Here is a 57,671-nt window from a genome sequence, read left to right on the forward strand (position 1 = left end):
ACGTACTTCAATGGCACCCTCGATGACTCCATCTGGCGGCTGTTCGGCCAACTGGAGTGGCGCGCCAGCGAGCACTGGCTGTTGCAAGGCGGTGCGATGTATGAAAAGACCCAATTGATTGGCGACTCGCTCACCCCGCGCGTAGCAATCAACTACCTGATCAACCCGCGCCACGGCCTGCGCGCGGTGTATTCGGAGGCCATCCGCTCGCCCGACATGTTCGAGAACAACGTCAACTGGAGCTATCAGGTGACCAACCTCAGCCCCGCTGCCTACGGTCAGTCCAGTGCCCGTTACTTCGTCAAGACCCGTGGCCCCGGCAACCTCGATCAAGAACACATGCGTTCGCGGGAACTGGGGTATAACGGCTTCTTCGCTGACCTTGGGCTGAACGTCGACGTGAAACTGTTCTACGACGAAATCACCGACATGATCAGCGAGCCGCTGCGCAACAATCAGTACATCGCCAGCAACAGCAATGCGTCGCGCTTCAGCGGCACTGAAACCCAGCTTGACTGGCGAGTCAGCGCCGCCGACCGGCTGCGCCTGACCTACGCCTATGTCGATGCCACGGCCAGTAACCCTCTGGACGAACAATTCAGCGCACGCAACAGCGGTTCCGCCGGTTGGCTGCACGACTGGGGCAATGGCTGGAACAGCGCGCTGTTCTACTATGGTGACGATGCACTGAATGGCTACCGCTTCGAACGTGTCGACACACGCATCGCCAAACGCATCGCGCTGGGCAAGGCCAACCTCGAACTGGCCGGCATCCTGCAACAACGCCTCGACAACCAGCCGACCACCTTCGTCGACAACAACTATGACTCGCGCCATGTGCTCTATTTCAGCGCCGAGTTAGAGTTCTGACATGGGCCTCATCCAGACACGCACCTACTCCCCCCGAAGCCGCCGGCCTTGGGTTTGGGGACTGTTGCTTGTCTGCCTGGGCAGTCTGCCCGTGCGCGCGGCCGACGTGTTGCTGACCGGCGCCGAAGACAGCCCCGGCGTGCAGGCTTTTACCCGCGCCCTGGCCGAACAGCGACCCGAAGACACGGTGCGCTTCGCACGCCTTGCCGACCTCCCCGCGCCGTCCCGGCTACCCGACGCAACCCGACTGATCTTGCTTGACCTGCCGAGCCTCGACTGGCGCCTGCAAGACAGCGAGGGGCCGGCGACGCTGGTGCTGCGCATCAGCCGCCTGCAAGCCAGTCAACGCTTGGGTAACGCCCTGCCCTTGCACCTGAGTCTGCTGTGGAGTGATCCACCGCTGAGCCGCCAACTTCGCCTGATCCAGGCCCTGTTGCCGCAAGTACGACGGGTCGGCGTGCTGTACGGGGCGAACAGCGAATTCCTGCTCAAGGAGCTGCACCACGCCGCGCACCGGCTAGGGCTGGAGATCGTCGCTGAACGTTGGGATAACACCAATGACAGCCGACCTCTGCAAACCTTGTTGAAGAACAGCGACGTATTGCTGGGGCTCGACGACCCCGACCTGTACAACCCGAAAACCGCCAAGAATCTGCTGCTCAGCAGCTATGCCCGACAGCTTGCGTTGATCGGTCCCAACGCCGGGTTCGTCAAGGCTGGCAGCCTGGCCAGCACCTACAGCGATCAGGGCGATTGGCTGGCCATTCTTGATAACTTGCTTGACCGTCCACCGGCCAGCTGGCCGCGCACCCTCTATCCGCAGCGCTTCAAGGTATTAAGTAACCCGCAAGTCGCTCGTTCCTTAGGCATCGAACAGATTGACCCCACGGCTGTTGCAACGCAGTTGGCCGAAGGAGAAAACCGCCCATGAACCTGCGCCGCCATTGGGGCATCAATACCCGCACCCAGATCATCAGCCTCGGCCCGGCGCTGCTGCTGACGTTGCTGCTGATCAGTTTCTTTACCATCGTGCGAATCCAGGACTTGCGCCAGGAGCTCAACCACACCGGCCAACTGATCGCCAATCAACTGGCCCCGGCCACCGAGTACGGCGTGATCTCCGGCAACAATGACGTGCTCGAAAGCCTGATGAAGGCCTCGCTGACAACGCCGCACGTACGTTTTCTGGAGGTGCAGGACAACGCCAACAAGGTGTTGGTGCACGTCGAGCAGCCCTCAGAAAACCGCCAGCGCTCGCAACAGATCGAAGTGTTTCAAGCACCGGTGCGCTTGCAACGAATCAGGCTCAGCGACGATTTCCTGCAGGGGCCGCCACCGGCCATCGGCCCTTCCGAAGACTATCTGGGGCGCGTCGTCGTCGGCATGTCCAACGATGCCTTCAGCCAGCGGCAACAGGAGATCCTGCTCAAGGCCGCGATCCTCGCACTGTTCGCCCTGCTCTTTACCTTTCTGCTGGCCCGGCGCCTGGCCGCCAGCCTGTCGGAGCCCATCAGCGCCATGGGCAATGCGGTGAAAGCGATTCAGCAAGGCGACTACAAAAAACCGCTGCCGATCGTCGACGATTCCGAACTGGGCGACCTGTCGCGCCACATCAACAACCTCGCCGATGGCCTTGAGCTCGCCAGCCGCGAGCAGCATCAGGCCATGGCACAACTGATCCAGACCCGCGAAGAAGCGGAAAAGGCCAACAGCGCCAAGTCCGACTTCCTGGCGATGATGAGCCATGAATTGCGCACACCGATGAATGGCGTGCTGGGCATGCTGCAGCTGCTCGAAACCACCGACATGACCGAGGAACAGATCGAGTACGCCGCGCTGGCGTCGGAGTCTACCGAGCACTTGCTCAAGGTCATCAACGACATTCTCGACTTCTCGCGGATCGAACGCTCGGCCTTGGAGCTGGAGCACATCCCGTTCAACCTCGCCGAGCTGATCAACAGCTGCGCCCAGGCTTTCCAGCACAGCGCGGTGCAACGCGGCCTGAGCCTGGAGCTGCAGATCCCGGACGACATGCACGCTTTGCAGGTACAAGGCGACCCGACGCGGATCCGGCAGATCCTGGTCAACCTGATCGGCAATGCCTTGAAGTTCACCGAGAAAGGCCGGGTAACGATCGAGCCGCAATGGCAATCGCTGGACCACGAACTGCTGTGGTTCACCTGCACCGTGCGCGATAGCGGGATTGGTATTTCGGCCGAAAGCCTGGAGCTGATGTTCAACGCTTTCCAGCAGGCCGACAGCTCGATCTCCCGGCGCTACGGCGGCACCGGCCTGGGCCTGCCGATTGCGCGCACGCTGGCGGAGCGGATGGGTGGCACACTGCGCGCCCAGAGCGAGGAAGGCCGAGGCTCGGTATTCACCCTGGAAATTCCGCTGGCGCTGTCCAGGCAAAAGATGCCGACCCTGACACCACGCACATCTGTCGGCGACGACCACGGCGAGGGACGCAATGTGTTGCTGGTGGAAGACAAACCGGTGAATCGGACCGTTATCGAAGCAATGCTGCGCAGCCTGGGCTTTACTGTCAGCGTCGCCACCGACGGTGCGCAGGCGGTACGCAGTGCCGAGAGCCTGATTTTCGAGGCGATTCTGATGGATTGCAGGTTGCCGGTCATCGATGGTTACGAAGCCACCCGGCAGATCCGTCAACTGCCCGGCTGCACCGATCTGCCCATCATCGCCCTGACCGCCAACGCGTTGCAGGGTGACCGCGAGGCCTGCCTGTCGGCGGGGATGAATGATTATCTGGCCAAACCTTTCAAACGCACTGATCTGCAGCAAATTCTGCAACGTTGGGTACGGTAGTGGGGAGCGATCGACCATCTGCGACTGGCGTGAAAGGCGAAAGTGCGGCAGTCTTAGGCACCTTGACAGCTCGGAATCGGGCTTGAAAAATAATTTCAGTGCACAAGTGTACATTCATGTCCCTTGTGCTGTGACTTTCACCACAACGCAATAGTCTATGAGTAGGCTGCCGGTTCGAAGCATGAACGCTTCGATCGGCCGGGAAGATTTGCCCCACCTGCCGCATGGGACTATTGAGGAGCTCGCATGACCAAACAAAACGCCTTTACCCGGGAAGACCTGCTGCGCTGCAGTCGCGGTGAGCTGTTCGGCCCTGGTAACGCGCAACTGCCCGCCCCGAACATGCTGATGGTGGATCGCATCACTCATATCAGCGAAGAGGGTGGCAAGTACGGCAAAGGTGAATTGGTCGCCGAGCTGGATATCACTCCGGACCTGTGGTTCTTCGCCTGCCACTTCGAAGGTGACCCGGTGATGCCAGGCTGCCTGGGCCTCGACGCCATGTGGCAGCTGGTCGGTTTCTTCCTCGGCTGGCAAGGCCTGCCGGGCCGCGGCCGCGCCCTGGGTTCGGGCGAAGTGAAATTCTTTGGCCAGGTTCTGCCGACCGCCAAAAAAGTTACCTATAACATCCAGATCAAACGCGTCCTGAAAGGCAAGCTGAACCTGGCCATCGCCGATGGTTCGGTCAGCGTCGACGGCCGCGAGATCTACACCGCCGAAGGCCTTCGGGTCGGCGTATTCACATCCACTGACAACTTCTAAGGGTTATCCGCATGCGCCGCGTCGTTATCACTGGTCTGGGCATCGTTTCGTGCCTGGGCAATGACAAAGAGACCGTCTCCGCTAACCTGCGTGCAAGCCGCCCTGGCATCCGGTTCAACCCGGAATATGCCGAAATGGGTCTGCGTAGCCAGGTTTCCGGCTCCATTGACCTGCCACTCGAAGAGTTGATCGATCGCAAGATCTATCGCTTCGTCGGCCACGCGGCGGCTTACGCCTACCTGGCCATGAAAGACGCCATCACTGACTCCGGCCTGACCGAAGAGCAGGTTTCCAACCCGCGCACCGGCCTGATCGCCGGTTCCGGTGGCGCATCGACCCTGAACCAGATGGAAGCGCTGGACATCCTGCGCGAAAAAGGCGTCAAGCGCGTCGGCCCATACCGCGTAACGCGGACCATGAGCAGCACGGTTTCCGCTTGCCTGGCCACTCCATTCAAGATCAAGGGCCTGAACTACTCCATCGCTTCTGCCTGCGCCACCAGTGCTCACTGCATCGGTACTGCCATGGAACAGATCCAGATGGGCAAGCAGGACATCGTGTTTGCCGGCGGTGGTGAAGAAGAGCATTGGAGCCAATCGTTCCTGTTCGACGCCATGGGCGCACTGTCCAGCCAGTACAACGAGACACCGGACAAAGCTTCCCGTGCCTACGACGCCAAGCGTGACGGTTTTGTCATCGCCGGTGGTGGCGGCATGGTCGTGGTCGAAGAGCTGGAACACGCTCTGGCCCGTGGCGCGAAGATCTACGCGGAAATCGTTGGCTACGGCGCGACTTCCGACGGCTACGACATGGTCGCTCCAAGCGGCGAAGGCGCCATCCGCTGCATGCAGATGGCCATGTCCACCGTTGACGCACCGATCGACTACCTGAACACCCACGGCACCTCGACTCCGGTCGGCGACGTGATGGAAATGAAAGGTGTGCGTGAAGTGTTCGGCGACAAGGCTCCAGCCATCAGCTCCACCAAGAGCCTGTCGGGTCACTCCCTGGGCGCCGCCGGCGTTCACGAAGCGATCTACTGCATGCTGATGATGGAAGGCAACTTCATGGCAGGTTCTGCCAACATCGACGAACTGGACCCGGAAGTGGCTGACATGCCAATCCTGACCAAGACTCGCGAAGACGCCACCATCAACACCGTGATGAGCAACAGCTTCGGCTTCGGCGGCACTAACGCCACCCTGGTCCTGAAGCGCTGGCAGGGCAAGTAAGCCCCGCTGCTTCGCTGCACAAGAAAACGCCCCGACTGGTTCGGGGCGTTTTTTATTGGGCGATCGATAAGCCAGTGGAACACCTGAATCGCTGGATGCTCTATAACTGCAAGGTCTTTTCCTGACGCACACTCTTTCTTACTGCCCATGAGGTTTGTCATGACCATTACCGTCAATACCGAATCCAGCGAAGGTTTTCGTCACAGCATCCAGATCGACGACCATCAACTCTTCGCCGACGTGCCCAAAGCCTTCGGCGGCGAAGGCTCCGCGCCAGAACCCCACGATTACTTCGATGCAGCCCTGGGGGCTTGCAAGGCTCTGACCCTCAAGCTCTACGCGCAGAAGAAGGAAATCCCGCTGACCGGCGTCACAGTCGAGGTCAAACACGACAACAGCCAGGAGCAGAAAGGCAAATACGCCCTGCACGTCAAACTGACCCTCAAAGGCGTACTCACCGACGCCCAGCGTGAAGAGCTGCACCGCGTGGCCGACCGCTGCCCGATCCACAAGCTGATGACCACCAGCGAAGTGACCATCGAAACCCACCTGTCTGAAGGCGCCTTCAGCCAATAGCGGCAAACACGGGCTGTGCGGGTTATGCTCAGCGGCATCACTCGTACAGCCTGGAATGCACCATGATCAGCCCGCTCGTGATCCGCCCACGCACCGAAGATGTCGAAGGCCAACCAATCCTGCGCCCGCTGCCGTCAGCTCAATGCCGCAGTGTCGGGCCTTTCGTGTTTTTCGATCACATGCTTGAAACCCGCTATCCGGCAGGCCAGGGCATGAACATCCGCCAGCATCCGCACATCGGCCTGTCCACCCTCACCTACCTGTTCGAAGGCGAACTCCAGCACAAGGACAGCCTGGGTTCCGACCAGATCGTGAAACCGGGTGACGTCAGCTGGATGACCGCAGGCAGTGCGATTGCGCACGTCGAGCGCACACCGAAAGCCCTGTGGGATACCGACTTCAAGATGCACGGCCTGCAAATCTGGCTGGCCTCCCCCAAAGCGCACGAACAAGGTCCCGGCCATTACAGCCATCACCCGGCCGCCAGCCTGCCGGTCAGCGATAACCTCGGGGTGAAGATCAGGATGATTGCCGGCAAAGGCTTTTGCCTGGAGTCACCGGTGCCGGTGCTTTCCCCTACGTTGTACGCAGAGCTTGAGCTGAAAACGGCGACGACCTTGCTGATCCCCACCGAGTATGAAGAACGCGCGCTGTACGTGCTGGACGGTGACGCCCAACTCAATGGCGAGCCGATTGAACCGCACTCGCTGGTGGTGCTGCCTGCCGGGGAAGAAATGGACCTGTTCGCCGAAAGCGATTGCCACGCCATGCTGTTCGGCGGCGCGCCCATGGACGGACCGCGCCGGATCAACTGGAATTTCGTCGCCAGCGATCCCGCGGTGATCGATGAAGCCCGCCGACGCTGGGCGGCCGGGGATTGGCCAACCGTACCGGGCGAGAGCGAGCGGATCGAGTTGCCCTGAGATCTTCGGCGCCAGTTATACCGTCATCGCGAGCAAGCTCGCTCCCACATTTGACCGAGTCGTACACAATATTAATGGTCGACTCCAAACCACTGTGGGAGCGAGCTTGCTCGCGATGAGGCCAGCCCTGACACCGTCGGTGCCAGGGCTAGAAACAGCACTCAGCCGTTGAACACTTCATCCAGCAAGTTATGCATCGACACAAAGGCCCGCTTCGCGGTCTTGGTGTCGTACATCATCATGCCCGGTACATTGGCGTGCGGGTCGGTAAAGGAATGCACCGCGCCGCCGTAGCTGAGCAATTGCCAATCCACACCCGCAGCATTCATTTCAGCCTCGAAGGCCGGCAGCTGCTCTTTCGCAACCAATGGATCGGATGCGCCGTGCAACACCAGCACCGAGCCTTTGATGTTTTTCGCATCGGCCGGGTTCGGTGTGTCCAGCGTACCGTGGAACGACACGGCAGCCTTGAGCGGTGCGCCGGTACGGGCCAGCTCCAGAGCACAGCAACCGCCGAAGCAGAAACCGAACGCTGCCAGTTTCGAAGTATCGACCGCTGCTTCACCCTGGCTCTGCAAGGCAGCAAATGCGGCCTGCATGCGCTTGCGCAACAACGCACGATCATTCTTCAGCGGCATCATCGCCGCGCCCGCCTCGTCGCCATTCTGCGGACGAATCGCCTGCCCATACAGGTCGGCAATCAACACCACATAACCCTTGGCGGCAACCTCCTGGGCAATTTTCTCGGCCCCGGCGCTGACACCCATCCAGTTCGGTGCCATCAACAAGCCCGGACGCGGGCCTGTGTGGCCGGCGTCGAACGCCAGACGACCTTCGTAAGACTGACCATCAATCTGATAGACCACGGAACGCACAGTAACTTGGCTCATGACTCACTCCCGTAAAGAAACGCCAGAATGAAAAAACCCGCCGAAGCGGGTTTTTCTACAACTCGGTTAAACCGACAGTTCAACCAGCAGCTTGTTCAGACGGCGCACATAGGCGGCCGGGTCTTTCAAGCTGTCGCCGGCAGCCAGGGCTGCCTGATCGAAGAGGATGTGCGACAGGTCGCCAAAACGCTCTTCGCTCTGCTCACCATCGAGTTTTTCGATCAGCGGGTGAGCCGGGTTGAATTCGAAGATCGGCTTGGAATCCGGAACCTTCTGACCGCTGGCTTCGAGGATCTGACGCATTTGCAGGCCCAGGTCCTGCTCACCGATCGCCAGAATCGCCGGCGAATCGGTCAGACGGTGGGAAACCCGCACTTCGCTGACGGTTTCACCCAAAGCAGTCTTGATCCGCTCAACCAGGCCTTCTTTGCTCTTGGCGACTTCTTCTGCGGCTTTCTTGTCCTCTGCCGAGTCCAGGTTGCCCAGGTCCAGGTCACCGCGCGCCACGTCGACAAAGCTCTTGCCGTCGAAATCGCTGAGGTAGCTCATCAGCCACTCGTCGATACGGTCGGTCAGCAGCAGCACTTCGATGCCTTTCTTGCGGAAGACTTCCAGGTGCGGGCTGTTCTTGACCTGCGCGTAGGTTTCGCCGGTCAGGTAGTAGATCTTGTCCTGACCTTCCTTGGCGCGAGCCAGGTATTCGGCCAGCGAGACCACTTGCTCGCCCTCTTCACCCTGGGTGGAGGCGAAGCGCAGCAGGCCGGCGATTTTCTCTTTGTTGGCGAAATCTTCAGCCGGGCCTTCTTTCATGACCTGACCGAAGTTTTTCCAGAAGCCCTTGTATTGCTCAGGCTCGTTCTTCGCCAGTTTTTCCAGCATGTCCAGAACGCGCTTGGTCAGCGCCGACTTCATCGAATCGATGATCGGGTCTTTCTGCAGGATTTCCCGCGAGACGTTCAGCGACAGGTCGTTGGAGTCGACCACGCCTTTGATGAAGCGCAGGTACAACGGCAGGAACGACTCAGCCTGGTCCATGACGAACACGCGCTGCACGTACAGCTTCAGGCCACGTGGCGCTTCACGCTGATACAGGTCGAACGGAGCACGGGCCGGCACGTAAAGCAGCGAGTTGTACTCCAGCTTGCCTTCAACCTTGTTGTGACTCCAGCTCAGCGGGTTCTCGAAATCGTGAGCGATGTGCTTGTAGAACTCCTGGTATTCCTCGTCCTTTACTTCAGTACGCGGACGGGTCCACAGAGCGCTGGCGCGGTTGACGGTTTCCCATTCAACGGCCGGCTTCTCTTCGCCTTCGGCCGCTGTCACTTCTTTCGGCAGCTCGATTGGCAAAGCGATGTGATCGGAGTACTTCTTGATGATGTTGCGCAGACGCCAGCCATCGGCGAACTCGTCTTCAGCGGACTTCAGGTGCAGGACGATACGCGTACCGCGGTCTTCCTTGTCGATGGTGGCGACGTCGAATTCGCCCTCGCCTTTGGACGACCAATGCACGCCTTCGCTGGCAGCGAGGCCGGCACGGCGGCTGAATACGTCGACTTTATCGGCCACGATAAAGGCAGAGTAGAAACCCACGCCGAACTGACCGATCAGGTGCGAATCTTTCTTCTGATCGCCGGACAGGTGTTTCATGAAATCGGCAGTGCCGGATTTGGCGATGGTGCCCAGGTGGGTCACGACATCGTCACGGCTCATGCCGATACCGTTGTCTTCGAGGGTGACGGTTTTCGCGTCCTTGTCGAAGCTCACACGGATTTTCAGTTCGGCGCCACCTTCCAGCAACTCAGGCTTGGACAGGGCTTCGAAACGTAATTTGTCGACAGCGTCGGAGGCGTTGGAGATCAGTTCGCGAAGGAAAATTTCCTTGTTGGAATACAGCGAATGGATCATCAGGTGCAGCAGTTGCTTCACCTCGGTCTGGAAGCCCAGGGTTTCCTTTTGAGTTTCCACGCTCATGGTCATCAAACTCCGATTGGATGGCAATGGCCGCGCCCAGAGGGGGTGGCGGCGGGATGTCATCAGAGTTGGGGGCTATGACGGGGATTTCAAGGGCTGGGGGTCTCTTCAATCTTGAAATGCGCACGCGCCGTGGCAATCGGCTCGGATTGAGTGCTCTGCCACGCGGTTATCGCAACGTTGGCGACCCGCCGCCCCTGACGGCACACCTGGCATTTGGCGTAGGTGTCGCGAAACTGCCCGGCACGCAGATAATCGAGGGAGAAGTCGATGATCTTCGGCACACCGGGGGAACCGGTGAAGATCAGCAGATGCAGGGCCGCCGCCAGCTCCATGAACCCGGCTATCACCCCGCCATGAATCGCTGGCAGCAAAGGGTTGCCAATATTGTCCTTGTTCGCCGGCAAACGAAAAAGCAGTTCGTCACCCAGTCGCGAGCACTCGACGCCAATCAGCTTGGCGTAGGGAATCAGCTGCAGCAGCGAGGCGTAATTTCCACGCTCGTGGGCCTGCTGCAATTGTTCTTTGAAGTTATCAGTCATTTCGTCCCCCCACTGATGACGCCACCAAAACCTTTGGTGCCTTTGACACCTTTGCCCATGCGCATAAAGGTCCCGACCACATGGGCGATCGGTTTTTGCGGATCATCCTGGTAAGCAAACCCGCGGGTGAAGATCACGTCAGTTGTCACCCGGTAGCACTGGGCAAAACCATGCACCTCTTTATGCGGCTCGGCCGGGTGCATGTAGTCGATCCGCAGATCCAGGGTCGGGCAAACCTCGAACTCCGGCAAAACGCAGAGCGTTGCCATGCCGCACGCGGTGTCCATCAACGAGGTAATGGCACCGCCATGAATCACGCCGGTTTGCGGATTACCGACGATCTGCGGGCTGTACGGCAACGTGATTGTCAGCCCGTCATTACTCGCGCTGTGCACACGTAACCCGAGCACCTGGCAATGCCGCAGCGCCGATAAAAATCGTGTTGCACGCTCGAAAATGGGGTTGTTGGTCATTCGATAAAGGCTCTTTTTAGTGTCGTTGCATAGCAGCATAGGGACTAAGAAAAAGTTCCCTCCAAGATAAATCTTATATATCTGTAGGAAACATGGAACTTAACCCATGGCGGTGCGTTCGAAAGGGCAAGTAGATACTTTCCACCAGGAGAAACACCCCATGCGTAAGACTTTAGCTATTGCCTTGATGTTGACCGCTTCCCTCGGCATCGCTGCCTGCGGTAAAAAACCCGAGGACAAAGCTCAAGAAGCCACCCAGAAAATTGAACAAGTCCAGCAAAAAATTGGCGAAGCTCAGGATAAAGTGAACGACGCTGCGAAAGAAGCCGCCGATGCTGCCAAAGCTCAGGTTGATTCGAGCAAAACTGCTGCTGAAGAAGCCGCTCCTAAAACCAACTAATCGGTTTTAGAGCAGCAAAAATAAAGCCCGCCAAGTGCGGGCTTTATTGTGTTCGCCGCTAAAGTGTTAGAGCAACACCGTGCGCAGGGTCGGACTAAGCATCAGCAAAAACGAACAGACCAGGCCGACAAACCACACCAGACTTCGTTGCCAGGCCAAGTCTGTCCAGTAACACAGCAAGTAGATCACCCGGGTAATCACAAAGATGATTGCCAGCCAGTCAACCAGCCACCCCGCCGTTTGCGTGGTGTGCGCCATCAACACCCCGACCGCAAACAACAGGAAGGCCTCGAAACTGTTCTGATGCGCGGACAGAGCGCGAGCGCCGAAGCCTGTGAGCTGTGCTTGCTGCACACGTGGCAGATAATTGTTGTAACCACCCTGCTCTTTCATGGCCTTGGCCACCGGTACGCGGGCGACGTAAATCAGCACGGCACTGATAAACACGCACCAGAACGGGATACTCATCAGGCCACCTCTTTGATCGCCTCAGGCAATGGCGCCTCTGTAGGGGTATAGACCATTACGTCGAGCACGTCGGAGTGAAACTCCCGGCGATACAACACCAGCACCACACCCGCGCTCATCAACATGAACAGCCATGGGCTAACGAACCAGGCGAGCATGGTCATGCCGAAGTAATAAGAACGCAGGCCGAAGTTGAACTGGTTGGCCGCCATCGAGATCACTCGTGCAGCGCGCGAAGCGAAAGCCTTGCGCTCCTGCTCGGACACGTGGCGCTCACCGATCATCGGCGCCGAGCCGATCAGGATCGCCGCGAAGTTGTATTGGCGCATGCACCAACTGAAGGTGAAAAAGGCGTAGACGAACACCAGCGCCAGGCACAGCAGCTTGATCTCCGACATGCCTTGGGAAGCCTGTTGAACCATCGGAATGTCCGCCAGCAACGACAGCGCCCGCTCGGAGGAGCCCAGCACCGTAAGAATACCGGCGAGGATGATCAAGGTGCTCGAGGCAAAGAACGAGGCGTTACGCTCCAGGTTGCCCACCACACTGGCGTCAGCGATGCGGTTGTCACGCAGCAGCATGCGGCGCATCCAGTCTTCGCGATACAAGTGCAGCACGCTGGCCAGGCACGCGGTATCGCGGCCCTTCCAGATAGCGTAACGGGTATAACCGCCCCAGCAGATAACAAACCAGAGCGCGGCAAGAATGTGGATCAGATTGGTGTGGATGAACGACATGCATGTCCTTGTGGTGTGTGAGCGGTATACCGAAAACCTGTGGGAGCGAGCTTGCTCGCGATAGCGGACTTTCAGTCAGCACGCCTATTGAATGTTATGCCCTCTTCGCGAGCAAGCTCGCTCCCACATTAGATTTTCGCTCGACCATAAAAAATGCCCCGTATCGATTGATACGGGGCATTTCTGTTGTTGCTCAAGGCCCGCTTGTGGCGGGCCTTGAGGCGTTAAGCCAGGGCTTCGCTGCGCTTGCCCAGCAAGCGGTCGCACGCAAATGCAACCACCAGGGTAAAGAAGCAAGGCACCAGCCAAGCCAGACCTTGCTCGGCCAGCGGCAAGTGTGCCAATTGAGTCGGCATCCAGTCCGCCAGACCCGCGCCCTTGAGTGCGTCGATCATGCCGAACAGGAACGACACCAGCATTACCGGGCCAACGATGCGACCTTGCTCCAGCCAGAAATCCTTGCAGAAGCTCAGCGCCACCAAGACGATGCAAGGCGGGTAAATCGCGGTCAGTACCGGGATCGAGAACGCGATCAGCTTGGTCAGGCCCAGGTTGGACACCAGCAGCGAGAACGCTGCCAGGATGATCACCAGTGTCTTGTAGGACAGTGGCAGCACGCGACTGAAGTATTCGGCACAAGCACAGGTCAGACCGACTGCCGTCACCAGGCAGGCCAGGGAGATCAGCACCGCGAGGAAGCCGCTGCCCAAGGAACCGAAAGTGTGTTGCACATACGCGTGCAATACCGCTGCGCCATTGGTAGCGCCGACGGCCACTTCATGGCTGCCCGAACCCAGACGGAACAGACTCACGTACACCAGCGCCAGACCGACGCCGGCAATCAGCCCGGCGATGATCGCGTAACGCGTGATCAGGGCTGGAGACTCGACGCCGCGAGAACGAATGGCGTTGACGATCACGATGCCGAACACCAGTGCGCCGAGGGTATCCATGGTCAGGTAACCATTGATGAACCCCTGGGAGAACGGTGCCGCAACGTATTCAGGTGTGGCGGTGCCGATGTCACCCGCCGGCAAGGCGAACGCGGCAATACCGAGTACGGCCAGCGCGATGATCTTCAGTGGCGCGAGGAAACGGCCCACGGTGTCCAGCAGACGGCCCGGGTACAGCGAGATGAAGAACACCAGCAGGAAGTAAACCGAGCTATAGAGCAGCAGCGCCAGCGGGCTTTCGCCGGTCAGCGGCGCCAGGCCCACTTCGAAGGACACGGTCGCGGTCCGCGGGGTCGCAAACAGCGGACCCACAGCGAGGTAGCACGCGGCCGCGAGCACGCCACCGGCGATTTTACCGATCGGACTGCTCAAAGAGTCCATGGCACCACCGACCTTGGCCAGCGCGACAACGGTGATCACCGGCAGACCGACGGCAGTGATCAGAAAGCCCAGCGCCGCCATCCAGACATTAGGCCCGGACTGCAAACCGACGATAGGCGGGAAGATGATGTTACCGGCCCCGACGAACAGGGCAAACGTCATGAAGCCGAGTGCCAGGATGTCCTGGCCTTTCAACACTTTCATTAAGGAAATACCACACTACTGAATCGGAATTTAGAGAGGGATTTCCCTTATGGGTGAGGGAAATGCTGTCGGTCCGTATAGGACTGACCCGTTTAGCGCGCAGCGTCCTTGTGGGCAGCAAACGCAAAATGGCGGCTAGCGTAACTAATTTGTCTGACAAACGCACTATTACAGGGCGAACTATCCGATGCGCGACATATCCATGTCGTGTTTTTGCATCTAAATGGTTGTCGACTGTAAGTAAGCCATCGCGAGCAAGCTCGCTCCCACATTGAATCTCAGTGTTCATAAAACCTGTGGGAGCGAGCTTGCTCGCGATGGGGCCCTGCCTGACAACACACCCCGGAAACGACAAAGGCCACCCGAAGGTGGCCTTTGTTTGGTGGAGCGTCAGTTAAGCGCGAGGCTTACTTGACAGCCCAGCCAGTCAGCTCGGCCAGGGCCTTGCCGATGTCTGCCAGCGAACGCACGGTTTTAACGCCTGCGTCTTGCAGAGCAGCGAATTTCTCGTCTGCAGTGCCTTTGCCGCCAGAGATGATTGCGCCAGCATGGCCCATGCGCTTGCCCGGAGGAGCAGTCACACCAGCGATGTAGGAAACAACCGGCTTGGTCACGTGTGCCTTGATGTAGGCAGCCGCTTCTTCTTCAGCCGAACCGCCGATCTCACCGATCATCACGATCGCTTCGGTCTTCGGGTCTTCCTGGAACAGTTTCAGGATGTCGATGAAGTTCGAACCCGGGATCGGGTCACCACCGATGCCGACGCAAGTCGACTGACCGAAACCGGCGTCAGTAGTTTGCTTCACAGCTTCGTAGGTCAGGGTGCCGGAACGCGAAACGATACCGACCTTGCCTGGCAAGTGAATGTGACCTGGCATGATGCCGATCTTGCATTCGCCAGGAGTGATCACGCCTGGGCAGTTAGGGCCGATCAGGATCACGCCCAGCTCGTCGCACTTGACCTTGGCATCCAGCATGTCCAGGGTAGGAATGCCTTCAGTGATGCAAACGATCAGCTTGATGCCGCCGAATGCTGCTTCCAGGATCGAGTCCTTGCAGAAAGGAGCTGGAACGTAGATCACGCTGGCGGTGGCGCCAGTGGCTGCTACAGCGTCTTTCACGGTGTTGAACACTGGCAGACCCAGGTGCTCGGTGCCGCCTTTGCCTGGCGTTACGCCGCCAACCATCTTGGTGCCGTATTCGATGGCTTGCTGGGTGTGGAAACTACCTTGCGAACCGGTAATACCCTGGCAGATAACTTTGGTGTCTTTATTGATCAGGACGCTCATTATTTGCCCTCCGCAGCTTTAACGACTTGTTGAGCAGCGTCGGTCAGGCTGGTAGCAGCGATGATGTTCAAACCGCTTTCTGCCAGTACTTTAGCGCCCAGCTCAGCGTTGTTGCCTTCAAGGCGAACAACAACCGGGATTTTCACGCCGACTTCTTTCACAGCGCCGATGATGCCTTCGGCAATCATGTCGCAGCGAACGATGCCGCCGAAGATGTTGACCAATACTGCAGCGACGTTAGTGTCGGACAGGATGATCTTGAACGCTTCGGTAACGCGTTCTTTGGTAGCACCGCCGCCCACGTCGAGGAAGTTGGCTGGTTTGCCGCCATGCAGGTTGACGATGTCCATGGTACCCATGGCCAGGCCAGCACCGTTGACCATGCAACCGATGTTGCCTTCCAGCGCTACGTAGTTCAGTTCGAACTTGGCAGCGTGCGCTTCGCGCGGATCGTCTTGCGACGGATCGTGGAAAGTCTTCAGCTTAGGCTGACGGTACATGGCGTTGGCGTCGATGTTGATCTTCGCGTCCAGGCAGTGCAGATCGCCGTCAGCCTTGATCACCAGCGGGTTCACTTCCAGCAGAGCCAGGTCGTGATCCTTGAACAGCTTGGCCAGACCTACGAAGATCTTGGCGAACTGAGCAACTTGCTTGCCTTCCAGACCCAGCTGGAATGCCAGCTCGCGACCCTGGAATGGCTGAGCGCCAACCAGTGGATCGATAGTGGCCTTGAGGATTTTCTCAGGGGTGTCGTGAGCGATTTTCTCGATGTCCACGCCACCTTCGGTGGAAGCCATGAACACGATGCGACGGCTCGAACGGTCAACGACAGCGCCCAGGTACAGCTCTTTAGCGATATCAGTGCACGATTCAACCAGGATCTTGGTGACTGGCTGACCATTGGCATCAGTCTGGTAAGTCACCAGACGCTTGCCCAACCACTGTTGAGCGAATGCTTTAGCGTCTTCTTTGCTGCGAACCAGCTTGACGCCGCCCGCTTTACCGCGACCACCGGCGTGAACCTGGGCTTTGACAACCCACTCGCTGCCGCCGATTTTGTCGCAAGCTTCTGCTGCTGCTTCCGGGGTGTCTACCGCGTAACCGGTCGATACTGGCAGGCCGTACTCAGCGAACAGCTGCTTACCCTGATACTCGTGAAGATTCATGCTTATTACCGTCTTCGTTAGGTACTGCGCATTCGGTGCTGCACTCATTCAAGTGCCGCACCACCTGTGACTGCTGCTTGCGTAGCCTTTCCGGATACCCGGTGCAGCTACGCAAGACTGCGTCCAGCGGATATTCCGCGGTGAGTCTTGCAGGCAAGGCTCACGACGGGCCATTCCGCCGTGGTTTCTTATTGTCTTAACGCTTCTTGCGGTTGGCGATGTGAATGGCGCCGCCATTCACTGCCAGAGCTGCTTCGTGCAAGGCTTCGGACAGGGTCGGATGGGAGAAAACCATCATGCCCAGGTCTTCGGCGCTAGTGCCGAATTCCATGCCGATTGCGCCCTGCTGTACCAGTTCTGCTGCGCTCGGGCCAATCACGTGGACGCCCAATACGCGGTCAGTCTTGGCATCGGCGATCACTTTGACGAAACCGCCGGTATCGTTGGCTGCCATGGCACGGCCAGAGGCTGCGAACGGGAAAGTGCCGACGTTAACTTCAACGCCTTCAGCTTTCAAGGCCTGCTCGGTTTTACCAACCCATGCAATTTCCGGGTGAGTATAAATAACCGAAGGGATCAGGTCATAGTTCATCTGGGCTTTGTGGCCCTTGATGCGCTCGACAACCATGATGCCCTCTTCCGAGGCCTTGTGTGCCAGCATCATGCCGCGAACCACGTCACCGATCGCATAAACGCCTGGAACGCTGGTCGCGCACTGGTCGTCAACGAAGATGAAGCCACGCTCGTCGATGGTCACGCCGCTATCGGCAGCCAGCAGATCGGTGGTCACTGGACGGCGACCAACGGCTACGATCAGCTTGTCGAACGTGATGGTCTGTTCGCCGTTGGCGTCGGTGTAGGTCACCACGACTTCTTCGCCGTTGACTTTGGAACCGGTAACGCGCGCGCCCAGCTTGATGTCCAGACCTTGTTTGGTCAGGGTTTTCAGCGCTTCTTTGGAAACGGCGGTGTCAGCAGCCATCAGGAACGTGTCCAGGGCTTCCAGGACAGTCACTTGAGCGCCGAGACGGGACCATACCGAACCCAGTTCCAGACCGATCACGCCAGCGCCGATCACGCCCAGGCGTTTTGGAACCGATTGGAATTCCAGAGCACCAGTCGAATCGACGATGACTTTCTGGTCAACCGGAGCCGGTGGAATGTCGATCGGACGCGAGCCCGAAGCGAGAATCACGTTCTCGGCTTCGATGATTTCGACGCTGCCGTCAGGCTTGGTCAGTTCGACTTTCTTGCCGGCCAGCAGTTTGCCGTGGCCTTGCAGGGAGGTCACGCCGTTGGCTTTGAACAGGGTAGCAACGCCAGAGGTCAGGCCTTTGACGATGTTGGCCTTGCGGCCGACCATTGCTGGCACGTCCATGGTCACGCCAGCGTGGTTGATACCGTGGATCGCGAAGCCGTCTTGAGCTTCGTGAAACTTCCAGGAGCTGTCCAGCAGCGCCTTGGACGGAATGCAGCCGACGTTCAGGCAAGTACCGCCGAGGGCCAGTTTGCCCTCTTTGTCGGTGTATTTCTCGATGCAGGCAGTCGAAAGGCCCAGTTGCGCTGCTTTAATGGCAGCTACGTAGCCGCCAGGGCCCGCACCGATCACTACCACGTCGAATTTCTGAGTCATGTGTCATTCCTTCTCGAATCAAACCGGACGATCCCTTTCAGGGGACCGTCGTGGGACGAAGCTGGTCATTACAGATGGGCCGCTCATCGCTGAGCGGCCCGTGCAACGAAATCAGATATCCAGCAGCAGACGAGCCGGGTCTTCCAGCAGGTTCTTGATGGTAACCAGGAAGGTCACAGCTTCTTTGCCGTCGATCAAACGGTGATCGTAGGACAGAGCCAGGTACATCATCGGACGGATAACAACCTGACCGTTGATCGCCATCGGGCGCTGCAGAATGTTGTGCATGCCCAGGATAGCCGCTTGCGGCGGGTTGACGATCGGGGTCGACATCATCGAGCCGAAGGTACCACCGTTGGTGATGGTGAACGTACCACCAGTCATTTCGTCGATGGTCAGCTTGCCGTCGCGAGCTTTCTTGCCGAAGTTGGCAATGCCGCCTTCGATTTCAGCCAGGCTCATCAGTTCGGCGTTACGCAGAACCGGCACCACCAGGCCACGGTCGCTGGACACGGCAACGCCGACGTCAGCATAGCCGTGGTACACGATGTCGCCGCCGTCGATGGAAGCGTTGACTGCCGGGAAGCGTTTCAGCGCTTCGGTGGCCGCTTTCACGAAGAACGACATGAAGCCCAGGCGCACGCCGTTGTGGGACTTCTCGAACAGGTCCTTGTACTTCGAACGCAGAGCCATGACTTCAGTCATGTCGACTTCGTTGAAAGTAGTCAGCATCGCCATGTTCGACTGGGCTTCAACCAGGCGCTTGGCCACGGTTGCACGCACGCGGGTCATCGGTACGCGCTTCTCGGTGCGGTCGCCAGCGGCGAACACAGGAGCAGCGGCAGCCGGGGCAGCAGCCTTGGCAGGTGCGGCAGCCGGAGCAGCGGCCTTGGCAGCAACTGCTGCAACCACGTCTTCCTTGGTCACACGACCGCCTTTGCCAGTACCGGCAACGGAAGCGATGTTGATGCCGTTTTCTTCAGCCAGCTTGCGAGCAGCCGGTGCAGCAACAGGATCGTCTTCGCCAACAGCGGCCGAAGCAGCAGCCTGTGCAGGCGCAGCGGCAGCGGCAGCAGCAGGAGCGGCGGCAACAGCACCGCCCTCGCCGATGGAGCCCAGGACTTCGTCGGACAGAACGGTGTCGCCTTCGTTCTTGACGATAGCGCCCAGTACGCCATCAGCGGTAGCCAACACTTCCAGTACGACTTTATCGGTTTCGATGTCGACGATCAGTTCGTCGCGCTTGACCGCGTCGCCCGGTTTTTTGTGCCAGGTGGCAACGGTGCCATCGGCAACCGATTCCGGGAAAGTGGGGGCTTTGATCTCGATAGCCATTGTCTGTGGTTCCTTAAATTCGGTTTCAGGTGCGCGAAGGCGTTAAACAGTAAAGGCGTCTTGCAGCAGTTTTTCCTGCTGTTCGGCGTGCATCGATGCATAACCACACGCAGGTGCAGCAGAAGCGTCACGGCCCGCGTACTCGAGTACGAGAGACTTGTTGTGACCGCCAACGATGCGGCGCATGTGATGCTGGCTGCAGTACCAGGCACCCTGGTTCATCGGCTCTTCCTGACACCAAACGATGTGTTTGAGGTTGGAATAAGGAGCCAGGACTTCAATCAAGTCGTCCTCAGGGAATGGGTACAGCTGCTCAAGACGCACGATGGCGATGTCGTCACGACCTTCGGCACGGCGTTTTTCCAGCAGGTCGTAGTAGACCTTGCCGCTACACAGCACGAGACGAGTGACCTTTTTCGGATCATGCGCATCGATTTCCGGAATAACGGTCTGGAACGAACCTTCGGCCAGATCTTCCAGGGTCGAGATGGCCAGCTTGTGACGCAGCAGCGACTTCGGAGTCAGGACTACCAGTGGTTTGCGCAGAGGACGAATCACCTGGCGACGCAGCAAGTGGTAGATCTGGGCCGGCGTAGTCGGCATGCACACCTGAATGTTGTGCTCGGCGCACAGCTGCAGGTAACGCTCCAGACGAGCCGAGGAGTGCTCCGGACCCTGACCTTCATAACCGTGTGGAAGCAACATGGTCAGACCGCACAGACGGCCCCACTTGTGCTCACCGCTGGTGATGAACTGGTCGATAACCACCTGGGCACCGTTGGCGAAGTCGCCGAACTGGGCTTCCCAGATCACCAGCGCGTCAGGCGTGGTGGTGGAGTAGCCGTATTCGAACGCCAGTACGGCTTCTTCGGACAGGAACGAATCGTACAGGTCGAAACGTGGCTGGCCTTCGTACAGGTGTTGCAACGGGATGTAGGTGCCTGCGTCTTTCTGGTTGTGCAATACCGCATGACGGTGCGAGAACGTACCGCGGCCGATGTCCTGGCCGGTCATGCGAATCGGGTGACCTTCGAACGCCAGGGTCGCGTACGCCATGGTTTCGGCGTAACCCCAGTTGATCGGCAGGCCGCCGGCTTGCATTTTCTGACGGTCTTCGTAGATCTTCGCAACCTGGCGCTGAACCACGAAGCCTTCCGGAATTTCCAGCAGCTTGGCGGACAGTTCTTGCAGGGTTTTCAGATCGAACGTAGTGTCGTGACGCGCAGTCCAGGCGTGGCCCAGGTACGGACGCCAGTCGACGAACAGCTCTTTGTTCGGCTCCTTGACCAGGCTTTTCACTACGTGCAGACCGTTGTCCAGCGCGTTGCGGTATTCGTCGACTTTCGCCTGAACACGTGCAGCGTCAAGCACACCGCTCTGGGTCAGACGATCGGCATACAGCTCACGCGTGGTGCGCTGCTTGGTGATCTGCTGATACATCAGAGGCTGGGTGCCGCTCGGCTCGTCCGCTTCGTTGTGACCGCGACGACGGTAGCAGACCAGATCGATCACCACATCGCGCTTGAACTGCATGCGGTAGTCGATGGCCAGCTGGGTTACGAACAATACAGCTTCCGGATCATCACCATTCACATGGAGGATCGGCGCCTGGATCATTTTCGCAACGTCGGTGGCGTATTCGGTGGAACGCGAGTCTTCCGGGTTGCTGATGGTGAAGCCAACCTGGTTGTTGATCACGATGTGAACGGTACCGCCAGTCCGGAAGCCGCGGGTCTGCGACATCTGGAAGGTTTCCATGACCACGCCTTGACCGGCAAATGCCGCGTCACCGTGGATGGAAATCGGCAGGACCTTTTCACCGGTAGGGTCGTTACGACGATCCTGACGGGCACGCACCGAACCCTCGACCACTGGCGAAACGATTTCCAGGTGGGACGGGTTGAATGCCATGGCCAGGTGGACTTCGCCGCCGGCGGTCATCACGTTGGAAGAGAAGCCCTGGTGGTATTTAACGTCACCGGAACCCAGCTCGACCTTCTTCTTGCCTTCGAACTCGTCGAACAGCTCGCGCGGGTTCTTGCCGAAGGTGTTGACCAGCACGTTCAGACGGCCACGGTGGGCCATGCCGATAACGATTTCCTTGGTGCCGTAGGAACCGGAGCGCTGGATCAGCTCGTCGAGCATCGGAATCAGGCTCTCGCCGCCTTCCAGGCCGAAACGCTTGGTGCCCGGGTATTTGGTACCCAGGTATTTTTCCAGACCTTCGCCGGCGGTGACGCGCTCAAGCAGATGGCTCTTGATGTCGGCCGAATACACCGGACGACCGCGCACGCCTTCCAGACGCTGCTGGAACCACTGGCGCTGCTCGGAATCGACGATGTGGGTAAATTCAGCGCCGATGGTGCGGCAATATGTCTGCTGCAACGCTTCGTGAATTTCGCGTAGGCTCGCTTCCTCTTTGCCGATGAACAGGTCGCCGGCACGGAAGGTCGTATCAAGATCGGCATTGGTCAAGCCGTAATGATTGATCGACAGGTCTGCAGGTGCAGGACGCTGCCACAGCCCCAGCGGGTCAAGCTGGGCTGCCTGGTGGCCACGCATACGGTAGGCCTGGATCAGTCGCAGTACTTCAACTTGCTTCTTCTCGTGCTCACTGCTCACGCTGCCGGCGGAAACCGGTTGGGCGCGGCGCTGGTTCTTTGCCAGCAGCACGAAATGATCGCGAATCGTCGAGTGCGATACATCGGTGGCAGCGTTGCCGTCAGCGGGCAACGTCTGAAATTTGGTGCGCCACTCTTCTGGCACAGCGTTAGGGTCGTGCAGGTAGAGCTCATAAAGCTCTTCCACATAGGCAGCGTTACCACCTGAAAGATAGCCGCTGTTCCACATGCGCTGCATCACGCTTTCTTGCATGCTTGGTCACCCTCGGTTAGGGGAACACCATCGGCGAAGACACCGAGCAAGCTTGCAGAAGTCCGAGTGCAGCGACCAAAACAAGCCACTTAGGATCACGCTGATAGTCCGGGTACCAGCCCGGATGCCCCTGCTTGTCTCATTTCTTCAAAATAAGAGCCGCAGCCTTGTGGGCTGCCACTCTGGTTATAGCCAAGACGCGGGTTGAAGCCCGCGCCTTAGCCTCTACGGGTACAGCAGTTCTACGGGTACAACAGCTGAATCACACGCCGCTTTGCAGCAGCATGTTACGTATGTGACCGATGGCCTTAGTCGGGTTCAGGCCTTTCGGGCATACGTTGACGCAGTTCATGATCCCGCGGCAGCGGAATACGCTGAACGGGTCATCCAGCGAAGCCAGACGCTCGGAAGTCTTGGTGTCGCGGCTGTCTGCCAGGAAGCGGTAAGCTTGCAGCAGAGCAGCTGGACCCAGGAACTTGTCCGGGTTCCACCAGAAGGACGGGCAAGAGGTCGAGCAGCAAGCGCACAGGATGCACTCGTACAGACCGTCAAGCTTTTCACGCTCTTCAGGAGTCTGCAGACGCTCGATGGCCGGAGCCGGCGTGTCGTTCTGCAGGAAAGGCTTAACCTTTTCGTATTGCTTGTAGAAGATGCTCATATCGACGACCAGGTCACGGATAACCGGCAAACCTGGCAGAGGACGAACGATCAACTTGTTACCTTTGACGACAGAAGACAGCGGCGTGACGCAGGCCAGACCGTTTTTGCCGTTGATGTTCATGCCGTCGGAACCGCAAACACCTTCACGGCAAGAGCGACGATAGGAGAAACCCTCGTCCTGCTCTTTGATCAGGGCCAGCACGTCCAGCACCATCAGGTCTTTACCACCGGTATCGACCTGGAATTCCTGCATGAACGGCGCGGCGTCCTGATCAGGGTTGTAGCGATAAACACTGACTTGCAACATGGCGGCCACCCTTAATAAGTCCGAATCTTAGGTTCAAAAGTCGGAACAGTCTTCGGCGAGAAGTTCACGGCACGCTTGGTAACGCGCTTGTCACCCGGGAAGTACAGGGTGTGGCACAGCCAGTTTTCGTCGTCGCGATCTTCGTAGTCTTCACGGGCGTGAGCGCCGCGGGACTCTTTGCGGATCTCTGCAGCGATGGCAGTAGCTTCGGCCACTTCCAGCAGGTTTTGCAGTTCCAGCGCTTCGATACGAGCAGTGTTGAACGCCTGGCTCTTATCGTTGATCTTGACGTTGGCGATACGGCCACGCAGATCAGCCAGTTGAGCAATACCCTTCTGCATGTATTCGCCGGTACGGAATACACCAAAGTAGTTCTGCATGCAGCTTTGCAGCTCTTTACGCAGGGTAGCGACGTCTTCGCCTTCGGTACGCGAGTTCAGGCCATCGAGACGCGCCAGGGCTGCGTCGATGTCGGACTGGCGAGGGCGAGCGTAGTCGACGCCTTCTTTCAGGGTCTGCTCCAGGAACAGGCCGGCGGCACGGCCGAATACCACCAGGTCGAGCAGCGAGTTGCCGCCCAGACGGTTGGCACCGTGAACCGATACGCACGCCACTTCGCCTACCGCGAACAGGCCAGGAATGATCTGGTCCTTGCCGTCGGCGTCCTGAGTGATTGCCTGACCATGAATGTTGGTGGCAACGCCGCCCATCATATAGTGGCAGGTTGGAACAACCGGGATCGGCGCTACGGCTGGATCGACGTGAGCGAAGGTCTTGGACAGTTCCATGATGCCTGGCAGACGGCTGTGCAGAACTTCTTCACCGAGGTGATCGAGTTTCAGCATCACGTGGTCGCCATCCGGACCGCAACCGTTGCCGGCGATGATTTCTTTAACCATCGAGCGAGCAACCACGTCACGACCGGCAAGGTCCTTGGCGTTCGGAGCATAACGCTCCATGAAACGCTCGCCGTGCTTGTTGATCAGGTAACCGCCTTCACCGCGGCAACCTTCAGTAACCAGTACACCTGCGCCGGCGATGCCGGTCGGGTGGAACTGCCACATTTCGATGTCTTGTACCGGCACGCCAGCACGCAGAGCCATGCCGACGCCGTCACCGGTGTTGATCAGGGCGTTGGTGGTGGACGAGTAGATACGACCTGCACCGCCTGTCGCCAGAACGGTGGCGTTAGCGCGGACGTAGGAGGTTTCGCCGGTTTCGATGCAGATGACGATCATGCCGACAAAGGCACCATCTTCGTTCTTCACCAGGTCGACGCCGTAGTATTCGTTGAGGAATACGGTGCCGGCCTTCAGGTTGGCCTGGTACAGCGTGTGCAGCAGAGCGTGACCGGTACGGTCGGCAGCGGCGCACGTACGGGCAGCCTGGCCACCTTTACCGAAGTCTTTCGACTGACCGCCGAACGGACGCTGATAGATGCGACCCTGTTCGGTACGGGAGAACGGTAAGCCCATGTGCTCGAGCTCGAAGACCGCTTCCGGGCCTACGGAACACATGTATTCGATAGCGTCCTGGTCACCGATGTAGTCGGAACCCTTGACGGTATCGTACATGTGCCAGCGCCAGTCATCGTTCGGATCAGCGGACGCGATGGCGCAGGTGATGCCACCCTGGGCGGATACGGTGTGCGAACGAGTCGGGAAAACCTTGGTGACTACGGCAGTCTTGTGACCACCTTGTGCCAGTTGCAGCGCAGCGCGCATGCCAGCACCGCCGCCGCCAATGATGATGGCGTCGAACGAAAGCGTATTTACTGAGTTAGACATGAATCAGATACCCCAGAGAATCTGCACACCCCAGACGAAGTAAGCGAACATCGCAACGCCGCATACTGCCTGGAAAAGGAAACGTACTGCAGTCGCGGACTTGCCCAGCGCCATTGGCGTCAGGTAGTCGGTCGCGATGGTCCACATGCCGACCCAGGCGTGAGCGCCAAGGGCAACCAGGGCCAGTAGACTGAAGATGCGCATCCAGTTGTTTGCGAACAGCAAGTGCCATTGGGCGTAGCCAATGCCAGGGTGCGCAACAAGGTATCCGATCAGAAAAATGAAATAAGCCGCGAGAACGACCGCAGACACACGCTGTGCCATCCAGTCATAGAGGCCCGAACGCGATAGGTTCGTAACGCTGGTTACCATATCCAAACTCCCGCCAGAACGATCAACACCACGGAAACGGCGATGATAATTTTCGAGCCCAGCTTGCCGCCTTCCAGCGTCTCACCGATGCCCATGTCCATGATCAGATGGCGTACACCGGCCACCATGTGATACAGCAAGGCGGACAGCAGGCCCCATGCTACGAACTTGGCCAGCGGACTGGTCAAGCATGCCTTCACCTCGGCAAAACCTTCCTCGGAACCCAGGGATTTGCTCAATGCATACAGCATGATGCCAAGGCCCAGGAAGAGGATGATGCCGGAAACACGGTGAAGAAACGACGTAACGCCGGTGATGGGGAGTTTGATGGTCCTTAGGTCTAGGTTTACAGGTCGTTGGCTTTTCACGGCTTTTTTTTCACACTGAAGAGCCCCTAACAATCAGGGCAAAGTTGTTGGGGAGTGCACTGGTCAGGTAACCACCACCCAGGGATGCGACCCCCAATAAAGCAGGCCCAAAAGCCCCTGGCGGTCGGTGGCCGAGTATAGACAGTTAGGCTACTAATGACAACGCGTTCACCTTCCCCTAATAGCTCATTGCGCAAGCGGGATAAAAGGCGTAAACGGCAGGTAATTTCGAGGAAAAAGTCCGGTTAAAGCCTTCTGGAGCAAGACTTTAGGCAAATTGACATTCGAATTTATCTCACTATAGTGGTGCGGGCCCTGCGTGGGGGGTCTGTCTGATGATTTCAAGCATAAATAGGAGGCCACATGGCTGACAAAAAAGCGCAGTTGATCATCGAGGGCGCAGCCCCCGTCGAGCTGCCCATTTTAACCGGCACCGTTGGTCCCGATGTAATCGACGTTCGGGGCCTGACGGCCACGGGCCGCTTCACTTTTGACCCGGGTTTCATGTCGACCGCCTCTTGCGAGTCGAAGATTACCTATATCGACGGCGACAACGGCATTCTGTTGCACCGCGGCTACCCGATCGAGCAACTCGCCGAGAAGTCGGACTATCTGGAAACCTGCTTCCTGCTGCTCAACGGCGAATTGCCGACAGCAGAACAGAAGGCCCAGTTCGTCAGCACCGTCAAGAACCACACCATGGTTCATGAGCAACTGAAGACCTTCTTCAACGGCTTCCGCCGCGACGCTCACCCAATGGCCGTCATGTGCGGTGTAGTCGGCGCCCTTTCGGCCTTCTACCACGACTCCCTGGACATCAATAACCCGCAGCATCGCGAAATCTCCGCGATCCGTCTGGTTGCCAAGATGCCAACCCTGGCAGCGATGGTTTACAAGTACTCCATGGGTCAACCCATGATGTACCCGCGCAACGACCTGTCGTACGCGGAAAACTTCCTGCACATGATGTTCAACACCCCGTGCGAGATCAAACCGATCAGCCCGGTACTCGCCAAGGCCATGGACCGGATCTTCATCCTCCACGCCGACCACGAGCAGAACGCATCGACCTCCACCGTACGCCTGGCAGGCTCGTCGGGTGCCAACCCGTTCGCCTGTATCGCTGCCGGTATCGCTGCACTCTGGGGCCCGGCTCACGGCGGCGCCAACGAAGCAGTGCTGACCATGCTCGACGAAATTGGCGATGTGTCGAACATCGACAAGTTCATCGCCAAGGCCAAGGACAAGAACGATCCGTTCAAACTGATGGGCTTCGGTCACCGGGTTTACAAGAACCGCGACCCACGCGCTACGGTCATGAAAAAGACCTGCGACGAAGTGCTCAAGGAACTGGGTATCAAGAACGATCCGCAACTCGAACTGGCCATGCGCCTGGAAGAGATCGCCCTGACCGACCCGTACTTCATCGAGCGCTCGCTGTACCCGAACGTCGACTTCTACTCGGGGATCATCCTCAAGGCAATCGGCATTCCAACCAGCATGTTCACCGTGATCTTCGCCCTGGCGCGGACCGTCGGCTGGATCTCCCACTGGAAAGAAATGCTCTCCAGCCCGTACAAGATTGGCCGCCCGCGCCAGCTGTACACCGGCTACGAGTCGCGTGACATCACCAAGTTGGAAGACCGCAAGTAAGACCTGTCTTGCGATAACGTCTTAGCTGCACCGGAAACGGCCTCTGCCTCTGATACAAGAGCAGAGGCCGTTTTTGTTTACCCCCAATTTGCAGCGACAGGCCTGCCGCCATCGCGAGCAAGCTCGCTCCCACAGGGATTGCGTGATCACCGGAGATCCACTGTGGGAGCGAGCTTGCTCGCGATGGCATTCGACCAGGCAACACACCCCTCAAATCCGGCCCAAACAAAAATGCCCCGATCTCTCGATCGGGGCATTTCTATTTAACGCTGCTTATATATAGACGCTTATACAACCCTATACGTTAGTGCGACACCGCCCCACTCGCCCCCAACCCGGTCTGCGAACGGACGAATTGCGGGAAGAACAGCGCCCGCTCATTGTCAGCCGCCGCGGACTTGTCGGTGATGGAGAAGAACCAGATGCCGACAAAGGCAATGGCCATCGAGAACAGCGCCGGGTACTCATACGGGAAGATCGCCTTCTCGTGCCCCATGATCTGCACCCAAATGGTCGGGCCCAGCACCATCAAGCCCACCGCACTGACCAGCCCCATCCAGCCACCGACCATCGCACCGCGTGTGGTCAGTTTCTTCCAGTACATGGAAAGCAGCAGCACCGGGAAGTTGCAGCTGGCAGCGATCGAGAACGCCAGGCCCACCATGAACGCGATGTTCTGGCTTTCGAACAGGATGCCCAGAACAATCGCCAACACGCCCAAGGCAATGGTGGTGATCTTCGAAACGCGGATCTCATCCTTCTCGTTAGCCTTGCCCTTCTTGATCACGCTGGCGTACAGGTCGTGAGACACCGCCGTGGCCCCGGCCAGGGTCAGGCCGGCAACCACCGCCAGAATGGTGGCGAAGGCCACCGCCGAGATGAAGCCGAGGAAGATACTGCCACCCACCGCATTGGCCAGGTGCACCGCCGCCATGTTGTTGCCGCCCAACAGTGCCCCTGTAGCATCCTTGAAGGCCGGATTGGTGCTGACCAGCAGGATTGCGCCGAAGCCGATGATGAACGTCAGGATGTAGAAGTAGCCGATGAAGCCGGTGGCATACAGCACGCTTTTGCGCGCTTCTTTAGCGTCACTCACGGTGAAGAAGCGCATCAGGATATGCGGCAGGCCAGCGGTACCGAACATCAACGCCAGGCCAAGGGAGAATGCCGAGATCGGGTCTTTCACCAGACCGCCCGGGCTCATGATCGCCTCACCTTTGGGGTGAACCTTGACCGCCTCGGAGAACAGCGTATTGAAGTCGAAGTGGACGTGCTTCATCACCATCAGCGCCATGAACGACGCGCCGGACAACAACAGCACGGCCTTGATGATCTGCACCCAGGTGGTCGCCAGCATGCCGCCGAACAACACATAGAGGCACATCAGGATCCCTACCAGAATCACCGCAACATGGTAATCCAGGCCAAACAGCAGCTGGATCAGCTTGCCGGCACCGACCATTTGCGCGATCAGGTAGAACGCCACCACCACCAGCGAACCGCAGGCTGACAAGGTGCGAATCTGGGTTTGCCCAAGGCGGTAGGACGCCACGTCGGCAAAAGTGTACTTACCCAGGTTACGCAGACGCTCGGCGATCAGAAACAGAATGATCGGCCAGCCCACCAGGAATCCGATCGAGTAGATCAGGCCATCGTAGCCCGACGCAAATACCAGCGCGGAAATCCCCAGGAACGACGCCGCCGACATGTAGTCACCGGCAATCGCCAGGCCGTTCTGCAAACCGGTGATCCTGCCGCCTGCTGCATAGTAGTCAGCGGCTGATTTGTTGCGCTTGGACGCCCAGTAAGTGATGCACAGCGTTGCACCAACAAACACCACGAACATCAGGATCGCCGACACGTTGAGTGGTTGTTTGTGCACTTCGCCGGTAAGCGCCTCGGCCGCCCAAACGGCCGGTGCGAAGGCGGTAATGCCTAAAGCTGCCAATAGACGCCGGATCATTGCTGAGCCTCCTTGAGAATCGCATTGTTCAGGTCGTCGAATTCGCCATTGGCGCGTCGTACGTAGATGGCCGTCAGGACGAAGGCCGACACAATCAGCCCTACACCAATCGGTATGCCCCAGGTAATCGATGACTCAGGGCTGATCTTCGCCCCCAGTACATGCGGCCCGTAAGCAATCAGAAGAATGAAACCGGAGTACAGCCCAAGCATGATCGCCGAAAGAATCCAGGCGAACCTCTCCCGTTTACGAACCAGCTCCTTGAAGCGCGGGCTGTTTTGAATCGTGAGGTAAATGCTGTCGTTCATTGTTTTTATCCTCGCAGCACAGATTTTAGTTGGAACGTATCCACTCTATGCGGCTACGGAACAGGTTCCAGACGACCTTAGTATTAGAACGACATGACGATTTCGCCAATTTTCGGACCCTAAACAGCCGAAAGAATTGGAAATGGCTATTGAATCAGCCACAAACCCTGTGGAGCGGGGATCAACCTGAAACAAATGTGGGAGCGAGCTTGCTCGCGATAGCGCCGTATCAGTCAACCTATCTGTCAACTGTTACACCGCCATCGCGAGCAAGCTCGCTCCCACAGGGATGAAGCGTTATCCGGGTTTATTTAGTCCATTCAGCGACGCGCGCAGGGTGCTTGGTCACCCACTCCTTGGCTGCCACTTCAGGTTTGGCACCATCCTGGATAGCCAGCATGACTTCGCCGATTTCGTCTTTCGACGCCCACTGGAAGTTCTTCAGGAACTTCGCAACTTCCGGCGCTTTGGTTGCCAGTTCTTTGCTACCGATGCTGTTTACGGTTTCAGCTGCGCCATAAACGCCTTTTGGGTCTTCCAGGAAGCGCAGTTTCCACTTGGCGAACATCCAGTGCGGCACCCAACCGGTGACTGCGATGGATTCGTTTTTCTTCTCGGCACGGGTCAGCTCGGCAATCATGCCGGCACCGGAACTGGCCTTGAGGGTGTAGTTGCTCAGGCCGTAGTCCTTGATCGCCTGATCGGTCTTGAGCATCACGCCTGAACCGGCGTCGATGCCGACGATACGACCTTTGAAGCTATCGTCGGTTTTAAGATCCTCGATGGTCTTGGCCTTGACGTACTCCGGCACGATCAGACCGATTTTCGCATCCTTGAAGTTCGGGCCGTAATCGACGACCTGATCCTTGTTCTTCGCCCAGTATTCGCCATGGGTCACTGGCAGCCAGGCTGACAGCATTGCATCGAGTTTACCGGTGGCTACACCCTGCCACATGATCCCGGTGGCCACAGCTTGCAGTTTCACGTCGTAGCCGAGCTTTTGCTTGATCACTTCAGCAGCCACGTTGGTGGTGGCGACGCTGTCCGACCAGCCATCGACATAACCGATCGTCACTGCCTTGCTTTCGGCGCTGGCCACAGTAGAACTGATCGCCAGCACCAAAGCCGCACCTGCGCCCAAGAGTAGTCGCATCTTCATCGTTACTTCCCCGAAAGTGCTGCGCCCGACGGATGCCGAGCAGCGTCAATGTATTGTTATGGTGCCCAGCGCCCCCATCACGCCTCACCGCAAACCCATTCGAACATCAGCGGAGTACTGATGGGTCGATAATCAACCTCGCGCCCGAGGTGACCTGCTCTGCCTGCGACCTCAAGGCATCGAGAAACGACATCAGAACGCCAGTAACCGCGCCCTGCAAAAATGCCCCTGCGAATCCCGCCTGAACTTTGCATGTCAAAACCATGCAGGTCACCAAGCACGGGACAAATGCAGGTAAGATGCGCGGCTTTGTTCCCAGACGGCCTGACCATGCCCGCCACCTCGCGCTTCCCCTTCTTCGCTTATCTATTCGCCTGCCTGCTCGGCCTGTTTGCCCTTGGTGGTTACTGGTACGGGCTCGGTCAACCGGTGGTGCTGCCGGACGTGGCCAGCGCCACGCACAAATTGCAGTGCGCCTCGTACACACCATTCGACAAGGACCAATCACCATTCGATCAGCCGTTCAAACTGCGCCCTGAACGCATGGACGCCGACCTCGCGTTGCTGGCAACCCGCTTCGAGTGCATTCGCACCTATTCAATGACTGGTCTCGAAGCGCTGCCGGACCTGGCACGCAAACATGGCCTGAAACTGATGATCGGCGCCTGGGTCAACAGCAATCCGGTGGACACTGCCAAGGAAGTCGAACTGCTGATCGCCGAGGCCAACGCCAACCCGGACGTGGTCAGCTCAGTGATCGTAGGCAACGAAACCCTGCTGCGCAAGGAAGTCACCGGCGCGCAATTGGCCAAGCTGATCAACCACGTCAAGAGCCACGTCAAACAGCCGGTGACCTACGCCGACGTCTGGGAGTTCTGGCTCAAGCATCCTGAAGTCGCCCCGGCGGTGGACTTCCTGACCATCCACTTGCTGCCGTACTGGGAAGATGATCCGTCCAACATCGACGCCGCCCTGCAGCACGTTGCCGAGGTTCGGCAGATCTTCGGCAGCCGCTTCGCGCCCAAGGACGTGCTGATTGGCGAAACCGGCTGGCCGAGTGAAGGTCGTCAACGGGAAACCGCTGTACCGAGCCGCGTCAATGAAGCCAAGTTCATTCGTGGTTTTGTGGCGATGGCCGAGCAGCAAGGCTGGCACTACAACCTGATCGAAGCCTTTGACCAACCGTGGAAACGCGCCAGTGAAGGAGCGGTCGGTGGTTACTGGGGGCTGTTCGACGCAAACCGCCAGGACAAGGGCGTACTGGCAGGCCCCGTCACCAACCTGCCGTTCTGGCCGCAATGGCTGGCAGTCGGTGGTCTGATCTTCCTCGGTACGTTGATGCTGGGCGGCCGCGTACGCAGTACTCGTGCAGCGTTGATGTTGCCACTGCTCGGTGCAGTCGCTGCGTGCTCCATTGGCACCTGGGGTGAACTGGCTCGCGCTACCAGCCGCTTTGCCGATGAGTGGACCTGGGCCGCGTTACTGACCGGTCTGAACTTCTTGGTACTGGCCCACGCGGCATTGTTCCTCAGCGCCAGAACCGGTTGGCGTGAACGCGCCTTCAATGCGCTGGAACGTCGCGCTGGCTGGTTGCTCGCTGCCGCCGGATTCGCTGGCGCAGTGATGATGCTGGGGCTTGTATTCGAACCGCGCTATCGCAGCTTCCCAAGCGCCGCCCTGCTGCTGCCAGCGCTGGTCTATCTGATTCGCCCGGTCAATGCACCACGCAGGGAAATCGCACTGCTGACCTTCATCATCGGCGCCAGCATTGCCCCGCAGTTGTACCGTGAAGGCCTGTTCAACCAGCAAGCCTGGGGCTGGGCACTGGTTTGCCTGCTGATGGTTGCCGCGCTGTGGCGCAGCCTGCGGGTGCGCCAAGCTTAAGGATAGAAGCGCCTGCCGGCGCTATCGCGAGCAAGCTCGCTCCCACATTGGATCATCTGTGTGCACAAATTATGTGAACGATCGGGATCAAGTGTGGGAGCGAGCTTGCTCGCGATGATGGTCTATCAGGCAGCGCGTGGCGCCCGAACCAACCGCAACCCCGCGATCACCACGGCAAATACCGCAATGCCGGTGTTGTACAACGCCAATGCCGGAAACCCGCACACCAGCGACAGCACCGCCAGCCACCAGCCAGCCCGGCCCGGCACCACAAAGCCGAGCACCGCAGCCGCCAATGCAGCCCCGCCCATCACCTTGAAATGAATCATCAAGCCGAGGGTCGAGCGCGCCTGGCATTCCCAACGGCTTGCTTCATCGACGCAGAGACCAACCCACTGGGCATCCTCCATCAGGACATAACGCAGGCCATAACTGGCGGCCAGCCACAGCGGCAAGGCGATAAGCAAAATAATCACGGGCAGACGGCGAGACATGAAGCACTCCGATAAACGAAAACGGCGCCCAGCTTAATCGCCCGCCAGCGGTAAGCAAGCAAGACCATCAGAAAACTGTTCAGCCAATAGCTGCAAAGTGTATCGTCACGCCGCTATTGATCCGAATTCAGCCTCTTTGGTGCCGCCGCATGGCACTTTGGCACATTACTGATGGTCATAGCCTGCGAACCTCATCAGGCACCTTCCTTTAAGGGATTTAGTCATGCTCCGTTCCCTGCGCTTCGCTGCCTTGTTTGGCGGCCTTATTTTGAGTGCGTCCGCGCTGGCGGCGGACATCGACGCCGTCAGTTATGGCTACCCCTTGACCAACCCGTTCGAGGCGACCATTGCCACGACCCCGCCGGAGTTGCGTCCCGAGTTGCCGTCCGATGACGCGATCCATCAATCGGATTACACCCTGAAGCTGCGTCCGGAACGCGAGTTCGACCTGCCGGACAATTTCTGGCCAGTGAAAAAGCTCACCTATCGCATGGCCACGCAGGATCACGCCGCACCGCTGATTTTCCTGATTGCCGGCACCGGCGCACGCTTCGACAGCAGCATTAACGAATACCTGAAAAAGCTCTACTACAAGGCCGGTTATCACGTCGTGCAACTGTCCTCACCGACCAGTTTCGACTTCATGAGCGCCGCTTCCCGCTTCGCCACCCCAGGCGTGTCCAAGGAAGATGCCGAGGACATGTACCGCGTGATGCAAGCGGTCCGCGCGCAAAACCCGAAGCTGCCGATCACCGACTACTACCTCACCGGCTATAGCCTGGGCGGACTGGACGCGGCGTTTGTCAGCAAACTGGATGAAACCCGACGCAGCTTCAACTTCAAGAAAGTCTTGCTGCTCAATCCTCCGGTCAACCTCTACACCTCTGTCACCAACCTCGACAAACTGGTGCAAACCGAGGTCAAGGGCATCAACAACAGCACCACGTTCTATGAACTGATGCTCAACAAGCTGACGCGCTACTTCCAGCAGAAAGGCTACATCGACCTCAACGACGCCCTGGTCTACGACTTCCAGCAATCGAAACAGCACCTGAGCAACGAACAGATGGCCATGCTGATCGGCACCTCGTTCCGCTTTTCCGCTGCCGACATCACCTTCACCTCGGACCTGATCAACCGACGCGGCCTGATCATCCCGCCCAAGTTTCCGATCACCGAAGGCACCAGCCTCACGCCATTCCTCAAGCGTGCACTGCAATGTGATTTCGACTGCTACCTCACCGAGCAGGTGATCCCGATGTGGCGCGCCCGGACCGACGGCGGCAGCATCTTGCAGTTGATCGACCAGGTCAGTCTCTACGCGCTCAAGGACTACCTGCACGACAGCCCGAAAATTGCCGTGATGCACAATGCCGACGATGTGATCCTCGGCCCGGGCGACCTCGGCTTCTTGCGTAAAACCTTCGGCGATCGCCTGACGGTTTACCCTCACGGCGGCCATTGCGGCAACCTCAACTACCGCGTCAACGCCGACGCCATGCTGGAGTTCTTCCGTGGCTAAACATTTTCTGCTTCTCGCCGCGTTGCTCTGCGCAGGCTATGCCAATGCCGACAACAGCAAGGCCAACAGCACGACCGTGGTTGATCAGGACGGCTTCACCGAGCCCATGACCAAACTCAAGTTCAACCCGGGGCTGGACCAGCGCGAGTTCGAACGCTCGACCCTGAATGCGCTGAATGTCTATGATCCGCTGGAGTCGTGGAACCGTCGGGTCTATCACTTCAACTACCGCTTCGACCAATGGGTGTTCCTGCCGGTGGTCGACGGTTATCGCTACATCACCCCAAGCTTCCTGCGCACGGGCGTCAGCAACTTCTTCAACAACCTGGGTGACGTGCCCAATCTGGTGAACAGTCTGCTGCAGTTCAAGGGTCAGCGTTCGCTGGACATCACCGGACGACTGCTGCTCAACACGACCCTCGGCATCGGCGGACTGTGGGACCCGGCCACCGCCATGGGCCTGCCGCGCCAGGTCGAAGACTTCGGCCAGACGCTGGGCTTCTACGGGGTTCCGGGCGGCGCTTACTTCGTACTGCCAATCCTCGGCCCTTCGAACCTGCGTGATACCGCAGGCCTTGCGGTCGACTATACGGCGGAGTCGGCAATCAACTACCTGAACGTGTCGAAAGTCAGCGAAAACCATCCGGAAATCTGGGTCCTGCGCAGTATCGACAAGCGCTATCAGACCAACTTCCGCTACGGCCAGCTGAACTCGCCGTTCGAGTACGAAAAAGTGCGTTACGTGTACACCGAAGCTCGCAAGTTGCAGATCGCCGAGTAAGGCGTTCAGCGGGTAACAAAAAAGGCCATTCGAGCGGATCGAATGGCCTTTTTCATAGCTATCTCAAACACCACAAATACACTGTGGGAGCGAGCTTGCTCGCGATGAGGGCATAACATTCAACATCAATGTTGATGGTTAGAACGCTATCGCGAGCAAGCTCGCTCCCACATTTGAGATTTGATGCCTTTGGATAGTGTTCAGGCTTCAGCCTTTGACTGCTTTCCAGATTTTGCTTGCCACCATCACACCCGCCAATACCACCGCACCGGCAATAATCCCTGCCACTGCGTTGAGCAACGTCGGCACGATAAACCCGGCACCACCGGCACCGGCGCCGACACCTTCAATCCAGTGATGCACCACCGGCACGCCATGGGTCAGGATCCCGCCGCCGACCAGGAACATCGCCGCCGTGCCGATCACCGAGAGGCTTTTCATCATGTATGGCGCGGCGCGCAGGATGGCGCCGCCGATGCTTTTGGCCATTTGCCCGGGCTTGCGGGTCAGCCACAGGCCAAGGTCGTCGAGCTTGACGATGCCCGCCACCAGGCCATAAACGCCGATGGTCATGACGATAGCGATGCCTGACACCACAATCACCTGCTGCATCAGCGTTGCACCTGCCACGGTGCCGAGGGTGATAGCTATGATTTCAGCCGAAAGGATGAAGTCGGTGCGCACCGCGCCTTTGATCTTGTCCTGCTCGTATGCCACCAGATCTGTCGCCGGATCAGCGACGGCTTCAACCAACTGCGCATGTTCTGCCTGATCTTCAGCCTTGCTGTGCAAAAACGAGTGGGCAAGTTTTTCAAAGCCCTCGAAACACAAGTAGGCCCCACCGACCATCAACAACGGCGTGACCAGCCACGGAACGAATGCACTGATCGCCAGCGCTGACGGCACCAGGATCAGTTTGTTGCGAAACGAGCCCTTGGCCACGGCCCAGACCACCGGAATTTCCCGCTCGGCGCGGACACCGGATACCTGCTGGGCGTTGAGCGCCAAGTCGTCGCCGAGTACGCCGGCGGTCTTCTTCGCGGCCATCTTGGTCATCAGCGCGACATCGTCGAGTACGGCGGCGATATCGTCGATCAACACCAGCAAACTGCTTCCAGCCATGGGTAAAGCTTCCCTACACAAATAAAAAGTGCGCGGAGCATAACGCGCCCGGCGCGGGGGAAGCGAGACACCTCAATGATCGGTTTGAGCTGTCGACTGCACCTGCCAGCCTCCGCCCAGGCTCTGGAACAACGCGACACTTCCCTGACTCAGCAAACCCTGGGTATCGCGCAGGTTCTGCTCGGCTTGCAGCAGGACCAACTGCTGGGTCAGAACGGTTTGCTGACTGACAGTGCCTGCGCGCTTTTGCGCCTCCTGGCTGCCAAACAATTGCCGGTTGCGCTGGTAGATCTGCTCGAAGGCCTGGGCCTGCGTATGCAGGTGATTGATCGCCGAGAGGTTGTCTTCAACGTTTTGCAACGCACTGAGCACCGTACCGCGATAGTTCGCGACATCCTGATCGTAACTGGCCCGCGCCTGCTGCACCGCGGCTTCCCGGGCACCACCCTCGAAAAGGGTTTCAGCCAGCGCCGGGCCGAGGGTCCAGACCCGGTTCGGCACGCTGAACAGGCCACCCAGCGCCGTACCGCGATAGCCGACCTGACCGGTCAAATTCAGCGTCGGAAAAAACGCCGCCTCGGCCACGCCGATCTTCGCATTCGCCGCCGCTGCCGCACGCTCGGCAGACACTACATCGGGACGGCGCTGCAATAGACTCGATGGCAGGCTCAGCGGCGGCATGGGCAGCACGAAGCTATAGTTCACGGTGGGCGGCAGATTGAATTGCGCTGGCGCCACGCCCACCAACACGGCCAGCGCATGCTCGAACTGCTCGCGCGAACGCTGTGCGGTTTGCAAGGCCGCGACCACGCTGGTCAGTTGATCCTGGGCGATCAGCAATTGATCGTTGGTCGCGGTGCCTTGCACGGTCTGCACCTGAATCATCGTCAGCAACTGCTGATTGATCGCCTGCTGCTGTTGCAACAGACCGACGTCAATATCCAGTTGGCGCAAGCCCAGGTAGTTACTGGCGACACTGGCGCTGATGGACAGGCGCACGCCCGCCAGTAATGCATCGGAAGCCTGGGCCGACGCCTGACTCGACTCGATGCCGCGCCGCACCAGGCCCCACAGATCCGGCTCCCAGCTGGCGCTCAACGTGGCACTGACCGTTTGCACGACACCGCCAGCACTGCTGCCAGATGAAGTACTGGCGCCAGTGCTGCTACTGCCGCCTGCGCCAACACCCCGCGATCCGGACAACCCGACGCCCACTGTCGGCCACAGCCCGGCCCGGCTCGACGCCACTTGGGCCTGTGCCAGGCGATAGGCCGCTTCGGCGGCGATGATCGACTGGTTGGCCCTGGCTGAACGCGCAATCAAATCGTTGAGGATAGGGTCCTGATATGAAAGCCACCACTGGCTGTCCAGCGCACCCTGCGGATTGGCCTGCGCACGCTGCCATTGCGCACCCTCCTTGAAGCTCATCGGCAATTCGATGGCTGGCTTTTGATAATCCGGACCGACCATGCAACCGCCAAGTACCACCCAAAGCACGACGCCGCTGACCTGTAGCAGCTGGCGAAGCCTGCGTTCGGGGACGAAGTCGCCGTCAGCCTTTTGGCGACCGCTACGCGATCGAACGCAGGCTTCGCCAGCGACTACAAGGGATTTGCGCTCACTGCTCATTCACGCCTCCCCAGGCGCCGGGACGCCCGATCGAGCCAGAGGTAGATCACCGGGGTGGTGTAAAGCGTCAGCATCTGGCTGAACACCAGCCCGCCAATAATCGAAATGCCCAGCGGCCGACGCAGCTCCGAGCCGTAACCGCTGCCGAGTACCAGCGGCAACGCACCGAGGATCGCCGCCAGCGTTGTCATCATGATCGGCCGGAAGCGGATCAGGCACGCCCGGCGAATCGCTTCCTTGGCGTTGAGCCCCTGCTCCCGGCGTTCGGTGATCGCAAAGTCGATCATGATGATCGCGTTCTTCTTGACGATGCCGATCAGCAAAATCACCCCCACCAATGCAATGATCGACAGCTCGGTGCCGGTCAACAACAAGGCAATCAGCGCGCCCACACCGGCCGACGGCAAGGTCGACAGGATGGTCAACGGGTGCGTCAGGTTTTCGTAGAGGATGCCCAGCACGATGTACACCGACAACAACGCTGCACAGATCAGCAACGGCTCGCTGGCCACCGATGACTGGAACACCTGTGCCGTACCGGCGAATTGCCCGACCACGCTGGCGGGCATTCGCAGCTGTGCCACGGCATTGTCGACCAATGCCGTGGCCTGGCCGATGGACACGCCAGGCGCAAGGTTGAACGACGCAGTCACTGCCGGGAACGTGCCCTGGTGGCTGATGGAAATGGCCGTGCGATCCACCGAGTAATCGGCCAGTGCCGACAATGGCACCAACTGCGGGTTGGCGTTGGCACTCAGATTCGGCACGACGCTGCGGCCCCGGCTCACCGCAAGCGTGCCGACCGGCACATAGATCGAGCTGAGCGTTGCCGGGTCACTCCAGTACGGCGGCGCCACCTCCATCACGATGTGGTACTGATTGGCTGCGCGATAAATAGTCGAGACCTGGCGCTGGCCAAAGGCGTCGTACAGTGTCTGGTCGATAGCCGAAATACTGACCCCGAGCCGTGCCGCCACATCGCGGTTGATCTTCAGATTGGCCCGCAGACTGTTGTCCTGCTGATCGGTGTTGAGGTCGGTCAGTTGCGGCAACGCATGCAACGCCGCGAGCACCTTGGGCACCCATTCATCCAGCGCGCTCTGATCATCGGCGGTCATCGTGTACTGGTACTGCGCGCCACTCTGGCGACCACCAACGGTGATGTCCTGGGACGACTGCAAATACAGGCGCGTGCCCGGCATCTCGCCAAGGGTGCGGCGCACTTGCGCGACCACCTGATCGGCGCCGTCCCGGCGCTCGGCCAGCGGCTTGAGGGCAATGAACAACTGCGCCGTGTTGATCGCCCCGCCACCGCCGACAAAACCGCCCACCGTCAGCACGTTCGGGTTGCCCAGTACCTTCTGGTTGATCTCCCTGAAACTGCGTTGCATCGCCACGTAGGAAACGCTTTGTGGCGCCACGATGCTGCCGGACAAACGCCCGGTGTCCTCCTGTGGAAAAAAGCCCTTGGGCACCAGCACATACAACACTCCGGCGAACGCAATCACCAACAGCGTGAGCAGGCCCATCAGCACCGAGTGCTCGATGACCCAGCCGAGGGTACGGTCGTAAAACCGGTGAAACCGCGAATCGGGTTGATCGCTGTCCTTCGCCGCCTGCTCCTGAGTGCGCAACAACAGGCTGGACAGCATCGGTGTGACTGTCAGCGAGATCAGCATGGAAATCATGATCGCCACCGACAAGGTGATCGAAAACTCGCGAAACAGCCGGCCGACAATCCCGCCCATCAGCAGCAATGGAATGAACACCGCCACCAGCGACACACTGATGCTCAGCACGGTGAAGCCGACTTCTTGCGCGCCCACCAGGGCTGCGTGCAGACGGCTCTCGCCTTTTTCCAGATGACGCATGATGTTCTCGACCACCACAATCGCATCGTCCACCACGAACCCGGTGGAAATAGTCAGTGCCATCAGCGACAGGTTGTTCAGGCTGTAACCTAGGAAATACATCGCCCCAAAGGTCCCCAGCAGCGACAACGGCACCGCAATGGCCGGCACCAGGGTGCTGCGCCAATCGCGAAAGAAGCCGAACGTCACCAGCGTCACCAGCACAATCGAGGCGATCAGCGACAACTCGACATCGTGCAGCGACGCACGAATGGTGGTGGTGCGGTCCATCAGGATATTGAGTTTGATGCTCGCCGGAATCGAACTTTGCAGGAACGGCAGTTCGGCTTTGACCGCATCCACGGCACTGATGACGTTCGCCCCCGGCTGCTTGAACACCACCAGCAGCACCGCAGACTTGCCGTTGGACAGACCGAAATTACGCAAGTCCTCGACGTCTTCGCGCACATAACCGAGGTCGGAAATACGCACCACATCACCCTTGTGCTGCTTGACCACCAGCGGCGCGTAATCGTCCATCGTGTAGAGCATGTCGTTCGCCGCAATGCCTTGGGATTGTGCCCCGACGGCCACCGCCCCCTTGGGCAGGTTGGCGTTGGAAGACGCGATCACCGCTCGCACCTGTTCCAGGCTGACGCCGTAGCGGTTGAGCCGGTCCGGGTTCAGCTCAACGCGCACTGCCGGCAACGCGCCGCCGCCGACGATGACATCGCCGACGCCTTTGGTTTGCAGCAGGCGTTGCTCCAGCAGGGTCGAGGCGACATCGTACATTTGCCCCGGCGTGGCGGTGTCCGAGGTCAGGCTGATGACCAGAATCGGTGAATCGGCGGGGTTGACCTTGCGGTAGGTCGGGTTGCCCGACAAGTCACTCGGCAGGTTGGTTCGCGCCGCATTGATCGCCGCCTGCACGTCCCGCGCGGCGCCGTTGATGTCGCGATTCAAATCGAATTGCAGGTTGATCCGGGTCGCGCCCAAGGTGCTGGACGAAGTCATCTGGGTGACGCCGGCGATCTGTCCGAACTGACGCTCCAACGGCGTTGCCACCGAGCTGGCGACGGTGCTCGGGTCAGCTCCGGGCAGCGATGCACGGACGCTGATGGTCGGAAAATCCACCTCGGGCAACGGCGCCACCGGCAGCAACAGAAACGCCAGGATCCCGGCCAGCGCCAGCCCTGCCGCCAACAGGGTGGTGGCAATCGGACGCTGGATGAACGGCGCGCTGAGGTTCATCGCCGTCAGCCTTCAACGACCGGAGGTCGCCCACTAAAACGGCGTTCCAGTTTATGCATGGCGAGGAAAATCACTGGCGTGGAAAACAGCGTCAGCATTTGGCTGAGCAGCAGCCCGCCGATGATCGTAATCCCCAACGGATGCCGCAACTCGGAGCCGATCCCGGTGCCCAGCGCCAAGGGTACAGCGCCAAACAACGAAGCCATGCTGGTCATCAGAATCGGCCGGAAACGCAGTTCGGCCGCCTGCCGGATCGCAGCCTTTGGGCTCAGACCGCCCTTGCGCTGCAGTTCCAGGGCAAAGTCGACCATCATGATGCCGTTCTTCATGACAATGCCGATCAGCAGCACGATGCCGATCAAGCCAATGATGTCGAACTGCGTGCCGGTGATCAGCAGCGCCAGCAACGCGCCCAGCGCCGCCGACAGCAAGGTCGAGAGGATCGTCACCGGGTGCACGAAGCTTTCGTAGAGAATCCCCAGCATCAGGTACACCACGACAATCGCCGCGATCACCAGGAACACCTGATTGGACAATGACGCCTCGAAGGTCGCCGCCGCACCTTCCAGCGACGCTTGCACGGTCGGCGGCAAGCCGAGTTGCGCCTCGATGTCCTTGAGTCGGTTCACCGCTGCGCCGAGGGTCTGGCCGGGCGCCAGGTTGAATGACACGTCGGCGTAGGGAAACTGTCCGAGCCGGTTGATGGTGATCGGCGTGCGCACCACTTGCATGCTGGCCATGCTCGACAGCGGCGCCACCCCGCCACCCGGAATGTTCACGTAAAGCCCCGTGAGCAAGTCGGCCAGATTGCGCGGCGGATGATCGGTGGCCAGCACCACGTGATATTGATTGAGCTGGGTGTAGAGGGTCGACACCTGGCGCTGGCCGAAGGCGTCATACAGCACATCGTCGATGGCTTGCGGCGTAATGCCCAGACGTGAAGCGGTGGCACGGTCAAAGGTCAGCTGGATCTGATTGCCGAACTGTAACGCCTGGCTTTGCACGTCGGTGAACATCGGCTCGTGCTTGAGCGCTGTCAGCAGCTTTCCGGTCCACAGCGCCAGCACCTGCGGATCGATGGCTTGCAGGCCGAGTCGATAGCTGGTGGTCGACACCGTGGCATCCAGTGTCAGGTCCTGCACGGCGTGCAGGTACAGACGAATGCCGGCGTCATCGCTGTTCGCATCCGACAGCCTGCGGATCACCGCCGCACTGCTGTCGCGCACGCCGCGAGGCTTGAGGTTGATCAGCAGGTTGCCCTGGTTGATCGTCGGGTTGGTCTGGTCGATGCCGACAAAGGACGACAGGCTCTCGACCGCCGGATCTTGCAAAATCCTCGCGGCCAGTCGCTGCTGCTCGAGCTGCATCTGCTGGAACGAAATGGTCGGTGAGGCCTGGGAGATCCCCTGAATCAGTCCGGTGTCCTGTTCGGGGAAAAAGCCCTTGGGCATCACCACAATCATCAACAGGGTCAGCAACGCGGTACACACCACCGAGATCAGTGTCAGCACCTGATGGTCCAGTACCCAATCCAGGCCGCGCAGGTAATGGCCATTGATCCGGTCGAAAAAGTCGACCCGTCGCTCCTGCTGCCGGGGCTTGAGCATCCGCGCGCACATCATCGGCGTCAGGGTCAGCGAGATCAGCGCCGAAATAATGATGGTCACCGCCACGGTCATGGCGAATTCGCGAAACAACCGGCCCACCACATCGCCCATGAACAGCAACGGGATCATCACCGCAATCAGCGCCACCGACAGCGAAATGATGGTGAAGCCGATCTGCGCCGAGCCCTTGAGCGCGGCCTGCAAGGGTGGCTCTCCGGCCTCGATGTAGCGCGTGATGTTTTCGATCATCACGATGGCGTCATCGACCACAAAACCGATGGCAATGGTCAGCGCCATCAGCGTCAGGTTGTTCAGGGAGAATCCCAATGCGTACGCCACCGCCAGCGTGCCAATCAGCGTCAGCGGCACTGTGACGGCGGGGATCACCGTCGCCGGGATCTTGCGCAGAAACAGGAAAATCACCAGCACCACCAGCACCACCGCGACCGACAATTCGTACTGCACGTCGGTGACCGAAGCACGGATGGTCTGGGTGCGGTCGGTGAGTACAGCGACCTTCAGGGTGCTGGGCAGACTGGCACGCAGCTTGGGCAACAGTCGCTGGACCCGGTCGACCACGTCGATCACGTTGGCCCCGGGCTGACGCTGGATGTTCAACAGAATCGAGGGCGTGCTGTCGGTCCAGGCCGCCTGACGCGGATTCTCCGGCCCCTGAAAGGAACTGGCGATTTGCGCCAGACGAATCGGCGCACCGTTTTTATAAGCGATCACCAGATCCTGATAGTCATCGGACGACTGCAACTGATCGTTGCCGCCAATCGAGTACGCCTGGAACTTGCCATCGATGTTGCCTTTGGCCTGATTGACGTTGGCATTGCCCAGCGCCGTGCGCAGCTCTTCCAGTGACAGGCCCAGGTTGTTCAGCGCCGAGGTATTGGCCTGAACCCGCACCGCCGGGCGCTGTCCGCCGCTGATGGTGACCAGACCGACACCGGTGATCTGCGAGATTTTCTGCGCCAGTCGAGTGTCGGCAAGGTCTTCGATTTTGGTCAGGGGCAACACGTCGGAGGTCAGCGACAGCGTCAGCACCGGGGCGTCTGCCGGGTTGACCTTGCTGTACACCGGCGGGTACGGCAGGTTCGTCGGCAGGAACGTCCCGGCTGCGTTGATGGCGGCTTGTACTTCTTGCTCAGCGATATCCAGCGACAACGCCAGATCAAATTGCAGGGTAATCACCGAGGCACCGTCGGAGCTGGTGGAGCTCATCGATTTGAGCCCCGGCATCTCGCCGAGCTGGCGCTCCAGTGGCGCAGTGATCGACGAGCTGACCACCTGCGGACTGGCACCGGTGTATTGGGTAAACACCTGAATGGTCGGGTAATCGACCTCGGGCAGTGCCGACACCGACAGAAAGTGATAACCCAGCATCCCCAGCAGCAACACCGCCACCATCAACAGCGTGGTGGCGACCGGCCGCTCGATAAAGGGCCGCGAGACGTTCATGGCTGCCGGCTGCTCATTGGGCAACGACCTTCACGGGCGAGCCATCATCAAGTTTATCCGCGCCTTCGGTGATCACTTGCTCGCCGGGCTTGAGGCCATTATCGAGAATCGCCGTGACGTCGCCCATCGACGGGCCGGCCTTGATGTTGCGCAGGCTGGCCTTGTCGGCGTTGACCACGAACACGAAGTCACCTTTGCTGCCGTGTTGAATCGCCGTGGTCGGTGTCACCGGCACCTGGTTCAGCGTGTCGGCCTTGAGCCGGGCGTTGACGAACTGGTTGGGAAACAACGCATTGGCGGAGTCGTCGAACTGCGCCTTGACCTTGATCGTGCCAGTGCTGGTGTCCACCTGGTTATCCAGCGCCAGCAGGCTGCCGGTCCCCAGCAGGCCGTGCTTGTTGCGGTCGTAGGCGAGCACCGTCACCGGCCCTTTGGCCATCGCCTGGTGGATCGCCGCCAAGTCATCCTCGGGCACCGCGAACACCACCGTCGCCGGGCGCATCTGGGTAATCAGCGCAATGCCCGTGGTAGATGCCGCGGTCACGTAGTTGCCCGGATCGACCAGCCGCAAACCCACCACACCATCGACCGGTGAGGTAATGGTGCAGTAATTCAACTGGACTTCGAGGTTCTGCACACTGCCGTGATCGGCAGCGACCGTGCCTTGTTGCTGTTGCACCAGGGACGCCTGGGTGTCGAGGGTTTGCTGGCTGGTGGAACCGATCTTGATCAGTTCGCGAAAACGCACCAGATCACGCTGGGCATTACTCAACAGCGCTTGATCATGAGCCAGCGTGCCTCTGGCTACCGCCAGTTGCGCCTTCAGCGCCCGGTCGTCGATCCGCGCGATGACCTGGCCCTTGCGTACCTGCTGGCCTTCCTCGAACTCGACCGAGGCGAGAATGCCGTTGACCTGCGTTATCACAGTCACACTGCGGGTGGGCGTGACCGTCCCCAGGGCGTCGATGTACACCGGTATATCCTGCAAGGTCACCGCCGCAACCGCCACCGGCTCGGCAGGCGCTGGCGGCTTGCCTTTGTGTTGTCCACTCTCGCGGTAAAACCACAGCGCGGCGGCCAACAACACCAGCAGCACAGCCCCGATCAGCAGAGCACATTTGCCTCGCCTGCTCCTCACCACGGTTTCTCACTCAAACGGACTGAACACCAAACGCAACGATGCGAAGTGAATGCCGGGCCGTTTACACAAGAAATGGCCAAAAGGCCTGATCGCTCACTTGAACTTTAGCAGTGCGCCTGTCATTCACTCGGCCATCCAGCCGTTTGTTCAGCCCTGAGACAGGCTCAAACGATGAGGGGCAACAGGCGGCATTCTTGAGCGCTGCGCGAGGCCGGTGCTACCATGCGCAACCGCCAGTATCGGCAAGGAATCACCTGGTTTATGAGCACTATTCGCGAGCGCAATAAAGAACTGATCCTGCGTGCCGCCAGTGAAGAGTTTGCCGACAAAGGCTTCGCTGCGACCAAAACCAGTGACATCGCGGCCAAGGCGGGGTTGCCCAAGCCCAACGTCTATTACTACTTCAAATCCAAGGAAAACCTCTACCGTGAGGTCCTGGAAAGCATCATCGAGCCGATTCTCCAGGCCTCGACACCGTTCAACGCCGACGGCGTGCCGAGCGAAGTGCTCAGCGGCTACATTCGTTCGAAGATTCGTATTTCCCGCGACCTGCCGTTCGCGTCCAAGGTGTTTGCCAGCGAGATCATGCACGGTGCGCCGCACCTCAGCGCCGACCTGGTCGAACAGCTCAACGCCCAGGCCAAGCACAACATTGACTGCATCCAGACCTGGATCGATCGCGGCCAGATCGCCCCCATCGACCCAAACCACCTGATGTTCAGCATCTGGGCCGCGACCCAGACCTACGCCGACTTCGACTGGCAGATCTCCGCCGTCACCGGCAAGGCCAAGCTGGATGAAAGCGACTACGAAGCGGCGGCGCAGACCATTATTCGGTTGGTGCTCAAGGGTTGCGAGCCGGACAGGTAGACCGAGTCGCCCTCATTCGCGAGCAAGCCCGCTCCCATACTTGATCTGGGGTGTTCACACATTTTGTGTCCATCGAAGGTCCAATGTGGGAGCGGGCTTGCTCGCGAATGGGGCAACTCGGTTTCAGATCAAATCCATATCGCATCCCACAATGGATAATCGCCCAGCCGCTTGACCAGTCCCGCCCGTAATGGGTTGGCGACAACATACCGAGCAACTTTCACCAGGCTTTCCTCATGCCGCAGCGCGTGATCATGAAAACTCTGCTGCCAAAGACTGCCCGATCTTCCAGTCGCTGAATTGATTGATCGAGTACTCAAGGATTTCGTCTGGCACATCAATTGTCCCAGCGATCCTCGGTGCAATTGAATCAGCCAGTGGAAGTGATCAGGCATGACTACCCAAGCCAAGGTGTCGGCAATACCTTGTTCCTGTGCTTGCTTGAACTGGTGTACAACCATCCTGCCCAAGGCATAGTCCCTGAAAACAGGCTCACGGTTAAATGTATTTGCTGTCAGCAGATAGATCCGGTTTTGCTCTGCATAGCGGCCAATGCGCAGGCGATGTGAGGCAGACCGTTCCGGCATTCCCTTGCCCCCTTTCATGATCAAGTCATGAAGAAGGCTAGACCTGTGATTGCTTGAGGGTTGGAGCAGACTTTTAGCTGGATGTGTCTGAAAGATTGCTTTCGCGAGCAAGCCCGCTCCCACACTTTATCTCGGGTGTTCACACATTTTGTGTCCACCGACGGTCCAGTGTGGGAGCGGGCTTGCTCGCGAAGGCGATGGTTCAGGCGCTGAAGATCAAGCCGTCACCCCCGCATCCGCCCGCAACCCCTGCTCTTCGATGGCGCTGATCGCGCATTGCTCGTCGATGTCCGAGGTGTCGCCGCTGATGCCGATGGCCCCCAGCACAACCCCATCCTGATCACGAATCAGCACCCCGCCCGGTGCGGGTACGACGCTGCCCTGCCCCAGGCTGTTCAACGCGGCGATAAACGCCGGGCGCTGTTGCGCGTCCAGAGCCAATAGCCGCGAGCCCTTGCCCAGCGCGATCGCGCCCCAGGCTTTGCCGATGGCGATTTGTGGGCGAAGCAGGCTGGCGCCGTCTTCGCGTTGCAAGCTCAACAAATGCCCACCCGCATCGAGTACTGCAATGGTCAGCGGTGCCGCGGCGATCTTGCGCCCCGCAACGATAGCCCGATTGGTCAGGCTGACTGCGACTTTCAAGGTTAAAGCGCTCATGGGTGCCGTCCTTATCTTGTTATGGGAAAGCCTTTGGGTTTCTTTTTGTTGAGAAGCCCGATACAACAAATAGAACACAATGAATTATTTTTTTGTATACAATAATTCTCGAAATGCGGCTCATGCGACGAAACGCCACAGTGTTTATGGCCCTCCGACGAATGAAACAGCCGCTTGAGAAAATGGATTGACCTGCGCCGTCCGCCGTGAATACACTCTGCGCAAAGCCACTTGTATACAATTACAAAACGTAAAGAGGCACAAAACCATGAGCAAAATGAGAGCAATCGAAGCCGCCGTTCTGGTGATGCGCCGTGAAGGGGTTGATACCGCTTTTGGCATTCCCGGCGCTGCAATCAACCCGCTGTACTCCGCCCTGCAAAAGGTCGGCGGCATCGATCACGTCCTCGCTCGCCACGTTGAAGGCGCCTCGCACATGGCCGAGGGTTACACCCGCACCAAGGCCGGCAACATCGGCGTGTGCATCGGCACCTCCGGCCCTGCCGGTACCGACATGGTCACCGGGCTCTACAGCGCCTCGGCCGACTCGATCCCGATTCTTTGCATCACCGGGCAAGCCCCTCGCGCCCGTATGCACAAGGAAGACTTCCAGGCGGTCGACATCACCAGCATCGTCAAGCCAGTGACCAAGTGGGCGACCACCGTTCTGGAACCGGGCCAGGTGCCTTACGCGTTCCAGAAAGCCTTCTATGAAATGCGCTCCGGCCGTCCCGGCCCGGTACTGATCGACCTGCCGTTCGACGTGCAGATGGCCGAAATCGAATTCGACATCGACGCCTACGAACCACTGCCCTTGGCCAAGCCAGCGGCAACCCGCAAGCAGGTCGAGAAAGCCCTGGCCATGCTCGATCAGGCTGAACGTCCATTGCTGGTAGCCGGCGGCGGCATCATCAACGCCGATGCCAGCGACCTGTTGGTGGAATTCGCCGAGCTGACCGGTATTCCGGTTATCCCGACCCTGATGGGCTGGGGCACGATCCCCGACGATCACCCGCTGATGGTCGGCATGGTTGGCCTGCAGACTTCGCACCGTTACGGCAACGCGACGATGCTCAAGTCCGATGTGGTGCTGGGCGTGGGTAACCGTTGGGCCAACCGTCACACCGGTTCGGTCGACGTGTACACCGAAGGCCGAAAATTCATTCACGTCGACATCGAACCGACCCAGATCGGCCGCGTGTTCACTCCAGATCAGGGCATCGTTTCCGACGCTGGCCTGGCACTGAAAATGTTCATCGAAGTGGCTCGCGAGTGGAAAGCCGCCGGCAAACTGAAGGACCGCAGCGCCTGGCTGCAAGACTGCCAGCAGCGCAAGGCCAGCCTGCACCGCAAGACTCACTTCGACAACGTGCCGGTCAAACCGCAGCGCGTATACGAAGAGATGAACCAGGTGTTCGGCAAAGACACCTGCTACGTCAGCACCATCGGTCTGTCGCAGATTGCCGGCGCGCAGTTCCTGCACGTCTACAAACCGCGGCACTGGATCAACTGCGGTCAGGCCGGCCCCTTGGGCTGGACCATTCCGGCAGCGCTGGGCGTGGTCAAGGCTGATCCGAGCCGCAAGGTCGTGGCACTCTCGGGCGACTACGACTTCCAGTTCATGATCGAAGAACTGGCGGTGGGCGCGCAGTTCAAACTGCCGTACATCCACGTCGTGGTGAACAACTCGTACCTGGGTCTGATCCGTCAGGCGCAGCGCGGTTTCGACATGGATTACTGCGTGCAGCTGTCCTTCGACAACCTCAACGCACCGGAACTCAACGGTTACGGGGTTGACCACGTAGCGGTGGCCGAAGGCCTGGGTTGCAAGGCGTTGCGCGTGTTCGAACCGGCTGGCATCGCCCCTGCCCTGCGCAAGGCCGAGCAGTTGATCGAGGAGTTCAAGGTTCCAGTGATCGTCGAGATCATCCTGGAGCGCGTGACCAACATTTCCATGGGCACCGAGATCAACGCCGTCAACGAATTCGAAGACCTGGCGCTGGTCGGTAGCGACGCACCGACGGCGATTTCGTTGCTGGATTGACCGGGCCTGATGATCGTTCCCACGCTCTGCGTGGGAATGCAGCCCGGGACGCTCCGCGTCCCAACAGCGGACGCTGAGCGTCCAATGAGGCATTCCCACGCAGAGCGTGGGAACGAGAACTTTAACGGGAGACCACCATGCCGCGTTTCGCAGCCAACCTGTCCATGCTGTTTACCGAGCAGGATTTTCTTGCCCGCTTTGAAGCGGCCGCCAAAGCCGGCTTCAGCGGTGTCGAATACCTGTTCCCTTACGATTTCAGCTCCGCCGAGATCAAGGCTCAACTGGATGCCAACGGTCTGACCCAAGTGCTGTTCAATCTGCCGGCCGGTGACTGGGCCAAGGGTGAGCGCGGGATCGCCTGCCATCCGGATCGCGTGGAAGAGTTCCGCGCCGGCGTCGATCTGGCCATCGCTTACGCACAGGTTCTGGGCAACACCCAAGTCAACTGCCTGGCCGGTATCCGCCCACAAGGCGTCGACGATGCCACCGTGGAAAAAACCTTTGTCGCCAACCTCAAATATGCCGCCGACAAGCTGCAAGCGGTGGGCATCAAACTGGTGATGGAAGCCATCAACACCCGCGACATCCCGGGCTTCTACCTGAACAACACCGCCCAGGCCCTGTCGATTCGCGAACAAGTGGGCAGCGCCAACCTGTTCCTGCAATACGACATCTACCACATGCAAATCATGGAGGGCGACCTGGCCCGCACCATGGCCACGCACCTGGAAGAGATCAATCACATTCAACTGGCTGACAACCCGGGCCGCAACGAGCCGGGCACCGGTGAAATCAACTACCGCTTCCTGTTCGAACACTTGGACCGCATCGGTTATCAGGGCTGGGTCGGTTGTGAATACAAACCGCTGACCACCACTGAAGCGGGCCTGGGCTGGCTTAAAACCCATAACGCAATTTGACGCAGACCCTGTGGGAGCGGGCTTGCTCGCGAAAGCGGTCCGACATTCAGAACTGATGTCGACTGATACACCGCCTTCGCGAGCAAGCCCGCTCCCACCAAAAACCGTCCCCCATTTGCTTGAAGCAGCAATAAAAACAAGAGGATTTTCTCATGGCTAAAATCGGATTTATCGGCACCGGCATCATGGGCCACCCAATGGCGTTGAACCTGCAGAAAGCCGGTCACAGCCTGTTCCTGTCAGCGCACCACGACCCTGCTCCGGCTGACCTGGTCGCCGCTGGCGCAGTTGCTCTGGCGAGCCCGAAAGAAGTCGCTCAGGAAGCCGAATTCATCATCATCATGGTGCCGGATACCCCACAGGTCGATGACGTGCTGTTCCGTGCCGACGGCGTCGCCGCCGGAGTTGGCAAAGGCAAAGTGGTCATCGACATGAGCTCGATCTCGCCGACCGCGACCAAAGCCTTCGCGGCGAAGATCAACGAGAAAGGCGCGCAATACCTCGACGCCCCGGTGTCCGGTGGTGAAGTCGGCGCCAAGGCTGCGACCCTGAGCATCATGGTCGGTGGTGACAGCGATGCTTTCGAACGCGCGCTGCCACTGTTCCAGAGCATGGGCAAGAACATCACCCTGGTCGGCGGCAATGGCGACGGTCAAACCGCCAAAGTGGCGAACCAGATCATCGTGGCGCTGAACATCCAGGCCGTGGCCGAAGCCCTGCTGTTCGCCTCGAAAAACGGTGCCGATCCCGCCAAGGTGCGTGAAGCGCTGATGGGCGGTTTCGCCTCCTCGAAGATCCTTGAAGTACACGGCGAGCGCATGATCAAAGGCACCTTCGATCCAGGCTTCCGCATCAGCCTGCACCAGAAGGATCTCAACCTGGCACTGGCCGGTGCTCGCGAGCTGGGTATCAACCTGCCGAACACCGCAGGCACCCAGCAAGTGTTCAGCACCTGCGCCGCCATCGGTGGCAGCAACTGGGACCACTCGGCGCTGATCAAGGGTCTGGAACACATGGCGAACTTCTCGATTCGCGATAAGTAAGCCCCTTGCATGAAGCTGGCTCGATCCCCTGTGGGAGCGAGCTTGCTCGCGATGAAATCGCCGCGGCGTACCTGATACAGCGCGCCGCCTGAATCGCAGGCAAGCCAGCTCCCACACTGGACCGCGTCGCAACACCCGCTGTCGTCCTACCCCAATAACAAGAATTCCGGGAGCCCGCCATGTCGGTCGATCCGCAACAATTCCTGCGCGAGCTGTTTGCCACAGCCATCGACGCGGCCCATCCGCAGCATGTCCTCGAAGCCCATTTACCGAAAGATCGCAGCGGTCGGGTGATCGTCATCGGTGCCGGCAAAGCCGCCGCAGCCATGGCCCAGGTGGTCGAGCGCTGCTGGCAGGGTGAAGTGTCTGGCCTGGTGGTCACCCGCTATGGTCACGGCGCCCCTTGCGAAAAAATCGAAGTGGTCGAGGCCGCCCACCCGGTGCCTGATGCAGCCGGTCTGGCCGTGGCCAAACGGGTGCTGGAACTGGTCAGTAACCTGAGCGCAGACGACCGGGTAATCTTCCTGCTCTCGGGCGGCGGTTCGGCCCTGCTCGCCCTGCCCGCAGCCGGCATCACTCTGGCCGACAAACAGGCGATCAACAAAGCCCTGCTCAAATCCGGCGCGACCATCGGCGAGATGAACTGCGTGCGCAAGCACCTCTCGGCGATCAAGGGCGGCCGCCTCGGTAAAGCCTGCTGGCCAGCGACGGTTTACACCTACGCGATTTCCGATGTCCCGGGCGACCTCGCCACGGTGATCGCTTCCGGCCCGACAGTGGCCGATCCGAGCACCTCGGCCGAAGCCCTGGCGATCCTCAAACGCTACGCCATCGAGGTTCCGGCATCGGTGCGCAGCTGGTTGCAGAGCCCTGAATCTGAAACCGTAAAACCCGGCGATCCGAGTCTGGCCCGCAGCCATTTCCAATTGATCGCCCGCCCCCAGCAATCCCTGGAAGCGGCAGCGGTGAAAGCCCGCCAGGCCGGTTTCAGTCCGTTGATCCTCGGCGATCTGGAAGGCGAATCCCGCGAGGTGGCGAAAGTCCACGCCGGTATCGCGCGCCAAGTGGTGCTGCACGGTCAGCCGTTGGCGGCGCCCTGCGTGATTCTCTCCGGCGGCGAAACCACCGTCACCGTGCGTGGCAATGGTCGTGGCGGACGCAACGCCGAGTTCCTGCTCAGCCTGACCGACAGCCTCAAAGGCCTGCCCGGCGTTTACGCGCTGGCCGGTGATACCGATGGCATCGACGGCTCCGAAGACAACGCCGGCGCAATCATGACTCCGGACAGCTACGCCCGCGCTGCCACCCTGGGCTTGAGCGCCAGCGACGAGTTGGACAACAACAATGGCTATGGCTATTTCGCCGCGCTCGACGGGCTGATCGTCACCGAGCCGACACGCACCAACGTCAACGACTTCCGCGCCATCCTGATCCTCGAGAGCCCTGAACATGACGCCTGATAAAAAAGTCAAAATCCTCGCCACCCTTGGCCCGGCCACTGACGGGATCGATGACATCCGCGAGCTGGTGCAAGCCGGGGTGAATATCTTTCGCCTGAACTTCAGCCATGGCGATCACGCCGACCACGCCAAGCGTTACCAGTGGATCCGTGAAGTCGAGCGCCAGCTCAATTACCCGCTGGGCATTCTGATGGACCTGCAAGGCCCGAAACTGCGGGTCGGCAAGTTTGCCGAGGGCAAGGTGCAACTGGTGCGCGGTCAGGCCCTGCGCCTGGACCTCGATGCCACGCCGGGTGACGAGCGTCGGGTCAACCTGCCGCACCCGGAAATCATCGCTGCGCTGGAGCCCGGCATGGACCTGTTGCTGGATGACGGCAAATTGCGTTTGCGCGTCGTGACCAAGTACGCCGATGCCATCGACACCACGGTGCTCAATGGCGGCGAGCTGTCGGACCGCAAAGGCGTCAACGTGCCGCAAGCGGTGCTCGACCTCAGTCCGCTGACCGCCAAGGATCGTCGCGATCTGAGTTTCGGTCTGGAGCTGGGTGTTGATTGGGTCGCGCTGTCATTTGTGCAGCGGCCTGAAGACATTCGTGAAGCGCGCGCGCTGATCGGCAACAAAGCCTTTTTGATGGCGAAAATCGAGAAGCCATCGGCCGTTGAACAACTGCGCGAAATCGCCGAACTGAGCGACGCGATCATGGTTGCCCGTGGCGACCTGGGCGTGGAAGTGCCGGCCGAGAGCGTGCCGCAGATCCAGAAAGACATCATCAGCACCTGCCGTCAGCTCGGCAAACCGGTGGTGGTGGCGACCCAGATGCTCGAATCGATGCGCTTCTCTCCGGCACCGACACGGGCCGAAGTAACCGACGTCGCCAACGCCGTGGCCGAAGGGGCTGACGCAGTGATGCTGTCGGCGGAAACCGCTTCTGGCGATTACCCGCTCGAAGCGGTGCAGATGATGAGCAAGATCATCCGCCAGGTCGAAAGCGGTCCGGATTACCAGGCGCAACTGGATGTCAGCCGGCCAAAAGCCGAAGCCACGACCTCGGACGCCATCAGCTGTGCAATCCGCCGGATCAGCAACATCCTGCCGGTGGCGGTGCTGGTGAACTACAGCGAGTCCGGCAGTTCGAGTTTGCGTGCGGCGCGGGAGCGGCCAGCGGTGCCGATCCTCAACCTGACGCCGAACCTGCAAACCGCGCGGCGCTTGAGCGTGGCGTGGGGCGTGCACTCGGTGGTCAACGATCGATTGCGGCAGGTCGACGAGGTGTGCTCCACCGCACTGGAAATCGCCCAGGCGCAAGGCATGGCCAAGCGCGGCGACACATTGTTGATCACTGCAGGCGTGCCGTTCGGTCAGCCGGGATCAACGAACTCGTTGCGTATAGAGACGTTGATTTAGCGACTGTACTGGCCTCATCGCGAGCAAGCTCGCTCCCACATTGATGTTGTGTCGGGCACAGATCCAGTGTGGGAGCGAGCTTGCTCGCGATGGGGGCGCCTCGGTTTACCAGACATAGACTCAAAATGCCCTCACACCACTTCAACACCCACTGCCCCGATTGGGCCACTGCCCTGCTCAACGGCTTCAGTCAGATTTTCCTCCAGCGCCATCCGCTGTGCGGTCTGCTGTGCCTGTTGGCCATCCTGTTTAGCGCTCCGACGTTGCTCGGCGGCGCCCTGTTGGGTGGCGTGGCCGGCTTGCTCACTGCGCAACGTCGCGGCTACGCCAAGGCTGATCGTCAAGCCGGGCTCTTCAGCTACAACGGCGTCTTGCTCGGCCTCTTGCTGAGCCTGCAATTTCGTTGGTCGGCCATGCTGCCGCCACTGATCCTCGCCAGCGGTGGCCTGAGTGCGATCGTCACCCAGCAATGGCTCAAGCGCACTCGCGACCAGCATTTTCTGCCTGCCTACACTTCACCTTTCGTGGGATTGGGCTGGATACTGCTGAGCTTTGCCGCACCGGCCCCCTCCACCCCTGCGCCACTGCCGGCACTCGATGCTCTGAACCTGATCGGAGCCGGGTTCAAAGGCCTGGGCCAAGTCATCTTCCTCGACCATCCCCTGGCGGGTGTGTTGATCGCTGCCGGTCTGCTGCTTGCCAACCGCCGCGCCGCGCTCTGGGCACTGACGGGTTCCGCCGCGGGTCTGCTCTGCGCCTTGTGCCTGAACGAGACTCCCGATGCATTGCTCGGCCTTTACGGCTACAACCCGGCATTGGCCGCCCTCGCCTTCAGCCAACAACGCCGCCAACCCTGGCTGCCGCTGCTGGGCATCGCTCTGGCGATCCTCCTTACACCGGCTTTCGCTGCCGTGGGACTGGCGACCCTGACTGCGCCGTTCATCCTCGCCTGCTGGTTGCTGCGTTCGGGTATTCGCCTGCTGCGCCAGGCAACTACAGACAGTGCGCCTTGCCAAACCTCGGAGAATCAACCTAGGCTGCGCTGATTTATGGCCAAGGCGATATGAATGGACAGCAACGACACGTGGCGTAAACGCCTGTACGTAATGATTTTCCAGACCGACACGGTGGCCGGGCGGCGCTTCGACAAAACGCTGCTGCTGATCATCCTCGCCAGCCTGGTGGTGGTGATCCTCGACAGCATCGATGACGTTCATCAGAACTTCGCCAACACCCTGGCGTACATCGAGTGGGGCTTTACCCTGATCTTCCTGGTCGAGTACATATTGCGCTTGTACTGCTCGCCCAGGCCGCTGCGTTACGCCTTCAGTTTTTACGGGCTGGTGGATTTGCTGGCGATTGTTCCTGGCATCCTTGCGCTGTATTACAGCGACGCGCAGTACCTGCTGATCATCCGGATCATCCGTATGCTGCGGATCTTTCGCGTGCTCAAACTGCTCCCCTACCTGAAGCAGGCCCATTACCTGCTAGACGCCCTGCGCGGCAGCAAACAGAAAATCATCGTATTCCTGCTCAGCGTCTGCACGCTGGTAACGGTGTTCGGCACACTGATGTATGTGGTCGAAGGCCCGGAGCATGGCTTTACCAGCATTCCCAAAGGGATCTATTGGGCGATCGTCACCCTGACCACCGTCGGCTACGGCGACATCGTACCCAAGACCGCTTTGGGGCAGGTCATCTCGGCGATGGTGATGGTCACCGGTTACTCGATCATCGCCGTCCCCACCGGGATTTTTACCGCCGAACTGGCCAACGCCATGCGCGGCGAACAGCTGCAACATGACTGCCCGGTGTGCCGCAAAAACCAGCATGAACACAGCGCGGCATTTTGCTCACGCTGCGGTAATGCGCTGTTCAAGAAAATAGAATAAGCAAAGTACTTTTTAATCTTTAAAGGGATATGTAGCCCCGGCTATAGTCGACGGCAAATTGCCTTCATCTCGAACAAAAGGAATGTGCAGTGAAAAAGATCTTTGGCGCCTCACTTCTGGCCGCTGGCCTGGCCCTCGCGAGCGTGGCCCAGGCCGCACCGACCCTGCTCAACGTGTCCTATGACGTGATGCGCGATTTCTACAAGGACTACAACACTGCCTTCCAGAAACACTGGCAAGCCGAGCACAACGAAAACATCACCTTGCAGATGTCCTTCGGCGGCTCCAGCAAACAGGCCCGTTCCGTGATCGATGGCCTGCCGGCTGACGTCATCACCATGAACATGGCCACCGACATCAACGCCTTGGTCGACAACGGCAAGCTGGTGCCAGACAACTGGGTGACGCGCCTGCCAGACCACAGCGCGCCATTCACTTCCGCCACCGTATTTATCGTGCGCAAGGGCAACCCGAAAGCCCTGAAAGACTGGCCGGACTTGCTCAAGGATGGCGTGCAGGTGATCGTGCCCAACCCGAAAACCTCGGGCAACGGCCGCTACACCTATTTGTCGGCCTGGGGTTATGTGCTGAAAAACGGCGGTGACGAAAACAAGGCCAAGGCCTTCGTCGGCAAGCTGTTCAAACAAGCCCCGGTACTCGACACCGGCGGCCGCGCAGCCACCACCACCTTCATGACCAACCAGATCGGCGACGTGCTGGTGACCTTCGAAAACGAAGCAGAAATGATCGCCCGGGAGTTCGGCCGCGACCAGTTCGAAGTCATCTACCCAAGCGTCTCCGCCGAAGCCGAACCGCCAGTCAGCGTGGTCGACAAAGTCGTCGACAAGAAAGGCACCCGCGCTGCCGCCGAGGAGTACCTGAAGTACCTGTGGTCCCCGGAAGGCCAGGAAATCGCCGCCGCCAACTACCTGCGCCCGCGTGACCCGGCGGTACTGGCCAAGCACA

48 protein-coding genes (2 of these 48 running past the window's edge) are annotated in these 57,671 nt (G+C 59.4%); 21 read left to right on the plus strand and 27 right to left on the minus strand.

Annotated features, from left to right (window positions below):
* The 7 genes from AC1DIG_RS18110 to AC1DIG_RS18140 form a co-directional block, all read left to right on the plus strand.
* Positions 1-870, plus strand: the 3' end of a protein-coding gene (locus AC1DIG_RS18110; protein ID WP_477768396.1) for a TonB-dependent receptor plug domain-containing protein. The gene continues 1,254 nt to the left of window position 1, outside the view; the window shows 870 of its 2,124 coding nt (coding positions 1,255-2,124); its start codon lies beyond the left edge, outside the window; the stop codon is at positions 868-870.
* Position 871: 1 nt separating this feature from the next.
* Entirely contained in the window at positions 872-1,801 is a 930-nt protein-coding gene (locus tag AC1DIG_RS18115) for an ABC transporter substrate-binding protein (protein WP_477768397.1), read from the plus strand.
* Positions 1,798-3,696, plus strand: a complete 1,899-nt coding sequence (locus tag AC1DIG_RS18120; RefSeq protein ID WP_477768398.1) for an ATP-binding protein — start codon at positions 1,798-1,800, stop codon at positions 3,694-3,696. The genes AC1DIG_RS18115 and AC1DIG_RS18120 overlap by 4 nt, the downstream gene beginning before the upstream one ends.
* 246 nt (positions 3,697-3,942) lie before the next feature.
* On the plus strand, positions 3,943-4,458 hold the full coding sequence (gene fabA, locus AC1DIG_RS18125) for a 3-hydroxyacyl-[acyl-carrier-protein] dehydratase FabA (RefSeq protein WP_010211704.1): 516 nt from the start codon (positions 3,943-3,945) through the stop codon (positions 4,456-4,458).
* A gap of 11 nt (positions 4,459-4,469) precedes the next feature.
* The gene (gene fabB / locus AC1DIG_RS18130; protein WP_477768399.1) at positions 4,470-5,690 is read left to right on the plus strand and encodes a beta-ketoacyl-ACP synthase I; all 1,221 of its coding nucleotides are present in this window, start codon (positions 4,470-4,472) and stop codon (positions 5,688-5,690) included.
* 159 nt (positions 5,691-5,849) lie between these two features.
* Positions 5,850-6,266, plus strand: coding sequence for an OsmC family protein (locus AC1DIG_RS18135; RefSeq protein ID WP_262111085.1), 417 nt, complete (start codon positions 5,850-5,852; stop codon positions 6,264-6,266).
* 62 nt (positions 6,267-6,328) lie between these two features.
* A complete protein-coding gene (locus AC1DIG_RS18140; protein ID WP_477768400.1) occupies positions 6,329-7,189 on the plus strand; it encodes a pirin family protein in 861 nt (286 codons plus the stop codon).
* A 161-nt stretch (positions 7,190-7,350) separates the two neighbouring features.
* Here AC1DIG_RS18140 and AC1DIG_RS18145 read toward each other — a convergent pair whose 3' ends face one another.
* The 4 genes from AC1DIG_RS18145 to AC1DIG_RS18160 all read right to left on the minus strand — a co-directional run bounded on the left by AC1DIG_RS18145 (position 7,351) and on the right by AC1DIG_RS18160 (position 11,065).
* Entirely contained in the window at positions 7,351-8,079 is a 729-nt protein-coding gene (locus AC1DIG_RS18145; protein WP_477768401.1) for a dienelactone hydrolase family protein, read from the minus strand.
* 66 nt (positions 8,080-8,145) lie between these two features.
* The gene (gene htpG, locus AC1DIG_RS18150; RefSeq protein WP_477768402.1) at positions 8,146-10,050 is read right to left on the minus strand and encodes a molecular chaperone HtpG; all 1,905 of its coding nucleotides are present in this window, start codon (positions 10,048-10,050) and stop codon (positions 8,146-8,148) included.
* Between the two features lie 89 nt (positions 10,051-10,139).
* Positions 10,140-10,592, minus strand: coding sequence for a PaaI family thioesterase (locus AC1DIG_RS18155; protein ID WP_477768403.1), 453 nt, complete (start codon positions 10,590-10,592; stop codon positions 10,140-10,142).
* Positions 10,589-11,065, minus strand: a complete 477-nt coding sequence (locus tag AC1DIG_RS18160; RefSeq protein ID WP_477768404.1) for a PaaI family thioesterase — start codon at positions 11,063-11,065, stop codon at positions 10,589-10,591. Before AC1DIG_RS18160 ends, AC1DIG_RS18155 begins: the two co-directional genes overlap by 4 nt.
* A 160-nt stretch (positions 11,066-11,225) precedes the next feature.
* On the opposite strand from AC1DIG_RS18160, the gene AC1DIG_RS18165 reads away from it, so the two are divergent.
* Positions 11,226-11,465 carry a hypothetical protein gene (locus AC1DIG_RS18165; protein WP_477768405.1) on the plus strand — a complete coding sequence of 80 codons (240 nt, stop codon included), beginning with the start codon at positions 11,226-11,228 and terminating at the stop codon, positions 11,463-11,465.
* Between the two features lie 66 nt (positions 11,466-11,531).
* Here the strand turns inward: AC1DIG_RS18165 and AC1DIG_RS18170 are convergent, their stop codons facing one another.
* From AC1DIG_RS18170 to sdhC, 12 genes are all read right to left on the minus strand, one after another.
* Positions 11,532-11,933: an MAPEG family protein gene (locus AC1DIG_RS18170; RefSeq protein WP_477768406.1), complete on the minus strand. Its 402-nt coding sequence runs from the start codon at positions 11,931-11,933 to the stop codon at positions 11,532-11,534.
* Positions 11,933-12,670 carry a DUF599 domain-containing protein gene (locus AC1DIG_RS18175; RefSeq protein WP_103319047.1) on the minus strand — a complete coding sequence of 246 codons (738 nt, stop codon included), beginning with the start codon at positions 12,668-12,670 and terminating at the stop codon, positions 11,933-11,935. The genes AC1DIG_RS18170 and AC1DIG_RS18175 overlap by 1 nt, the downstream gene beginning before the upstream one ends.
* Before the next feature lie 224 nt (positions 12,671-12,894).
* Positions 12,895-14,208: a branched-chain amino acid transport system II carrier protein gene (gene brnQ / locus AC1DIG_RS18180; RefSeq protein ID WP_477768407.1), complete on the minus strand. Its 1,314-nt coding sequence runs from the start codon at positions 14,206-14,208 to the stop codon at positions 12,895-12,897.
* Between the two features lie 407 nt (positions 14,209-14,615).
* Positions 14,616-15,497 (minus strand): succinate--CoA ligase subunit alpha, encoded by an 882-nt coding sequence (sucD, locus tag AC1DIG_RS18185; RefSeq protein ID WP_017127973.1) that lies wholly within the window; start codon positions 15,495-15,497, stop codon positions 14,616-14,618.
* Entirely contained in the window at positions 15,497-16,663 is a 1,167-nt protein-coding gene (gene sucC, locus AC1DIG_RS18190) for an ADP-forming succinate--CoA ligase subunit beta (protein ID WP_007919879.1), read from the minus strand. Before sucC ends, sucD begins: the two co-directional genes overlap by 1 nt.
* Positions 16,664-16,859: 196 nt before the next feature.
* Positions 16,860-18,296, minus strand: a complete 1,437-nt coding sequence (gene lpdA / locus AC1DIG_RS18195; RefSeq protein ID WP_019692318.1) for a dihydrolipoyl dehydrogenase — start codon at positions 18,294-18,296, stop codon at positions 16,860-16,862.
* 111 nt (positions 18,297-18,407) lie between these two features.
* Complete coding sequence (odhB, locus tag AC1DIG_RS18200) at positions 18,408-19,631, minus strand: 2-oxoglutarate dehydrogenase complex dihydrolipoyllysine-residue succinyltransferase (RefSeq protein WP_477768408.1); 1,224 nt, start codon at positions 19,629-19,631, stop codon at positions 18,408-18,410.
* Between the two features lie 42 nt (positions 19,632-19,673).
* The gene (locus AC1DIG_RS18205; RefSeq protein ID WP_477768409.1) at positions 19,674-22,505 is read right to left on the minus strand and encodes a 2-oxoglutarate dehydrogenase E1 component; all 2,832 of its coding nucleotides are present in this window, start codon (positions 22,503-22,505) and stop codon (positions 19,674-19,676) included.
* A 262-nt stretch (positions 22,506-22,767) separates the two neighbouring features.
* Positions 22,768-23,472, minus strand: a complete 705-nt coding sequence (locus AC1DIG_RS18210) for a succinate dehydrogenase iron-sulfur subunit (RefSeq protein WP_477768410.1) — start codon at positions 23,470-23,472, stop codon at positions 22,768-22,770.
* A gap of 11 nt (positions 23,473-23,483) precedes the next feature.
* The gene (sdhA, locus tag AC1DIG_RS18215; protein WP_054593425.1) at positions 23,484-25,259 is read right to left on the minus strand and encodes a succinate dehydrogenase flavoprotein subunit; all 1,776 of its coding nucleotides are present in this window, start codon (positions 25,257-25,259) and stop codon (positions 23,484-23,486) included.
* A 3-nt stretch (positions 25,260-25,262) separates the two neighbouring features.
* Complete coding sequence (gene sdhD, locus AC1DIG_RS18220) at positions 25,263-25,631, minus strand: succinate dehydrogenase, hydrophobic membrane anchor protein (protein WP_477768411.1); 369 nt, start codon at positions 25,629-25,631, stop codon at positions 25,263-25,265.
* Positions 25,625-25,999, minus strand: coding sequence for a succinate dehydrogenase, cytochrome b556 subunit (gene sdhC / locus AC1DIG_RS18225; protein WP_427534693.1), 375 nt, complete (start codon positions 25,997-25,999; stop codon positions 25,625-25,627). Before sdhC ends, sdhD begins: the two co-directional genes overlap by 7 nt.
* Positions 26,000-26,362: 363 nt before the next feature.
* Between sdhC and gltA the strand changes: the two genes are divergently transcribed.
* The gene (gene gltA / locus AC1DIG_RS18230; RefSeq protein ID WP_477768412.1) at positions 26,363-27,652 is read left to right on the plus strand and encodes a citrate synthase; all 1,290 of its coding nucleotides are present in this window, start codon (positions 26,363-26,365) and stop codon (positions 27,650-27,652) included.
* Between the two features lie 304 nt (positions 27,653-27,956).
* Here the strand turns inward: gltA and AC1DIG_RS18235 are convergent, their stop codons facing one another.
* The 3 genes from AC1DIG_RS18235 to AC1DIG_RS18245 form a co-directional block, all read right to left on the minus strand.
* A complete protein-coding gene (locus AC1DIG_RS18235) occupies positions 27,957-29,615 on the minus strand; it encodes a cation acetate symporter (RefSeq protein WP_477768413.1) in 1,659 nt (552 codons plus the stop codon).
* Entirely contained in the window at positions 29,612-29,923 is a 312-nt protein-coding gene (locus tag AC1DIG_RS18240; protein WP_477768414.1) for a DUF485 domain-containing protein, read from the minus strand. Before AC1DIG_RS18240 ends, AC1DIG_RS18235 begins: the two co-directional genes overlap by 4 nt.
* Positions 29,924-30,230: 307 nt before the next feature.
* Positions 30,231-31,082, minus strand: coding sequence for a glycine betaine ABC transporter substrate-binding protein (locus tag AC1DIG_RS18245; protein WP_477768415.1), 852 nt, complete (start codon positions 31,080-31,082; stop codon positions 30,231-30,233).
* 288 nt (positions 31,083-31,370) lie between these two features.
* On the opposite strand from AC1DIG_RS18245, the gene AC1DIG_RS18250 reads away from it, so the two are divergent.
* Positions 31,371-32,966 (plus strand): glycoside hydrolase family 17 protein, encoded by a 1,596-nt coding sequence (locus AC1DIG_RS18250; RefSeq protein WP_477768416.1) that lies wholly within the window; start codon positions 31,371-31,373, stop codon positions 32,964-32,966.
* 125 nt (positions 32,967-33,091) lie between these two features.
* Here AC1DIG_RS18250 and AC1DIG_RS18255 read toward each other — a convergent pair whose 3' ends face one another.
* Positions 33,092-33,460 carry a hypothetical protein gene (locus AC1DIG_RS18255; protein WP_477768417.1) on the minus strand — a complete coding sequence of 123 codons (369 nt, stop codon included), beginning with the start codon at positions 33,458-33,460 and terminating at the stop codon, positions 33,092-33,094.
* Positions 33,461-33,683: 223 nt separating this feature from the next.
* Between AC1DIG_RS18255 and AC1DIG_RS18260 the strand changes: the two genes are divergently transcribed.
* Both AC1DIG_RS18260 and AC1DIG_RS18265 read left to right on the plus strand, forming a co-directional pair.
* Complete coding sequence (locus tag AC1DIG_RS18260) at positions 33,684-34,982, plus strand: serine/threonine protein kinase (RefSeq protein ID WP_477768418.1); 1,299 nt, start codon at positions 33,684-33,686, stop codon at positions 34,980-34,982.
* Positions 34,975-35,763, plus strand: coding sequence for an MlaA family lipoprotein (locus AC1DIG_RS18265; RefSeq protein WP_477768419.1), 789 nt, complete (start codon positions 34,975-34,977; stop codon positions 35,761-35,763). Before AC1DIG_RS18260 ends, AC1DIG_RS18265 begins: the two co-directional genes overlap by 8 nt.
* Positions 35,764-35,970: 207 nt before the next feature.
* Here the strand turns inward: AC1DIG_RS18265 and AC1DIG_RS18270 are convergent, their stop codons facing one another.
* The 5 genes from AC1DIG_RS18270 to AC1DIG_RS18290 form a co-directional block, all read right to left on the minus strand.
* Positions 35,971-36,885 (minus strand): DUF808 domain-containing protein, encoded by a 915-nt coding sequence (locus tag AC1DIG_RS18270; protein ID WP_477768420.1) that lies wholly within the window; start codon positions 36,883-36,885, stop codon positions 35,971-35,973.
* Between the two features lie 72 nt (positions 36,886-36,957).
* Positions 36,958-38,514 carry an efflux transporter outer membrane subunit gene (locus tag AC1DIG_RS18275; RefSeq protein WP_477768421.1) on the minus strand — a complete coding sequence of 519 codons (1,557 nt, stop codon included), beginning with the start codon at positions 38,512-38,514 and terminating at the stop codon, positions 36,958-36,960.
* Complete coding sequence (locus AC1DIG_RS18280) at positions 38,511-41,615, minus strand: efflux RND transporter permease subunit (RefSeq protein WP_477768422.1); 3,105 nt, start codon at positions 41,613-41,615, stop codon at positions 38,511-38,513. The genes AC1DIG_RS18275 and AC1DIG_RS18280 overlap by 4 nt, the downstream gene beginning before the upstream one ends.
* Before the next feature lie 5 nt (positions 41,616-41,620).
* Positions 41,621-44,686 carry an efflux RND transporter permease subunit gene (locus AC1DIG_RS18285; RefSeq protein WP_477768423.1) on the minus strand — a complete coding sequence of 1,022 codons (3,066 nt, stop codon included), beginning with the start codon at positions 44,684-44,686 and terminating at the stop codon, positions 41,621-41,623.
* 13 nt (positions 44,687-44,699) lie between these two features.
* Complete coding sequence (locus AC1DIG_RS18290; RefSeq protein ID WP_477768424.1) at positions 44,700-45,827, minus strand: efflux RND transporter periplasmic adaptor subunit; 1,128 nt, start codon at positions 45,825-45,827, stop codon at positions 44,700-44,702.
* Positions 45,828-46,088: 261 nt separating this feature from the next.
* On the opposite strand from AC1DIG_RS18290, the gene AC1DIG_RS18295 reads away from it, so the two are divergent.
* Entirely contained in the window at positions 46,089-46,697 is a 609-nt protein-coding gene (locus AC1DIG_RS18295; RefSeq protein ID WP_071551234.1) for a TetR/AcrR family transcriptional regulator, read from the plus strand.
* 128 nt (positions 46,698-46,825) lie between these two features.
* Here the strand turns inward: AC1DIG_RS18295 and AC1DIG_RS18300 are convergent, their stop codons facing one another.
* Both AC1DIG_RS18300 and AC1DIG_RS18305 read right to left on the minus strand, forming a co-directional pair.
* Positions 46,826-47,284, minus strand: a complete 459-nt coding sequence (locus AC1DIG_RS18300) for an REP-associated tyrosine transposase (protein ID WP_477768455.1) — start codon at positions 47,282-47,284, stop codon at positions 46,826-46,828.
* 216 nt (positions 47,285-47,500) lie between these two features.
* The gene (locus AC1DIG_RS18305) at positions 47,501-47,941 is read right to left on the minus strand and encodes a GlcG/HbpS family heme-binding protein (RefSeq protein ID WP_123585380.1); all 441 of its coding nucleotides are present in this window, start codon (positions 47,939-47,941) and stop codon (positions 47,501-47,503) included.
* Positions 47,942-48,209: 268 nt separating this feature from the next.
* On the opposite strand from AC1DIG_RS18305, the gene gcl reads away from it, so the two are divergent.
* From gcl to AC1DIG_RS18345, 8 genes are all read left to right on the plus strand, one after another.
* On the plus strand, positions 48,210-49,985 hold the full coding sequence (gene gcl, locus AC1DIG_RS18310; protein ID WP_477768425.1) for a glyoxylate carboligase: 1,776 nt from the start codon (positions 48,210-48,212) through the stop codon (positions 49,983-49,985).
* 137 nt (positions 49,986-50,122) lie between these two features.
* Complete coding sequence (gene hyi / locus AC1DIG_RS18315; RefSeq protein WP_477768426.1) at positions 50,123-50,905, plus strand: hydroxypyruvate isomerase; 783 nt, start codon at positions 50,123-50,125, stop codon at positions 50,903-50,905.
* A gap of 152 nt (positions 50,906-51,057) precedes the next feature.
* The gene (locus AC1DIG_RS18320) at positions 51,058-51,948 is read left to right on the plus strand and encodes a 2-hydroxy-3-oxopropionate reductase (protein ID WP_123585383.1); all 891 of its coding nucleotides are present in this window, start codon (positions 51,058-51,060) and stop codon (positions 51,946-51,948) included.
* 179 nt (positions 51,949-52,127) lie between these two features.
* A complete protein-coding gene (locus tag AC1DIG_RS18325) occupies positions 52,128-53,408 on the plus strand; it encodes a glycerate kinase type-2 family protein (RefSeq protein ID WP_477768427.1) in 1,281 nt (426 codons plus the stop codon).
* Entirely contained in the window at positions 53,398-54,813 is a 1,416-nt protein-coding gene (gene pyk, locus AC1DIG_RS18330; protein WP_477768428.1) for a pyruvate kinase, read from the plus strand. The genes AC1DIG_RS18325 and pyk overlap by 11 nt, the downstream gene beginning before the upstream one ends.
* A 125-nt stretch (positions 54,814-54,938) precedes the next feature.
* Positions 54,939-55,859, plus strand: a complete 921-nt coding sequence (locus AC1DIG_RS18335; protein ID WP_477768429.1) for an urea transporter — start codon at positions 54,939-54,941, stop codon at positions 55,857-55,859.
* A gap of 21 nt (positions 55,860-55,880) precedes the next feature.
* On the plus strand, positions 55,881-56,705 hold the full coding sequence (locus AC1DIG_RS18340) for an ion transporter (protein ID WP_477768430.1): 825 nt from the start codon (positions 55,881-55,883) through the stop codon (positions 56,703-56,705).
* Between the two features lie 89 nt (positions 56,706-56,794).
* Positions 56,795-57,671, plus strand: partial view of a sulfate ABC transporter substrate-binding protein gene (locus AC1DIG_RS18345; RefSeq protein WP_477768431.1) — the 5' portion only. Its footprint extends 122 nt past the window's final position; the window shows 877 of its 999 coding nt (coding positions 1-877); the start codon lies at positions 56,795-56,797; its stop codon lies off the right edge, out of view.

The organism is Pseudomonas sp. 05N431, from assembly GCF_056397005.1.

Bases quoted from the DNA above. Each gene is read 5' to 3' on its own strand.
- AC1DIG_RS18115 (WP_477768397.1), top strand. From the start codon at position 872: ATGGGCCTCATCCAGACACGCACCTACTCCCCCCGAAGCCGCCGGCCT.
- AC1DIG_RS18235 (WP_477768413.1), bottom strand. From the start codon at position 29,615: ATGATCCGGCGTCTATTGGCAGCTTTAGGCATTACCGCCTTCGCACCG.
- AC1DIG_RS18245 (WP_477768415.1), bottom strand. From the start codon at position 31,082: ATGAAGATGCGACTACTCTTGGGCGCAGGTGCGGCTTTGGTGCTGGCG.
- AC1DIG_RS18280 (WP_477768422.1), bottom strand. From the start codon at position 41,615: ATGAACCTCAGCGCGCCGTTCATCCAGCGTCCGATTGCCACCACCCTG.
- odhB (WP_477768408.1), bottom strand. From the start codon at position 19,631: ATGGCTATCGAGATCAAAGCCCCCACTTTCCCGGAATCGGTTGCCGAT.
- AC1DIG_RS18205 (WP_477768409.1), bottom strand. From the start codon at position 22,505: ATGCAAGAAAGCGTGATGCAGCGCATGTGGAACAGCGGCTATCTTTCA.
- AC1DIG_RS18160 (WP_477768404.1), bottom strand. From the start codon at position 11,065: ATGACCAACAACCCCATTTTCGAGCGTGCAACACGATTTTTATCGGCG.
- AC1DIG_RS18270 (WP_477768420.1), bottom strand. From the start codon at position 36,885: ATGGCTGGAAGCAGTTTGCTGGTGTTGATCGACGATATCGCCGCCGTA.
- AC1DIG_RS18335 (WP_477768429.1), top strand. From the start codon at position 54,939: ATGCCCTCACACCACTTCAACACCCACTGCCCCGATTGGGCCACTGCC.
- AC1DIG_RS18155 (WP_477768403.1), bottom strand. From the start codon at position 10,592: ATGACTGATAACTTCAAAGAACAATTGCAGCAGGCCCACGAGCGTGGA.
- AC1DIG_RS18135 (WP_262111085.1), top strand. From the start codon at position 5,850: ATGACCATTACCGTCAATACCGAATCCAGCGAAGGTTTTCGTCACAGC.
- AC1DIG_RS18175 (WP_103319047.1), bottom strand. From the start codon at position 12,670: ATGTCGTTCATCCACACCAATCTGATCCACATTCTTGCCGCGCTCTGG.
- AC1DIG_RS18250 (WP_477768416.1), top strand. From the start codon at position 31,371: ATGCAGGTAAGATGCGCGGCTTTGTTCCCAGACGGCCTGACCATGCCC.
- hyi (WP_477768426.1), top strand. From the start codon at position 50,123: ATGCCGCGTTTCGCAGCCAACCTGTCCATGCTGTTTACCGAGCAGGAT.
- AC1DIG_RS18240 (WP_477768414.1), bottom strand. From the start codon at position 29,923: ATGAACGACAGCATTTACCTCACGATTCAAAACAGCCCGCGCTTCAAG.
- AC1DIG_RS18255 (WP_477768417.1), bottom strand. From the start codon at position 33,460: ATGTCTCGCCGTCTGCCCGTGATTATTTTGCTTATCGCCTTGCCGCTG.
- AC1DIG_RS18260 (WP_477768418.1), top strand. From the start codon at position 33,684: ATGCTCCGTTCCCTGCGCTTCGCTGCCTTGTTTGGCGGCCTTATTTTG.
- lpdA (WP_019692318.1), bottom strand. From the start codon at position 18,296: ATGACTCAGAAATTCGACGTGGTAGTGATCGGTGCGGGCCCTGGCGGC.
- AC1DIG_RS18295 (WP_071551234.1), top strand. From the start codon at position 46,089: ATGAGCACTATTCGCGAGCGCAATAAAGAACTGATCCTGCGTGCCGCC.
- AC1DIG_RS18340 (WP_477768430.1), top strand. From the start codon at position 55,881: ATGGACAGCAACGACACGTGGCGTAAACGCCTGTACGTAATGATTTTC.
- AC1DIG_RS18165 (WP_477768405.1), top strand. From the start codon at position 11,226: ATGCGTAAGACTTTAGCTATTGCCTTGATGTTGACCGCTTCCCTCGGC.
- AC1DIG_RS18325 (WP_477768427.1), top strand. From the start codon at position 52,128: ATGTCGGTCGATCCGCAACAATTCCTGCGCGAGCTGTTTGCCACAGCC.
- AC1DIG_RS18210 (WP_477768410.1), bottom strand. From the start codon at position 23,472: ATGTTGCAAGTCAGTGTTTATCGCTACAACCCTGATCAGGACGCCGCG.
- AC1DIG_RS18320 (WP_123585383.1), top strand. From the start codon at position 51,058: ATGGCTAAAATCGGATTTATCGGCACCGGCATCATGGGCCACCCAATG.
- fabB (WP_477768399.1), top strand. From the start codon at position 4,470: ATGCGCCGCGTCGTTATCACTGGTCTGGGCATCGTTTCGTGCCTGGGC.
- AC1DIG_RS18140 (WP_477768400.1), top strand. From the start codon at position 6,329: ATGATCAGCCCGCTCGTGATCCGCCCACGCACCGAAGATGTCGAAGGC.
- AC1DIG_RS18305 (WP_123585380.1), bottom strand. From the start codon at position 47,941: ATGAGCGCTTTAACCTTGAAAGTCGCAGTCAGCCTGACCAATCGGGCT.
- AC1DIG_RS18170 (WP_477768406.1), bottom strand. From the start codon at position 11,933: ATGAGTATCCCGTTCTGGTGCGTGTTTATCAGTGCCGTGCTGATTTAC.
- sucC (WP_007919879.1), bottom strand. From the start codon at position 16,663: ATGAATCTTCACGAGTATCAGGGTAAGCAGCTGTTCGCTGAGTACGGC.
- sucD (WP_017127973.1), bottom strand. From the start codon at position 15,497: ATGAGCGTCCTGATCAATAAAGACACCAAAGTTATCTGCCAGGGTATT.
- gcl (WP_477768425.1), top strand. From the start codon at position 48,210: ATGAGCAAAATGAGAGCAATCGAAGCCGCCGTTCTGGTGATGCGCCGT.
- brnQ (WP_477768407.1), bottom strand. From the start codon at position 14,208: ATGAAAGTGTTGAAAGGCCAGGACATCCTGGCACTCGGCTTCATGACG.
- AC1DIG_RS18145 (WP_477768401.1), bottom strand. From the start codon at position 8,079: ATGAGCCAAGTTACTGTGCGTTCCGTGGTCTATCAGATTGATGGTCAG.
- sdhD (WP_477768411.1), bottom strand. From the start codon at position 25,631: ATGGTAACCAGCGTTACGAACCTATCGCGTTCGGGCCTCTATGACTGG.
- AC1DIG_RS18300 (WP_477768455.1), bottom strand. From the start codon at position 47,284: ATGCCGGAACGGTCTGCCTCACATCGCCTGCGCATTGGCCGCTATGCA.
- htpG (WP_477768402.1), bottom strand. From the start codon at position 10,050: ATGAGCGTGGAAACTCAAAAGGAAACCCTGGGCTTCCAGACCGAGGTG.
- fabA (WP_010211704.1), top strand. From the start codon at position 3,943: ATGACCAAACAAAACGCCTTTACCCGGGAAGACCTGCTGCGCTGCAGT.
- AC1DIG_RS18285 (WP_477768423.1), bottom strand. From the start codon at position 44,686: ATGAACGTCTCGCGGCCCTTTATCGAGCGGCCGGTCGCCACCACGCTG.
- gltA (WP_477768412.1), top strand. From the start codon at position 26,363: ATGGCTGACAAAAAAGCGCAGTTGATCATCGAGGGCGCAGCCCCCGTC.
- AC1DIG_RS18120 (WP_477768398.1), top strand. From the start codon at position 1,798: ATGAACCTGCGCCGCCATTGGGGCATCAATACCCGCACCCAGATCATC.
- sdhA (WP_054593425.1), bottom strand. From the start codon at position 25,259: ATGTCTAACTCAGTAAATACGCTTTCGTTCGACGCCATCATCATTGGC.
- AC1DIG_RS18275 (WP_477768421.1), bottom strand. From the start codon at position 38,514: ATGAGCAGTGAGCGCAAATCCCTTGTAGTCGCTGGCGAAGCCTGCGTT.
- pyk (WP_477768428.1), top strand. From the start codon at position 53,398: ATGACGCCTGATAAAAAAGTCAAAATCCTCGCCACCCTTGGCCCGGCC.